This window comes from Pseudaquabacterium pictum, from assembly GCF_005403045.1.
GTDB lineage: Bacteria > Pseudomonadota > Gammaproteobacteria > Burkholderiales > Burkholderiaceae_C > Pseudaquabacterium > Pseudaquabacterium pictum.
Window position 1 is genome coordinate 1 of sequence record NZ_BJCL01000025.1, and the last position, 48,928, is coordinate 48,928.

38 protein-coding genes and 2 pseudogenes are annotated in these 48,928 nt (G+C 66.9%); 21 read left to right on the forward strand and 19 right to left on the reverse strand.

Features of this window, described 5'->3' with window-relative positions; genetic code table 11:
• Positions 1 to 54 precede the first annotated feature (54 nt).
• From FFT10_RS25960 to FFT10_RS25970, 3 genes are all read left to right on the forward strand, one after another.
• Positions 55 to 459, forward strand: a complete 405-nt coding sequence (locus FFT10_RS25960; RefSeq protein WP_137735796.1) for a hypothetical protein — start codon at positions 55 to 57, stop codon at positions 457 to 459.
• 477 nt (positions 460 to 936) lie between these two features.
• Complete coding sequence (locus FFT10_RS25965; protein ID WP_162520930.1) at positions 937 to 2,874, forward strand: DNA/RNA non-specific endonuclease; 1,938 nt, start codon at positions 937 to 939, stop codon at positions 2,872 to 2,874.
• A 223-nt stretch (positions 2,875 to 3,097) separates the two neighbouring features.
• A complete protein-coding gene (locus FFT10_RS25970) occupies positions 3,098 to 3,613 on the forward strand; it encodes a DUF6933 domain-containing protein (RefSeq protein WP_137735798.1) in 516 nt (171 codons plus the stop codon).
• Between the two features lie 208 nt (positions 3,614 to 3,821).
• Here FFT10_RS25970 and FFT10_RS25975 read toward each other — a convergent pair whose 3' ends face one another.
• The 3 genes from FFT10_RS25975 to FFT10_RS25985 are packed head-to-tail and all read right to left on the reverse strand — an operon-like array spanning position 3,822 to position 9,626.
• Positions 3,822 to 5,258, reverse strand: coding sequence for an efflux transporter outer membrane subunit (locus FFT10_RS25975; RefSeq protein ID WP_137735799.1), 1,437 nt, complete (start codon positions 5,256 to 5,258; stop codon positions 3,822 to 3,824).
• Positions 5,255 to 8,413, reverse strand: coding sequence for an efflux RND transporter permease subunit (locus FFT10_RS25980; RefSeq protein WP_137735800.1), 3,159 nt, complete (start codon positions 8,411 to 8,413; stop codon positions 5,255 to 5,257). The genes FFT10_RS25975 and FFT10_RS25980 overlap by 4 nt, the downstream gene beginning before the upstream one ends.
• Positions 8,414 to 8,435: 22 nt before the next feature.
• Positions 8,436 to 9,626, reverse strand: a complete 1,191-nt coding sequence (locus FFT10_RS25985; RefSeq protein ID WP_228027322.1) for an efflux RND transporter periplasmic adaptor subunit — start codon at positions 9,624 to 9,626, stop codon at positions 8,436 to 8,438.
• A gap of 174 nt (positions 9,627 to 9,800) precedes the next feature.
• Between FFT10_RS25985 and FFT10_RS25990 the strand changes: the two genes are divergently transcribed.
• Both FFT10_RS25990 and FFT10_RS25995 read left to right on the forward strand, forming a co-directional pair.
• Positions 9,801 to 11,198, forward strand: coding sequence for an ATP-binding protein (locus tag FFT10_RS25990; RefSeq protein WP_137735801.1), 1,398 nt, complete (start codon positions 9,801 to 9,803; stop codon positions 11,196 to 11,198).
• Positions 11,191 to 11,964 carry a response regulator gene (locus FFT10_RS25995; protein WP_228027323.1) on the forward strand — a complete coding sequence of 258 codons (774 nt, stop codon included), beginning with the start codon at positions 11,191 to 11,193 and terminating at the stop codon, positions 11,962 to 11,964. The genes FFT10_RS25990 and FFT10_RS25995 overlap by 8 nt, the downstream gene beginning before the upstream one ends.
• Positions 11,965 to 12,375: 411 nt before the next feature.
• Here the strand turns inward: FFT10_RS25995 and FFT10_RS26000 are convergent, their stop codons facing one another.
• Both FFT10_RS26000 and FFT10_RS26005 read right to left on the reverse strand, forming a co-directional pair.
• Positions 12,376 to 13,020: an NADPH-dependent F420 reductase gene (locus FFT10_RS26000; protein WP_137735802.1), complete on the reverse strand. Its 645-nt coding sequence runs from the start codon at positions 13,018 to 13,020 to the stop codon at positions 12,376 to 12,378.
• A gap of 92 nt (positions 13,021 to 13,112) precedes the next feature.
• On the reverse strand, positions 13,113 to 13,976 hold the full coding sequence (locus FFT10_RS26005; protein WP_137735803.1) for a pirin family protein: 864 nt from the start codon (positions 13,974 to 13,976) through the stop codon (positions 13,113 to 13,115).
• A 106-nt stretch (positions 13,977 to 14,082) separates the two neighbouring features.
• Here FFT10_RS26005 and FFT10_RS26010 point away from each other — a divergent pair, with 106 nt between their 5' ends.
• Positions 14,083 to 15,012, forward strand: a complete 930-nt coding sequence (locus FFT10_RS26010; protein WP_137735826.1) for a LysR family transcriptional regulator — start codon at positions 14,083 to 14,085, stop codon at positions 15,010 to 15,012.
• Positions 15,013 to 15,047: 35 nt separating this feature from the next.
• Here the strand turns inward: FFT10_RS26010 and FFT10_RS26015 are convergent, their stop codons facing one another.
• Positions 15,048 to 16,076, reverse strand: a complete 1,029-nt coding sequence (locus FFT10_RS26015; RefSeq protein WP_137735804.1) for an AraC family transcriptional regulator — start codon at positions 16,074 to 16,076, stop codon at positions 15,048 to 15,050.
• Positions 16,077 to 16,198: 122 nt separating this feature from the next.
• On the opposite strand from FFT10_RS26015, the gene FFT10_RS26020 reads away from it, so the two are divergent.
• From FFT10_RS26020 to FFT10_RS28690, 5 genes are all read left to right on the forward strand, one after another.
• The gene (locus FFT10_RS26020; RefSeq protein ID WP_162520931.1) at positions 16,199 to 16,510 is read left to right on the forward strand and encodes an EthD family reductase; all 312 of its coding nucleotides are present in this window, start codon (positions 16,199 to 16,201) and stop codon (positions 16,508 to 16,510) included.
• The gene (locus tag FFT10_RS26025) at positions 16,507 to 18,216 is read left to right on the forward strand and encodes an FAD-binding oxidoreductase (RefSeq protein WP_228027324.1); all 1,710 of its coding nucleotides are present in this window, start codon (positions 16,507 to 16,509) and stop codon (positions 18,214 to 18,216) included. Before FFT10_RS26020 ends, FFT10_RS26025 begins: the two co-directional genes overlap by 4 nt.
• Positions 18,213 to 19,967, forward strand: a complete 1,755-nt coding sequence (locus tag FFT10_RS26030; RefSeq protein ID WP_137735806.1) for an acyl-CoA synthetase — start codon at positions 18,213 to 18,215, stop codon at positions 19,965 to 19,967. Before FFT10_RS26025 ends, FFT10_RS26030 begins: the two co-directional genes overlap by 4 nt.
• Positions 19,968 to 19,977: 10 nt before the next feature.
• Positions 19,978 to 21,600: a phytoene desaturase family protein gene (locus FFT10_RS26035; protein ID WP_137735807.1), complete on the forward strand. Its 1,623-nt coding sequence runs from the start codon at positions 19,978 to 19,980 to the stop codon at positions 21,598 to 21,600.
• 122 nt (positions 21,601 to 21,722) lie between these two features.
• A complete protein-coding gene (locus FFT10_RS28690) occupies positions 21,723 to 21,875 on the forward strand; it encodes a hypothetical protein (protein ID WP_265575369.1) in 153 nt (50 codons plus the stop codon).
• On the opposite strand, the pseudogene FFT10_RS26040 reads toward FFT10_RS28690, so the two are convergent.
• Positions 21,807 to 22,133 (reverse strand): annotated as a pseudogene (locus FFT10_RS26040) (LysR substrate-binding domain-containing protein); the annotation flags it as partial. The gene FFT10_RS28690 and the pseudogene FFT10_RS26040 sit on opposite strands and share 69 nt — an antisense overlap.
• Positions 22,134 to 22,393: 260 nt before the next feature.
• Between FFT10_RS26040 and FFT10_RS26045 the strand changes: the two are divergent.
• Complete coding sequence (locus FFT10_RS26045; protein ID WP_137735808.1) at positions 22,394 to 23,545, forward strand: flavin monoamine oxidase family protein; 1,152 nt, start codon at positions 22,394 to 22,396, stop codon at positions 23,543 to 23,545.
• Between the two features lie 321 nt (positions 23,546 to 23,866).
• Here FFT10_RS26045 and FFT10_RS26050 read toward each other — a convergent pair whose 3' ends face one another.
• Together FFT10_RS26050 and FFT10_RS28945 are read right to left on the reverse strand one after the other, a co-directional pair.
• Positions 23,867 to 25,870, reverse strand: a complete 2,004-nt coding sequence (locus FFT10_RS26050; RefSeq protein ID WP_228027325.1) for an AAA domain-containing protein — start codon at positions 25,868 to 25,870, stop codon at positions 23,867 to 23,869.
• Positions 25,871 to 26,046: 176 nt separating this feature from the next.
• On the reverse strand, positions 26,047 to 26,235 hold the full coding sequence (locus FFT10_RS28945) for a DUF8622 domain-containing protein (RefSeq protein ID WP_137735809.1): 189 nt from the start codon (positions 26,233 to 26,235) through the stop codon (positions 26,047 to 26,049).
• A gap of 628 nt (positions 26,236 to 26,863) precedes the next feature.
• Between FFT10_RS28945 and FFT10_RS26060 the strand changes: the two genes are divergently transcribed.
• The 3 genes from FFT10_RS26060 to FFT10_RS26070 are packed head-to-tail and all read left to right on the forward strand — an operon-like array spanning position 26,864 to position 30,392.
• Complete coding sequence (locus FFT10_RS26060) at positions 26,864 to 28,402, forward strand: flavin-containing monooxygenase (RefSeq protein ID WP_228027326.1); 1,539 nt, start codon at positions 26,864 to 26,866, stop codon at positions 28,400 to 28,402.
• 47 nt (positions 28,403 to 28,449) lie between these two features.
• Positions 28,450 to 29,361 carry an SDR family NAD(P)-dependent oxidoreductase gene (locus tag FFT10_RS26065; protein ID WP_137735810.1) on the forward strand — a complete coding sequence of 304 codons (912 nt, stop codon included), beginning with the start codon at positions 28,450 to 28,452 and terminating at the stop codon, positions 29,359 to 29,361.
• 47 nt (positions 29,362 to 29,408) lie between these two features.
• The gene (locus tag FFT10_RS26070; RefSeq protein WP_137735811.1) at positions 29,409 to 30,392 is read left to right on the forward strand and encodes a Bug family tripartite tricarboxylate transporter substrate binding protein; all 984 of its coding nucleotides are present in this window, start codon (positions 29,409 to 29,411) and stop codon (positions 30,390 to 30,392) included.
• Between the two features lie 20 nt (positions 30,393 to 30,412).
• Here FFT10_RS26070 and FFT10_RS26075 read toward each other — a convergent pair whose 3' ends face one another.
• The gene (locus FFT10_RS26075) at positions 30,413 to 31,135 is read right to left on the reverse strand and encodes a Crp/Fnr family transcriptional regulator (protein WP_137735812.1); all 723 of its coding nucleotides are present in this window, start codon (positions 31,133 to 31,135) and stop codon (positions 30,413 to 30,415) included.
• 44 nt (positions 31,136 to 31,179) lie between these two features.
• Here FFT10_RS26075 and FFT10_RS26080 point away from each other — a divergent pair, with 44 nt between their 5' ends.
• Positions 31,180 to 31,470: a hypothetical protein gene (locus tag FFT10_RS26080; protein WP_137735813.1), complete on the forward strand. Its 291-nt coding sequence runs from the start codon at positions 31,180 to 31,182 to the stop codon at positions 31,468 to 31,470.
• Between the two features lie 374 nt (positions 31,471 to 31,844).
• Entirely contained in the window at positions 31,845 to 33,470 is a 1,626-nt protein-coding gene (locus FFT10_RS26085) for a hybrid sensor histidine kinase/response regulator (protein ID WP_137735814.1), read from the forward strand.
• A gap of 695 nt (positions 33,471 to 34,165) precedes the next feature.
• Here the strand turns inward: FFT10_RS26085 and rbp are convergent.
• Together rbp and FFT10_RS28485 are read right to left on the reverse strand one after the other, a co-directional pair.
• Entirely contained in the window at positions 34,166 to 34,513 is a 348-nt protein-coding gene (rbp, locus tag FFT10_RS26090) for an RNA-binding regulator (RefSeq protein ID WP_137735815.1), read from the reverse strand.
• Positions 34,514 to 34,617: 104 nt separating this feature from the next.
• Positions 34,618 to 34,827: a hypothetical protein gene (locus FFT10_RS28485; protein ID WP_137735816.1), complete on the reverse strand. Its 210-nt coding sequence runs from the start codon at positions 34,825 to 34,827 to the stop codon at positions 34,618 to 34,620.
• A 490-nt stretch (positions 34,828 to 35,317) separates the two neighbouring features.
• Between FFT10_RS28485 and FFT10_RS26100 the strand changes: the two genes are divergently transcribed.
• Positions 35,318 to 38,797 (forward strand): caspase family protein, encoded by a 3,480-nt coding sequence (locus FFT10_RS26100; protein ID WP_162520932.1) that lies wholly within the window; start codon positions 35,318 to 35,320, stop codon positions 38,795 to 38,797.
• Between the two features lie 6 nt (positions 38,798 to 38,803).
• Here the strand turns inward: FFT10_RS26100 and FFT10_RS26105 are convergent, their stop codons facing one another.
• Positions 38,804 to 40,471 carry a hypothetical protein gene (locus FFT10_RS26105; RefSeq protein ID WP_137735818.1) on the reverse strand — a complete coding sequence of 556 codons (1,668 nt, stop codon included), beginning with the start codon at positions 40,469 to 40,471 and terminating at the stop codon, positions 38,804 to 38,806.
• A 173-nt stretch (positions 40,472 to 40,644) separates the two neighbouring features.
• Here FFT10_RS26105 and FFT10_RS26110 point away from each other — a divergent pair, with 173 nt between their 5' ends.
• The 3 genes from FFT10_RS26110 to FFT10_RS26120 all read left to right on the forward strand — a co-directional run bounded on the left by FFT10_RS26110 (position 40,645) and on the right by FFT10_RS26120 (position 44,238).
• Complete coding sequence (locus FFT10_RS26110) at positions 40,645 to 41,322, forward strand: DUF1353 domain-containing protein (RefSeq protein WP_228027327.1); 678 nt, start codon at positions 40,645 to 40,647, stop codon at positions 41,320 to 41,322.
• 293 nt (positions 41,323 to 41,615) lie between these two features.
• A complete protein-coding gene (locus FFT10_RS26115) occupies positions 41,616 to 42,185 on the forward strand; it encodes a methanogen output domain 1-containing protein (protein WP_228027328.1) in 570 nt (189 codons plus the stop codon).
• 58 nt (positions 42,186 to 42,243) lie between these two features.
• Positions 42,244 to 44,238: a hybrid sensor histidine kinase/response regulator gene (locus FFT10_RS26120; RefSeq protein WP_137735819.1), complete on the forward strand. Its 1,995-nt coding sequence runs from the start codon at positions 42,244 to 42,246 to the stop codon at positions 44,236 to 44,238.
• A gap of 761 nt (positions 44,239 to 44,999) precedes the next feature.
• Here the strand turns inward: FFT10_RS26120 and FFT10_RS26125 are convergent.
• The 6 genes and pseudogenes from FFT10_RS26125 to FFT10_RS28495 all read right to left on the reverse strand — a co-directional run.
• Positions 45,000 to 45,395, reverse strand: coding sequence for a hypothetical protein (locus FFT10_RS26125; protein ID WP_162520933.1), 396 nt, complete (start codon positions 45,393 to 45,395; stop codon positions 45,000 to 45,002).
• Complete coding sequence (locus FFT10_RS26130) at positions 45,392 to 45,778, reverse strand: hypothetical protein (protein WP_137735821.1); 387 nt, start codon at positions 45,776 to 45,778, stop codon at positions 45,392 to 45,394. The genes FFT10_RS26125 and FFT10_RS26130 overlap by 4 nt, the downstream gene beginning before the upstream one ends.
• A gap of 11 nt (positions 45,779 to 45,789) precedes the next feature.
• A complete protein-coding gene (locus FFT10_RS26135; protein ID WP_137735822.1) occupies positions 45,790 to 47,250 on the reverse strand; it encodes an AAA family ATPase in 1,461 nt (486 codons plus the stop codon).
• A 1-nt stretch (position 47,251) separates the two neighbouring features.
• Positions 47,252 to 48,055, reverse strand: a complete 804-nt coding sequence (locus tag FFT10_RS26140) for a metallophosphoesterase (protein ID WP_228027329.1) — start codon at positions 48,053 to 48,055, stop codon at positions 47,252 to 47,254.
• On the reverse strand, positions 48,052 to 48,528 hold the full coding sequence (locus FFT10_RS26145; protein ID WP_137735823.1) for a hypothetical protein: 477 nt from the start codon (positions 48,526 to 48,528) through the stop codon (positions 48,052 to 48,054). The genes FFT10_RS26140 and FFT10_RS26145 overlap by 4 nt, the downstream gene beginning before the upstream one ends.
• A gap of 36 nt (positions 48,529 to 48,564) precedes the next feature.
• Positions 48,565 to 48,928: pseudogene (locus FFT10_RS28495) on the reverse strand (hypothetical protein); the annotation flags it as partial.

Below are 48,928 nucleotides of genomic sequence, written 5' to 3' on the forward strand. Positions count from 1 at the left end.
TCCCGCCGTCGCGTCCGCTTCGTCGACTGACCCAGACCCAGGCTCTGCTGCTTCATGGCCGGCATCGTCTCATCGGCTCACAGCGGGACCAAGCACATGGGCGACGGACTTTTGCAGACCGTCCCTAGCCTGCTGTGCGCTGCTGAGTACCGCGCACTTCAGACCTCCCGGGCTCGCGGACGCATTCCACGCGCTGGGACACGATCGCCGGTGGTTGCGCAAGCCAGTGCGAGCCCGAACGACTGCAAGATGTTCGAGACGGTGAGTCCGAGGGCTGGCGGCAACCGGCAGCAACCGCTGCGGTGTTGCCCGCTGCCGCCCGCCTCGAACTTCGGTTTCCTGCACCTTGTGGTCATTGAGGAAGACCGGGCGTACGACAGCAATGGGTCGACAGTGACCCGTCGAGCCAAGCAGGAGCAGTCGTTCGACCTGACCATGACGAGGTTTGAAGTGGGTTGAATGGGGGCTCCGACCGCCACCGCGGTCGCCGGCAATGTCAGCAGCACCCCTGTAACCGGCCGGTGCTGGCACCAGCCGGTGCGAGCCCGAACGACTACAAGATGTCCGAGACCGTGAGTTCGAGGGTTGGTGGCGACCGGCAGCAACCGCTGCAAATCGGCCAAACAATGCGCCACTCCCAGGAGCCACCGATGGGGACGCATGCAGCAATTCAAGGTCCGGGATGTAAGCGTCCGCCGCCCGAGAGCTTGCTGTCTGAACGGTGGGGAAGCCCTGCTCCTTGGAACTTGTGGGACTCCCACCTTCATGACTAGCGCTTGACGATCGTGGGGTTGCGCATCCTAACGACAGAGGATGCGGACCAGCCGCGCGCGCGGGAAGCTCGGCGCCGCTATGCCCAAACAGCGCAGGCCCAGCCTACTGCTTGAGGAGGCCAGCTTCACGTCTTCCATACCCCTCTGCGAGAAGGAGTCCGACATGGCCAGCAAGAAGACGCCGAAGCATTTGCCTGCGGTTCCAGGTGCAGGCGCATCCTCTGACAGTGCTTCCGCACCAGACATCGAGCGCATCCGCCGGCTCATTCGAGCCAAGGGCGAGTCGCTTCTGGCCCTGCCCAAGGTCACAAGCGTCGGCATCGGCTACAAGATCCAGGGCGACAAGAAGACCAAGACCCCGAGCCTGCAGTTCAGCGTCGAGCGCAAGGTCTCGCTGGAGGGCTTGGCCGCCGAAGGCGTGAGCGCGCTGCCCACCGCCATCGAATTCGAAGGCGTCAGCATTCCCACCGATATCGTAGAGCGAAAGTTCCGGCCTAGCTACGCGGTCGTGCAGCTGAAGCCGAAGACCAGCCGCAAGGTCCGCCTGAATCCGGTAATGCCCGGTGTCAGCATTTCACACGCTTCGCTCACGGCCGGCACCCTGGGGGCCATCGTGCGGGACGCCACAAGTGGAGACACCGTCTTGCTGAGCAACTGGCACGTGCTGCACGGCGCCGGCGGTCAGATTGGTGACGCCATAGTCCAGCCCGGGCCCTACGATGACAACCGTGTCTTCAGCAACGGCATTGGGCGCTTGCTGCGAAGCCACCTCGGCCTGGCCGGGGACTGCGCCATAGCCTCAGTCGAAGGCCGGCGCGTTGATCTCGCCCAGCTCGAACTAGGTGTCGTCATCAAAAGCGTCGGCAAGCCTGACCTGGGCGACGTGGTCGCCAAGAGCGGACGCACGACTGGCGTCACTTACGGCCAGGTCTCGCGTGTCGACGCACTGTTCAAGATGCCTTACGAGGACATGCCCGAGCAAATCATCGGGGGCTTCGAGATCGAGCCCTGGGCCAAGCGCCTACCAAAGGACGGCGAGATCTCCAAGGGCGGGGATTCCGGCTCGGCGTGGCTGGCCGTGGACACGAAGGGACAAACGACCACCACCATGCTGGGTCTGCACTTTGGCGGTGATGCAGAAGGCAGCGACGGCGAGTTTGCTTTGGCCTGTTATGCCCACAGTGTCTTCGAGAAGCTCGAGATCGAGCCGCTTGCAGAGGCGGCTCCTGGCACCCACCCGATCACCGGCCCCTCGGTCGAAGCGGCCGAGCGCTTTCGGACCGGCTTTCGATCCGACTTCCTGGACTTCCCAGTGCCACGGCCCCGGTTTCAGAAGAGCGCTGCCGACGACCTCATCGGGCTGGCCGGCGGCGACTTCATTGACTATTGCCACTTCACTGTCTGGCAGAGCAGGTCCAGAAAGCTGCCTCGATGCGTAGCCTGGAACATCGACGGAGCGCGAAAGCGTTCCCTGTCGCGTAAAGGCATACCGTTCATCAAGGACAGCCGGGAAGGCCTCGAAGACTTCCAGTGGGGTGACGAGCTGTACCAGGCCAACCCGCTGGACCGCGGGCACGTCGCCCGCCGGGACGATCTGGTCTGGGGCTCTCCTGAGGAAGCCAGTCAGGGCAATATCGACAGCTTCTTCTTCACGAACATGACGCCCCAGCATGAGGCGTTCAACCAATCTCAGCTCAAGGGCCAATGGGGCCTGCTCGAGAACGCCATCCTTGACGAGGTCGTTCTCAAGGACCTGAGGGTCAGCGTTATGGGTGGGCCTGTGCTCGCCAAGGAAGACCGTCCCTACCGCGGCGCACAGTTACCGGCCGAATTCTGGAAGATCGTCTTCTATGTCGACGACGAAGACGGCCAGAACAAGGCGCGGGCCTATGTCCTGACCCAGCAGGACCTGCTAAAGAAGCTCAAGCCTGAATCGCTGGAGCTGAGCCAGTTCCGCTGGTACCAGGTGCCCCTGACCAGCATCGAGAAGAAGACCGGCATGCGGCTGGACCAGAATTTGCACCGTATCGACAGCAAGTTTCCGCAGGCCGTGGGTGTGGAGCCCGCGAGGCTAGTGGTGGAAGGGCGTTTCTTCGATTGACGCTGTAGCCCATGCACATGCCTCTTGCGTGGCAGCGTGAGACCGTGCCGTCAGTCATGGTCTGGTTCAGACTGAACTCAGTCACTCAGCGCATGCGTGCCCAGTGACGGCGGGTTGATCACCGGTCATTCGATGCCTTAGTACATGTAGGACTGCTCTACCGTCGCAAGGGGACGTTCGCCAGCCACGATACTCGGTGCTCGCCCCAACATGCCACGCCGCCGTGTTCGTCCTGCGTTGTACCCAGAAACTGCTCGACAGGCTCAACGCCACGCCTGATCCAGAGCCGACACCGACGGACACAGTCCTGGGCGACTGGTATGCCAACCTGATTCGAGTTGGCCGGATCCAGGTCGTGCTCGCTGTCAGTGAGCGAAGCTTGCTGCCAGTCGTGGTGCCGGCACGAGACGGTCGATCTCTCGCCCAGCGGCTCAGCGAAACCTCGCGGCTTGTTCTCTCCGCCGTCGGAGTGCCACTAGACGACGCGATCGCCGAGCACGGTGCCATGCAAAGTTGGGTTATCGGAAAGACGGTGAACCGGCGGGTCCTGGGATCGCTCAACGATCTGGCGTTCCAACTTGAAGTCGGATTGCGCGACTCTCCTGATCGAACGCTGCTGGCGCAATCGCTCTGGTTGGCCAGGACGCCGCTGAAGGTCATCGACTACGGCGCGCCCGACCAAGCGACGCTCGCGGCGTTTGCTGGTCGCAGGGCGCTGCGGTCGGCCAGCCTCCGATGACGGCTCTACCCTGAGGCGTGGGGCAGCCTGCGACCCGAAACCGTCGGACGCCCCAGCAAACTTCTAGCCGTGAAGCCGACATGGACTGCAGCGTCCTAGATACGCACGTGCATTGCCAAGTCTTGCTTTGGAGGGTGCACCGGCGGTGCGGGCCATTCCACACTCCACGATGATCAAGCTGGCCTTCACGCCAGTCGTCAGCAGAAACTCAGCCGCCCTCGGTCCAACGTCCGCCTAGTGCGCGCAGCAGTACGACGCGGTTTGCCTGCTCTGTTTGGCGCAACGCCACCAAGCCTTGGCGTGCGATGGCAATCTGGCGTTGAGCGTCCAGCAGTTCGAGTTGGCTGGACGCACCCAAGCGGTAACTCTGCTCGGCCAGGTTCAAGCTGCGCTCGGCGGCTTCCACCTGCGCCTGCTGCGCGTCCAGGCGCTCGGCCACGCCGTCGCGCACGGCCAGCGCGTCGGCCACTTCGCGGAACGCCGACTGCAGCGCCGCTTCGTAGTTCGCCATGACCTCGCGGCGTGTGGCCTCGGTGACGTCCACCTGCGCCTGGCGCGCGCCGGCGTCGAAGAGCGGGACGTCCAGGCTGGGCAGCAGGCTCCAGAAGCCGCTGCCACTGCGCACCAGACCGTCGAGTTCGGGGCTGCGCAGGCCGGCGCTGGCCGTCAGCGTCAGCCGCGGGAAACGTGCGGCGCGTGCCGCGCCCACGTCGTAGGCTGCGGCCTGTAACTGCTGTTCAGCCGCGCGCAGGTCGGGGCGCTTCAGCAGCACGCTGGCGGGTAGGCCTGCGGGGATGTCGGGCATGGCCGTGGTCTTGTCGACCTGCGCACCGGGCAGCAGCGCATCGGGTAAAGGCTGGCCGGCCAGCAGTTCCAGCACCAGACGCGCCTGCGTCACCGCGGCGGCGCTGCGCGCGACCTCACCGCGGGCGGCTTCATAGGCCGTCTGTGCCCGCGCACGCTGCAGGCCCGAAGCGGCGCCCAGGCGGTACTGGCGTTCGTTCAGCTCCAGGGTCTGTTGCTGGCTCAGGCGCAGCTCTTCGGCCAGGCGCAGGCGTTGGCCTTCGGCAGCCAGGGTCAGCCAGGCGTCGGCCACCTGCGCCACCAGGCTCAGGCGCGCGCTGCGCTGCGTCTCCTGTTGGGCCAGGAAGCGCGCCAGCGCCGCACCCTGCAGGCTGCCCAGGCGGTCGAAGAGGTCGATTTCCCAGGCTGTCACGCCCAGGCTCGCGGTGTAACTGCGGCTGGTGCCGCTGCCGTCGCTGCCTTGCTGGCTGGTCGACGCCGTGCCCCGCAGTTCGGGCCAGCGGTTGGCCTCGCTGATGCCGTACTGCGCACGTGCACGCTCCACCGCCGCCACGCTGGCACGCAGGCTGCGGTTGCCGGCCAGCGCCAGGCCCACCACGCGGCGCAGCCGGTCGTCGGTGAAGAAGCCGTCCCATTCGCTGGCGGCTGCGGCCGGGTCGGCATCCAGCCGCGTCGCTTCCGCCGTCACCGCGCCGGCACGGAAGTCACCGCGCAGCGGCGCCTGGGGCGAACCCACGGGCGGCACCAGGCTGCCGCAGCCGGCCAGAACCAGGGCCATGGCCAAGGCTGCCGCCGGTGTCAGCGCCGTGCGCAGCGCTGGGCTGATCGCAGGGCGGTTCATGCCGTCGCCTCTTGGCTGCCGGCCACCGCAGCGGGCTGCGGCGGGCGCCGCGAGAACAGCGACTTCACCCACAGATAGAACAGTGGCACGAAGAAGATGCCCAGCACGGTGGCGCTGATCATGCCGCCCAGCACGCCGAAGCCGATGGCCTGCTGCGAACCAGACCCAGCGCCGCTGGCCAGGGCCAGCGGCAGCACGCCCATGCCGAAGGCCAGCGACGTCATGATGATGGGCCGCACGCGTTGCCGGCAGGCCTTCAAGGTGGCCTCGAACACGCCCAGGCCCTGCTGGCGCAGCGCTTCGGCGAACTCGACGATGAGGATGGCGTTCTTGGCACTCAGCCCCACGGTCGTCAACAAGCCGACCTGGAAGAACACGTCGTTGTTCTGCCCGCCCAGGTGGCTGGCAACCAGCGCACCCAGGATGCCCAGTGGTACCACCAGCATCACGCTGAAGGGCACCGACCAGCTTTCGTACAGCGCCGCCAGGCACAGGAAGATGAACAGCACCGACACGGCATACAGCAGCGGTGCCTGCGAGCCCGACAAGCGCTCTTGGTAGCTGCGGCCGGCCCATTCGTAGCCAATGCCCGCGGGCATCTCGCGCAGCAGCTCTTCCATCGCCTTCATCGCGGCGCCCGAGCTCACGCCAGGCGGCACGTCGGCCTGGATTTCAAAGGCCGGGCTGCCGTTGTAGCGCACCAACTGGCGCGGTGCGGTGGACCAGCTGCTCGTGGCAAACGCCGCCATCGAGACCATCTGCCCGCTGGTGCTGCGCACGTACCAGTGCTTCAGGTTGTCGGGTGACGCGCGGTAGGCGGCTTCGCCCTGCACCAGCACACGCTTGACGCGGCCGCGGTCGATGAAGTCGTTGATGTAGCTGCTGCCCAGGGCGATGGACAAGGTGTCGTTGATGACGTTGGGTTGCACGCCCAGCACGCCGGCCTTCTGGTCGTCGATGGTGATCTTCAGCTGCGGCGTTTCGGCCAGGCTCTGCGTGCGTGTGCGTGACAGTTCGGGTCGCTGGTTGCCCAGGTTGATGAGCTGGTCGCGCGCGGCAATCAGCTGCTCCTGCCCCAGCCCGCCCAGGTCTTGAAGGAAGAGCTGGATGCCGGCGCTGCCGCCCAGGCCGCGCACGGTGGGCGGCTGCACGATGAAGACCTGCGCATCGCGCACGCGCCGACCCAGTTCTCGGCTGAAGCGTTCGGCCAGCGCGCCGGCGCCCTGGTTCTTCGCCGGGCGCAAGGACCAGTCGGTCAAGCGGATGAATCCCCGGCCCGAACCCTGGTCGCCGTCGGCGCCGCGCACGACGTTGTAGTACAGCACCTCGGGCTGTTCGCCCAGGTAGGCCTCGACCTGCGCAGCCACCGCTTCCAGGCGTTCGCCGGTCGCGCCGGGCGCCATGCGCACCTGCATCTGCAGGCCGCCCTGGTCCTCGTCGGGCAGGAAGGACGTCGGCAAGCTGGTGTAGAGCCAGGCCGTCGCGCCGATCAGCAGGCCGAAGACGGCCAGGCTGCGCAAAGTGCGCTTGCCCAGCCAGCCAACGCCGCGGACATAGCGTTCGGTGAACCGGTCGAAGCCGCGGTTGAAGCCGCCAAAGAACCAGTCCAGCGGCTTGCCGAAGGGCCCGCCGTGGTGGGCATGTTCTCCCTTGTGCACGGGCTTGAGCAGCGTCGCGCACAGCGCCGGCGACAGGCTCATCGCCACCAGCACCGACAGCACCATCGCAGTCACTACGGTGATGCTGAACTGGCGGTAGATGACGCCCGTGGAGCCGCCGAAGAACGCCATGGGGATGAACACCGCGCTCAGCACCACGGCAATGCCGACCAGCGCACCGCTGATCTCCTTCATGCTGCGCTGCGTGGCCTCGTAGGGGCTCAGGCCCTCTTCGCGCATCAGGCGCTCAACGTTCTCCACCACCACGATGGCGTCGTCGACCAGCAGTCCGATCGCCAGCACCAGGCCGAACATCGTCAGCGTGTTGATCGAGAAGCCGGCCACCGCCAGCACGCCCATGGTGCCGAGCATCACCACCGGCACGGCAATGGCCGGCACCAGCGTGGCGCGCAGGTTCTGCATGAACAGGTACATGATGACGACCACCAGCACGATGGCCTCTAGCAGCGTCTTCACCACGCCCTCGATGGACACGCGCACGAACGGCGTGGTGTCGTAGGTGATGGTGGCCTGGTAGCCGGGCGGGAAGAAGGGCTCCAGCTCCTTGAGCTTGGCCCGGATGGCGTCGCCCGTGGTCAGCGCGTTGGCGCCGCTGGCCGGAAAGATGGCCAGGCCGGCGGCATTGCGGCCGCTGCTGCGCACGTTGGTGGTGTAGCTGTCGCGGCCCAGTTCGATACGCGCCACATCACCCAGGCGCAAGGCCGAACCATCGGGCTGCACACGCAGCACGACATCGCGGAACTGTTCGGTGGTGTTGAGTTTGGAGCGTGCGGTGATGATGGCCGACAAGCGCTGCCCTTCGGGCGCCGGCTGCGCACCGATCTGGCCTGCGGAGACCTCGGCGTTTTGCTGCTGCAAGGCGGTGCGGATGTCGCCGGGCACGAGGTTGTAGCGCTGCAGCTTGGCCGGGTCGAGCCAGATGCGCATCGCATAGCCCGAGCCAAAGACGTTGACGTCGCCCACGCCCTCGACGCGGCTGATGATGTCCACCAGCGTGCTGTTCAGGTAGTCGCCCAGGTCGCTGGAGCTGATGTTGGGGTCGTCGCTGGTCAGCATGGCCACCATCAGGAATTCGGTGCTGGCCTTGGTGACGCGCACGCCCTGGGCCTGCACGGCCTGCGGCAGCCGGCTGATGATGGATTGCACCTTGTTCTGCACCTGCACCTGGGCGGTGTCGGGATTGATGCTGGCTTCGAAGGTGAGGTTGGTGTTGGCGCTGCCGGAGGCGCTGCTGCTGCTTTCGATCGACAACAGGCCGTCGATGCCCTTCAGACTTTGCTCGACGATCTGCGTCACCGAGTCTTCGATGGTCTGCGCCGAGGCGCCGGGGTAGCTGGTGTTGATGCTGACGCGCGTGGGCGCGATGTCCGGGTAGCGCTCCAGCGGCAGCGTCAGCGTGGCGGCACCGCCGGCCAGCATGATGACGATGGCCAGCACCCAGGCGAAGATGGGGCGGTCGATGAAGAATGAGGCCATGACTGTGGGCTCCTGCTGACGCTCAGCGAGCCGCCGTGGCGGCGGCGCTGGAGCCTTTGGTGGCGCTTGAAGCGGCTGAAGCGCCTGGGCCCCCCGCAGCCCCCGCTGCAGGCTTGCCGCCGCTCTTGACGGCCGGTTTTGAGCCGGCGACCACCGGCATCACCACCTGGTCGACACGCGCGCGCTGCAGGCCTTCGACGATGAGGCGGTCGCCGGCCTTCAGGCCGCTGGTGACCAGCCACTGGTTGCCCACCGCGCGTGACAGTGTCAGCCGACGGCGCTCCACCTTGTTGCCTTCGCCCACCACCAGCGCGGTGGCGTCACCCGTTGCCGTGCGGCTGACGCCCTGCTGCGGCACCAGCAGCACCTCGCGGTCCACACCCGCGAACAGGCGCGCCTGCACCACCATGCCCGGCAGCAGCGTGCCCTGGGGGTTGGGCACCACGGCGCGCAAGGTCACGCTGCCAGTGCCGGGGTCGACCGTGACACCGCTGAACTGCAGCGTCGCTGGCTGCGGGTGCACGCTGCCGTCTTCCAGCACCAGCTGCACCTGGCGGCTGGTGGTCTGCCCGTTGAGCTGCCTGCGCAATGAGAGCAGCTCGGCGCTGCTCTGCACGATGTCCACGTGCATGGGGTCGAGCTGCTGGATGGTGGTGAGCGCCTGCACCTGGTTGGCGGTGACCAGCGCCCCCGGCGTGACGGTGGAGACCTCGATGCGGCCGCTGATGGGCGCCTCGATGCGGGCCCGCTTTAGCTGCACCATGGCGGCGTCGAGCGCGGCCTTGGCCACCGTCACGTCGGCCTCGGCGCTGCGCAGCGCGGCGCTGCTGTCGTCGGCGGCCTGGCGGCTGATGGCGTCGACCTTCAACAGTTCGGCATCGCGCGCCGCCTTCACGCGCGCCGCGGCCTGCTGGGCCTCGGTCTTCTGCAGCGCCGCGGCGCTGCGTGCACGCTCGGCCTCGAAGCTGGCGGCGTCCAGCTGGTAGAGCGGCTGGCCGGCGGTGACGCGGCCGCCTTCGGTGAACAGCCGCCGCTGCACCAGGCCGCCCACCTGCGGGCGGATCTCGGCGCGCTGGCTGGCACTCAGGCGGCCGGGCAGCTCCAGCTGCAGCGGCGCGTCCTGCGCCGTGACGGTGACCACTCCCACCTCGGGAGCGGCACGGGCCGCTGGCGCAGCCGGCTTGTCCTGGCAGGCGGTGAGCAATCCGGCCACCAGCAGCAGGGCTGCCGCAGCGCGGGGCGAAAGGGGGAGGCCGGCGAAGGTGTGCACTGGTTGATGTTGCCCGCACAATGTGGAGAGACTTTGAAGAGCCCGTGAGTCCGAAGGCCTCGCAGCCGCTGTTCTGCAAATCAGCGGCGTCATCGTGTACACCCGCTGCGGTCGACCATGAAATTCAACCTCGCCACCCGCCTTTTTGCCGCCGTGCTGAGCACTGCCGTGGTGGTGGCCGTGGCCATGGGCGTGGGTGCGCACGTCAACCTGAACCGCGACTTTCTCGGCTACCTCAATGAACAGGCGGTGATCCGGCTCGACCTGGCCGTGCCCAGCGTGACAACCGGCTACCGTCAGCAGGGCAGCTGGGATTTCCTGCGTGAACGCCCCGATCTCTGGTACCGCCTGCTGCGCCCGGCGCCCGAAGACCTCAAGGTGCCGATCACCGAGCGCCCGCAGGCCTCGCCAACGCCGGCTGAGCTGACTGGCGCGTCACGCCGCTTCACGCTGCTGGATGCTGATCGCCAGCGCATCGTGGGCTTCGACCGCCCGGCAGACAACGCAGTGGAACGCGCTGTCACCATCGACGGCCTCACGGTCGGCTGGCTGGTGCTGACGCCGTTTGAATCGGTCAGCTCGGGCGCGGAGAAGCGCTTTGCTGACGCCCAGGCGCGCACCGGCTGGCTGGTGGGCGGTGGCGCTGTGTTGCTGGCCGCGGCCGTGGCGTTCTGGGCTTCACGCCGGCTCTTGAGGCCGGTGCGGCGGGTGGCCGAGGCCACGCACAGCCTGGCCGCCGGCGACTACACCATGCGCGTGCCTGAACGCGCCGCCGACGACGAGATCGGGCGACTGGCGCACGACTTCAACCAGCTGGCGCTGGCGCTGCAGCGCAACGAGTCCACCAGGCGCGAGTTCATGGCCGATGTCTCGCACGAACTGCGCACACCGCTGGGCGTGCTGCACGGCGAGCTGGAGGCGCTCGAAGATGGTGTGCGCCCGCTGGACGCGGACGCGCTTCGTTCGCTGAAGGCCGAGGTCACCACGCTGCACCGGCTGGTGGACGACCTCTACGAACTCTCGCTGGCCGATGTCGGCGCGCTGTCCTACCGCAAGGCCGCGCTCGACCTGCGCGAGATCATCGACGACACCGCCGGCGCCTTTGGCGAGCGCTTGCGGAGCAGCGGCCTGGCGCTGCAGCTCGAGCTGCCGCCCGGCCCGTTGCCGGCCTTCGGTGACGCGCGCCGCCTGCGCCAGCTGTTTGCCAACCTGCTGGAGAACAGTTGCCGCTACACCGATGCCGGCGGCGCACTGCGCCTGCAGGCGCGGCGCGAGGGCCGGCAGATGCTGATCGACCTGCACGACAGCGCGCCCGGCGTGCGCAGCGACCAGTTGCCACGCCTCTTCGAACGCTTCTTCCGTGTCGAGCCCTCGCGCAGCCGCAAGAGTGGCGGCGCCGGACTGGGCCTGTCGATTTGCCAGCGCATCGTGCAGGCGCACGAAGGCCGCATCGAAGCCCGACCTTCGCCGATGGGCGGTTTGTGGTTGCGCGTGGAGCTGCCGGCCCTTGGATGACGACGCCCAGCTGCCGCACTTGCTGCTGGAGCCCGGTCCGGCGCGGGTGCTCGTGGTGGAAGACGAGCCCAAGCTCGCGGCGCTGCTGGCCGATTACCTGCGCGTGGCCGGCCACGAGGCTGAATGTGTGGCCGATGGCCATGCGGCGCTGCGGGCCTGGGCCGAGCGCCGCCACGACCTGGTGCTGCTGGACCTGATGCTGCCCGGCCTGGACGGCCTGAGCCTGTGCCGAGCGCTGCGTGCGATCACGGCCGTGCCCATCGTCATGCTGACTGCGCGTGCCGACGAAGCCGACCGCCTGGCCGGCCTGGAACTCGGCGCCGATGACTACATCGCCAAGAACCCCTTCAGCCCACGGGAGGTGATGGCGCGCGTGAAGGCCGTGCTCCGCCGCACCCGCTCAGCACAGCGGCCGCAGCGGGTCGATGCACCGGCAGTGCCGCCGCCTGCGCCGCTCCCGGCGCTGCCGTCCCCGCTGCAGGTGGACGACAAAGGCTGGCGCGCGGCGTGGCTGGGCCGCGACCTCGACCTCACGCCCATCGAGTTCCGCTTGCTCAGCACGCTGGCGGCGCAGCCTGGGCGCGTTTACCCCCGCGCACAGCTGCTTGACCTGCTGCATGGCGACGCCCGCCCGGCCACCGAACGCGCCGTGGACAGCCACGTCAAGAACCTGCGCCGCAAGTTGGATCAAGCCGGCGCCGGCAGCGAGCGCATCCGCTCTGTCTACGGCGTCGGCTATTGTTACCAGGCCTGCGACAGGGCTTGAAGCAGCGTGCGGGGCGCCAGGCGCCTGGAGTCGGCGCGCCAAGGCCACCGCGGCAGCCGAGCCGGTGCCGATCGGCGCGCACCAGCCACTCAGCAGCCAGCCCAGCGGGCCGCTGCGTAGCGCCGCCGCCTCGTTGCGGTGTTGGCATTCGTAGGCCTGAGCCTTGGCTGACCGCTGTCGGGCGCTCACGCGGGCACCCGGTCTCGGCCATCAACCGACGGTGGCGACAGGCGGCTTTCTGGCATCCCGTCTCATCGAGGTTATGGCGGAAGCGCCATGGTCTTGCCCGTGGAATGGGCTTGTGCCAGTGCAGCGAAAGCAGTGAGTGCGAGCGTGGCTGCGGCCATCAGGCGCCGCCTGCCCGAGAGCTTGGTGGTGCTTGTTTGCTGATCGGTGTTCAAGGGCCCGTTTTCAGATCTTGATGAGGTTGGTGGCAGCCAGGCTGCCGAAGGGCAATTGCGAGAGTTGACCGCCCGTGACCAGCGCGCCGAGGTCCACCGGGAAGTAGCCGATGGCTTCCAGCACCTGGCGCACGGCCCGCTTGGCATCGGCGTCGTCGCCGGCATAGAACTGCACACGCTGGCCGCCAGACACCTCGGGCTGCGCCAGCACGTTCACGTCCAGGTGGTTCAACGCCTTGACGACGCGTGCGCCGGGCAGCATGTCGCGCACCACCTCGCTCGATGAGCGGCCACCCAGGTCGATGGCCTTGATGCCGTAGGCCGCCAGCGGGTTGCTCGGGTCCTTGGCGTCGGGCGAGTTGGGGTCGAGGAACTCGACGGGGTTGGTGCCGTCGATGACGATGCGGTTGTTCCAGGCCGGCAGGCCCTTGAGCGCGGTGCCCAGGTCGGTCCAGCGCACGGCGATGAGCACGATGTCGGCCGAGGCCGCCTCTTCCACGGTGCCGGCCTTGATGGAGCCCCCGAGTTCGGCCACCAGCGGCGCCAGTGCCTCGGGCCCGCGGCGGGTGGAGATGGTGGCTTCAATGCCCTTCATGGCGAGCGCGCGGGCCACGTTGCTGCCGAGTGCGCCGGAACCGATGATGCCGATGGTCATGATGATGTCTTTCGTTGGGTTGGGTTGGGGTCTGGGAAAGCGGGCGACGTCGGATCTGTGCATGCGCCTGCCGCCTGCCTGCGATTCGTCATTCAGGCGAGCTGGCCCGCAGCACGCAGGCTCTGCCGGATGCGGCGAATTTCGGTTTCGCCACGGTCCAGCGCGTCGGCGCTGGTGTGGACGGAGTAGGTGCCCATCACCAGCGGATGCGGGTGCGGCACGGCAGAGCCCAGCACGAAGCGCGTGTCGGTGCCCGCGATGAAGTCGATGGCGGTTTCTGAAGGGGCGAAGCTGACGAGTTCGCCGGTCGCAATGGGCTCGCCGGCGAGCAGCCGCCCGCTGGCCACCGCCACCCAGGCCACGGTGTGGCCGGCAGGTGGCGTGTAGCGCCAACGTTCACCCTGCGCCAGCGTCACTGCGAGAAAGGTCATCGCGGACGGTGCCTCGACCGCGCTGTGCACCGCGCCGTACCGGCCCAGCAGCACGCGCACCGGGCCCACCCGCGGCACCTCGGACGGCGCCAGATAGCGGCTGAACGCCGGTGCGCTCTCCAGCGCGGCGGGCAGCGCCACCCACAGCTGGAAGCCCTGGCCAGGTTGCTCGCCCACCGGCTCGCCGGTGTGCCACACGCCGCCGCCGGCCTGCATCCACTCCACACCACCCTCGGGCAGCACACCGGCCTGGCCGGTGCTGTCGGCGTAGCGCACATCGCCCTGGGCCATGAATGTCAGCGTGGCGATGCCGGAGTGCGGGTGCATGCCGAAGCGCGTTTGGCCATGCCGTGCATCGAAGTTCACCAGGTCCAGGAAGATGAACGGCTTGAGGACCAGGCCGAGGTCGCCAGGGCTCATCAGGCGGGTCACAGGCCCGTGCGAGCTGCCACGGGTGCGGTGCGCGGCAGCGCGATTCGATTGCCCGACGGAGGCGTTGGCTTCAATGGCAGGTGGGGTAGACATCGGTTGGGGGCGCATTGATTCGATGTCGGAAGCTTAAGAATCCGCTCGCTGATTGACTAGACGGCACAATCGGATTGAACTCATCCAGAAAAGCAAGCAATCGTCCATGCTCGATCTCAATGACGTCGCCGTCTTCGTGCAAGTGGTGCGCTGCGGCAGCTTCGCCGAGGCCGCGCGCCGGCTGGGCATTCCGCCCAACACCTTGAGCCGCCGGGTGCAGCAGTTGGAAGCGCACCTGGGCACGCGCTTGATGCAGCGGTCCACGCGCAAGCTGTCGCTCACCAGCGCGGGCCAGGACTTCCACGACCGCTGTGCCGAGGCTGTGGAAGGGCTGGTCGACGCGGGCCAGTCCTTGCTGTCCCGCAACGAGGCGCCCAGCGGGCTGGTACGCGTGGCGGCGCCAGCCGACTTCTTCGACTTCTTCCCAATGGACTGGCTGGCGGAGTTTCTGGCCGAGTACCCGCAGGTGCGGGTGGACTTCGTGCTCAGCGATGCGCGTGCGGACTTGATCGCCGACCGCATCGATGTCGCCATCCGCGGGGGTGTGCTGGAAGACTCCGCGTTCTTGGCGCGCCGGGTGTTGGGCGCCGGGCTGGATGGCCTCGTGGCCAGTCCGGCCTACATCGCAGCGCGTGGCCTGCCAGCCACATTGCAGGACCTGGCCGACCACGACTGCCTGGTGTTCGCCCACCCCAGCGGGCGTGCGACCTGGAACTTGTCAGCCCACGATGGCACCGACGCCGAGGTGCAGGTGGCTGGCCGGCTCAGCGGCAACACCGTGCAGGTGCTGCGCAAGGCCGCGCTGGCCGGTCTGGGCGTTGCGCTGCTGCCGTCTACGATGACACGTCGGGAACTGTGCGCCGGCCTGCTGATACCGGTGCTGCCGCAGTACCACCGCAAGGGGCACGGCGTCCACCTTGTCTACGCCAGCCGGCGCCATCTGCCCTCAGCCGTGTCGGCATTCATCGACCTGGTGGCCGGGAAGCTGGGCGACGCGGAAGACTTGCCGCTGGCGACGGTCGGCGCCCCGGCCTGATCTGGTGCGTGCCATGGAAGCGACCTGACCGGCCTTCAGTCGCGCGTTGAATTGCCCTTCGCCATGTCTGCACGAAGGGCTCGGGGCGATACCCCGAAATGGCTGCGCACCGCGTGTGAAAAGGCACTGGGCTCGGCATAGCCCAGACGTTCTGCCAGCGTCGCGAGGGGCACTCGGCTGTCAGCGAGCAGTTCCACCGCCTCGCCCATGCGAGCCGCCTCGACGACCTGACGGAAACTGGTCTCTGCCTCGGCCAGCCGCCGCTGCAGGGTACGCACGCTCAAGTCGAGCCGGTGCGCGACCGATTCGCAGCGCGCACCGGCATAGCCCTCGGCAGCCACGGCCGCAATGACCTGCTCAACCAGCACATCGTTGCGCCCCTGGGCTTGGCGCATGTCGTCTGCGCGGCCCAGCAACAGACGCAATAGGCTCGGATCGGAAGCAGGCCAGCGGGCGTCGAGCACGTCATCGTCGAACTGCATGAAGATGTCGGTGCGACCCAGCCAGACCGGGCAGTCGAGCTGTTCTTCGTAGGCCGCGACAAGCGCCGGGTCGGTGCCCGGCAACCCTACCTGCGATGGCCTCTGCCCGTCAGGCACGCAGCGGTAGAGCATCGACAGGAAGCCGGCGAACAGGGAATCGACCTGGGCCGGATGCATGGGCACCGCGCAGGGCGTGATGGTGTAGACCATGCGTGTGCCGCCCGCCACCGCGACCAGCCGGAAGCGGCCCGAGTTGCTGACCAACTGCTGGTAGCGCACGCAGCGGCCCAGCGCATCGCGCAGCGTGGCGCTGTGCATCACCACGAGCGTCAGCACGTTCATTGCCTGCAAGGGCAGCCCCGCGCCCACGTGCAGCCCCAGCAGCGGATCGCCGCTGACTGCGGCGGCGCGTTGCCACAAGCGGCGCACCTGGATCAGTTGCAGTTGCCGTGTTGGCGCGGCCAGCCCACGCTCGGGCGTGCCCAGCCCCGCCTCCAGGTCGCCGAAGTCGACGCCCAGGCGCTTGAACTGCGCAGCCACGCCCATCAGCCAGGTGGCGATCACTGTCTGCGGCGTGGTCATCGTGAGCGGCGCCAGAGCTGGCGCGTCGGATCAAGTTTTTGGCACATGGGCGCATGGTCAGGCGGGGCACGCATTTTCACAATCCGCGGAAAACGCCCCCCACCCACCGAAGGAGACATGCCGTGATCCGCATCACCGTCAGCTACCCCAACGCCGAAGGCAAGCGCTTCGACCAAGCCTATTACCAGTCCACGCATCGCCAACTGCTGATGGGCCGCCTGGCGGCCCATGGCCTGCAGCGCGTGGAAATGGACAAGGCACTGGCCGATGGCGCCGGCGGCCAACCCGCCGTGGTGGCTTGCGCCCACATGATCTTCACCGACCTCGCAGGGTTCCAGGCGGGCATGGCTGCCCATGGCCGGGAGATCATGGGCGACGTCGCCCAGTACACCGACATTGCCCCCGACGTGCTGATCAGCGAGATGGCGCCATGAGCACCATGAACAACGTCAGCACCTTGTCTGGCAAGCCCGAGCGGCGGTTCTGGGGCTGGGGCTACCTGCGCGACGGGTTGGTCGAGCGCGAACTGCGTGGCGTGCACCAACTGCTCGCACCGCTGGGGCCGATGGGCCCAGCCTTGCCCGAGCCGCAGGTGGCCGATTTCACGCTGGCCCCGTCGCGCGGCCGGTTGCCCGATTCGCTGTCGTCAATGGTCTCCTGCACGCCGTACGACCGCCTCACGCACTGCTACGGCAAGGGCTTCGCCGACGTGGCCCGCATGTGGATGCGCCACGTACCGCAGGCGCCCGACTGGGTGGCCTTTCCGCGCACTGAAACCGACATCACCGACGTGCTCGACTGGGCCAGCCGCAACAACGTGGCCGTCGTGCCCTTTGGCGGCGGCACCAGCGTGGTGGGCGGTGTCGAGGCAGCGGTCGGGCCCGATTACGCCGCCACGCTGTCGCTCGACCTGGAGCACTTCAACCAGGTGCTGGAGGTCGACACCGCCAGCCGTGCCGCGCTGATTCAGGCCGGCATGCTCGGCCCCGATCTGGAAGCCGCGCTGCGGCCGCACGGGCTGACGCTGCGTCACTTTCCGCAGAGCTTCGAGTTCAGCACCCTGGGCGGCTGGATCGCCACCCGCGCCGGCGGCCACTACGCCACCCAGTACACCCACATCGACGACTTCGTGCAGAGCACGCGCATGGTCACGCCCGCGGGTGTGGTCGAGACGCGGCGTCTGCCGGGCTCGGGCGCCGGGCCGGCACCCGACCGGCTGGTGATCGGCTCCGAAGGCACGATGGGCGTCATCACCCAGGCGTGGATGCGGCTGCAGAGCAGGCCGACGTTCCGGGCCTCGGCGTCGGTGGCTTTCGACGATGTGTTCGCGGCCGCCCGCTGCGTGCGCGCGCTGTCGCAATCGGGCCTGCAGCCCAGCAACTGCCGCATGCTCGATGCCCGCGAGGTGGCGTTTGCCGGCGTGGGCGACCGCAAGAGCCCGACGCTGGTGCTGGGCTTCGAGTCCGCCGACCACCCGCTGGACGCCTGGTTGGCGCGTGCGCTGGAACTGGTGGCAGACCACGGTGGCCGCTGGGACCCGCAGGCCGTGGCCGATTCCATGCGCCCGGCCGATGGCGAGCCCGCCGCCCACCGCAGCGGCGCGGCTGGCGACTGGCGCAATGCCTTCATCCGCATGCCCTACTGGCGCGACGAGACCACCCGACTGGGCGCGATCTTCGACACCTTCGAGAGCGCCATCACCTGGGACCGCTTCGAGGCCTTCTACGACGGCGTGCGCCAGGATGTGGAGTCCGCCATCGAATGTGTCACGGGCCATGCCAGCCGGCTGTCGTGCCGCTTCACCCATGTCTACCCCGACGGGCCGGCGCCGTACTTCACCTTCACCGCGCGCGGCAGCAGCAGCGGTGACATCGCCAGCGCCCTGGCGCGCTGGCGCGACATCAAGCTGGCCTGCAACGACGCGGTGGTGCGCCACGGCGGCACCAGCACCCACCACCACGCGGTGGGCCGGGATCACCGCAGCGCCTACGAGACCGAGGTGCCGCCGCTGATGCGCCAGGCCCTGGCGGGCGCCAAGGCGGCATTCGACCCGCGCGGCGTGATGAACCCGGGCGTGCTGTTCGACCCCGTGGGGCGCCCGGTGGGCATCCGCGGCGTGCTGGAGCCTGTGCATTCATGAGCCCAGTGCAGCCGCCACCAGCAGCCACCGGCCACGGCGTGGCCACGCTGGCCGACATCGAAGCGTTCGAGCAGGCCGCACCGCTGGACAGCAGGCTGCCCGCGCGCAGCGTCTGGGCGATGCTGGAGGCTGCGGGCGACCGGCATGCCGACCGCCCGGCGCTCAGCTTCCTTCCCGAGGGTGATCCGGGCGAGCCCGCTCAGACCTGGAACCATGGCCAGTTGCTGCAGCACTGCCGCAGGCTGGCAAACTGGCTGCGCGCCCACGGCGTGCAACCGACGGCAGGCGTGGCCGTGCTGTTGCCCAACCTGCCGCAGACCTACGTGGCGCTCTTCGGCAGCCAGGCCGCGGCGGTGGTCTGCCCGATCAGCCCGACTCTGGGTGCCGCTGCGGTGGCCGGCATCCTGCTGACGGCTGGCTGCACAGTGCTGGTGACAGAAGGGCCGGCGCAGAACCCGGCGCAGAACTCCGCGATCTGGCAGCGTGCCTGTGCCGCAGCAGCGCTGGCGCCGGGCCTGCTGCACCATGTGCTGTGTGTCGGCGGTGTGGGTGGTGACGGCGGGCTCGGCATGCCGGCGGGCGTGCAGGTGCATGACTTTGAGCTGGCCTGCGGGTCGCAGCGTGGCGACCGACTTGACTTCACCCCAGCGCAAGACCTGCAATCGCCCACCGCCCGCTTCCACACCGGGGGCACCACCGGCGCGCCGAAGCTGGCCACCCACACCCAGCGCAACCAGGTCTACCTGGCGTGGTGCATGGGCGAGATGGTGGGCTTCGACCCGCAGGACGTGGTGCTGATCGGCCTGCCGCTGTTCCATGTGCATGCCGTCATTCCGCTCAGCATGGGGCCGCTCAGCCGCGGCGCCCACCTGGTGCTGCTGGGGCCGCAGGGCTTTCGCCATGCCAGCGTGATCCAGGGCTTCTGGCGCATCGTCGAGCGCTTCGGCGCCACCTGCTTCAGCGCCGTGCCCACCGTCTACGCCGGCCTGCTGCAGGTGCCGATCGCCGATGCCCGGGTCGGCAGCCTGCGCGTGGCCTTCAGCGGGTCGGCACCACTGGCGCGCCAGGTGGCGCAGGATGTGCAGGCCCGCACCGGGCTGGTGATCCTGGAGGGGTATGGCCTGACCGAGGGCACCTGCATCTCCAGCTTGAGCCCGCTGCGCGGCGAGCGCCGCATCGGCTCGATCGGCCTGCGCCTGCCTTACCAGTCGATGAAGGTGGCGCAGCTGGATGCGCAGGGCCGCTGGCTGGCCGACTGCGCACCGGGCGAGGACGGCCACCTGTTGATCAACGGCCCCAACGTGTTTGCGGGCTATGCAGATGCGGCCCAGACCGCCGCGGCTTTTGCCGCGCCCGGCTGGCTGGACACCGGTGACCTCGGCCACTGCGATGCCGACGGCTACCACTGGATTTCCGGCCGCGCCAAGGACCTGATCAAGCGCAGCGGCCACAGCATCGACCCGCAAGGCGTGGAGGAAGCTCTGCATGCCGACCCTGCCGTCGCCCTGGCGGCGGTGGTGGCGCGGCCCGACACCCGCGCCGGCGAAGTGCCGGTGGCCTTTGTCAGCCTGAAACCCGGCGCCCAGGCCGACCCCGCGCAGCTGCTGGCCGCTTGCCGCCAACGGCTGGACGACCCGGTGGCGGCCCCGGTGCAACTGACCATCCTGGACCAGTTGCCGCTCACGCCCGTGGGCAAGCTCGACAAGGTGGCATTGCGCGCCCGGGCCGCCGCCGACCACAACCCCGACTGAGAAGAAATTGATGACAAGCACAACCACACGCGCCAGCGCCAGGATCGGCGCGCCCTACCGCAAGCACGAAGGCATCCATGGCACTTTCGACACCGTCGTGATCGGCTCGGGCATGGGCGGCCTGGCACTGGCCTCGCACCTGGCGCAGGCCGGGCAGAAGGTGCTGCTGCTGGAGCAGAACACCATCGTTGGCGGCATGACCCAGGCCTACAGCCGCCACGGCTACCGCTGGACGGTGGGCATGCACTACATCGGCGAGGTGGGCAACCCCAACGGCGCCGGGTGGAAGCTGTTTAACCGGGTGACGGGCGGGCAACTGCGCTGGGCGCCGATGCCGTCGATCTTCAACCGCATGGTGATCGCCGGCCGGGGCTACGACGTGCCCGCCGGCCCGCAGGCCTATGCCGAGTTCCTGACCAGCCATTTCCCGGCGGAAGCGCCAGCGATCCAGGCCTACATGGCCCTGGTCGGCAGCGTGGCCAAATCGTCGGCGCCGTACTTCGGTGCCAAGGCCCTGCCGCCCGAGGCGGGCGCGGCGCTGATGCAGCGCCATGGCCAGGACTTCCGCCGCCATGCCAGCCAGACCACCCAGCAGGTGCTGCGCAGCCTGACCAGCAACGACGAGCTGATCGCCGTGATCTGTGCCAACTGGGGCGACTACAGCCTCGAGCCCAGCAAGAGTTCGTTTGCCATGCACTGCATGCTGGCCAAGCACTACCTGCACGGCGCCCACTACCCGGAGGGCGGCGGTGCGGCGTTTGCGCAGGCCATGGTGCCCATCATCGAAGCCGCAGGCGGGCGGGTGCTGCACAGCGCCGAAGTGGCCGAGGTGCTGGTCGACGGCGACGCGGTGCAGGGCGTGCGCCTGGCCTCGGGCGAGGAGGTGCGCTGCCCGCGGGTGGTCAGCAATGCCGGCGTGCAGAACACCTTCGGCCGGCTGCTGCACGGTAGCAGCCCGGGCGTGATGGCGGCCAAGGCGCTGCTGCCCACGGTGCAGGACACCTACGCCATCGTCGGCCTGAACATCGGCTTCAAGGCCAGCCATGCGGAACTGGGCTTCACGCCGGCCAACATCTGGTCGCACCCCGGGCCGGACTTCGAAGCCAACCTGGTGGCGCACCGGCAGGATTTCGACGCGCCATTCCCCTGGCACTTCATCACCTTTCCGTCGACCAAGGACCCGCTGTGGGAACGTGACTTCCCAGGCCGCGCCACGGTGGAGATGTATGCCTACACCGACTACAGCCACTTTGCGCGCTGGGCCGGCACACCGTGGATGAAGCGCGGCGACGACTACCTGGCGCGCAAGGCCGTGATCCAGCAGCGCCTGCTGGACGAGCTGTTCCGGCACACGCCGGCCGCGGTGCAGCATGTGGATGTGGTGGAGGTCTCCACACCGCTGACCTACGAGACCTTCGCCAAGCGCGAGCGTGGCGGCTTCATGGGCGTGGCCTCGTCGCCGCAGCGCTTCGTACAGGACTGGCTGCGCCCCGCCACCCCCGTGCAGGGGCTCTACCTGACCGGGCAGGACGTGGCCACCGACGGCGTGATCGGCGCCCTGGTCGGTGCCACGCTGTGCGCATCGTTCATCCTGCAGCGCGACCTGATGACCGAGATCCGCGCCGGGGCTTGAGCGAAGGCACGGGCATCGGCTGGTCCCAGGGCGCGGTGTCGCCGCCAAAGCGGTCGGCCAGGAAGTCGATCAACAGCTTCAAGGGCAGGGGCTGGTGCTGGCGCGACAGGTAGATGGCGTGGATGCCCAGGGCCCAGGGCCTCGGGCTCGATGGTTGGCAGCACGCGCACCAGGGTGCCGCGCAGCAGGTCGTCGCCGACGAAGTAGGTGGGCAGCATGGCGATGCCGGCACCGGCCAGCGCAGCCTGGCGCACCGCGGCCGTTTGATTGCCTGACAGCGGCCCGGCCACGGCCTGCACCACCACCCGGCCGGCATGGGTGAGCCTGTATTCGGCGCGGATTCCGAACGCGTGGGTGATGCCGGCGTGATGGGCCATGTCGGCCGCCTGCGTTGGCTGGCCATGCTGCGACAGGTAGGCAGGTGCTGCACACAGCACCGAGCGACAACCGGCTAGCCTGCGCGCCACCACGCCATCGTCCAGGTGGTTGGTGATGCGCACCGCCAGGTCGATGCGTTTGGCCACCAGGTCCACTTCGCAAAGCTGTCACTCGGACCATCGCAGGCCGCTGAACCGAACGTCGGCTGATTGGCACCTACTGTGAATACGTTGGCCGCAGGCGACCGGCCGTAACCGCTGAAGAGCTGTAGGTCGTGGCTACAGTCGCAGCTGATCATGCGCTTACATCCCAATTCATGGCTCCACGCCGCTATCGCTTCGGCTGCGCCTAGCTCGGTGGCCTCGCCGCAGCGGGGCGTGGAGCGATTGATGCTGCACTTGAACAGGCTCGCGACATGACGACAAGCCATGCTCGCATTGCCATCGTCGGCGGGGGCCTTGCCGGCTTGGTGGCCGCATGGCGGCTCGTACAGCAAGGCGTGAGCGACATCGTGCTGTTCGAGGCGCGCACCACCATGGGCGGCCGCATTCTCTCAGTCGACGCCGCGGGCTCGGGTGTGGATATGGCAGCGTTGGCGGTCGATCGCTTCGACCTCGGGCCGAGCTGGTTCTGGCCAGCGGCGCAGCCGCAACTCGACCGGCTGATCATCGAACTGGGGCTCCAGCGCTTCGGTCAGTTCGAGGATGGCGACCTGCTGGTCGAGCGCTCGACGCAGCTGCCGCCGCTTCGCACGCAGGCTCATGCCAGCGAGCCAACCTCGATGCGGCTGGCAGGTGGCACGGGCGCGCTCGTCGCTGCGTTGCAGGCTCGGCTCGATCCAGCCATCGTCCGCACCGGACAGACCGTGAGGCGGTTGCGCCGACAGGCAAATCGTGTCGAGCTCACGATTGACGATGGAGCCGGCAAGACCACCGTCTGGCAAGTCGACCATGTGATGCTGGCTCTGCCTCCGCGGCTTGCAGTCACCAGCTTGCAGTTCGAGCCTTTGCTTCCAGCCGAACTCATGCGCCGCTGGCGGGCCACACCGACCTGGATGGCGCCGCACGCGAAGTATGTGGCGGTGTACGACACGCCGTTCTGGCGTGAGCAGGGCCTGTCTGGCGGTGCGCGCAGCAGCGCCGGCCCGATGGGCGAGATTCATGACGTCTCCATGCCGGGAGGCCATGCCGCGCTGTTCGGCTTCCTTGGTGTGCCCGCGCGGATTCGTCGTCAGATCACCGATGAGTTGTTGCGCGCCTACTGCCGCGCGCAACTCGTCCGCCTGTTTGGCATGCGCGCCCACACTCCAGTCGGCGAAGCCTTGAAGGATTGGGCCAGAGACCCGCTGACTGCGACTGCCGACGATCAAGACGCTGCGGGCCACCATGCCGCGGCCCCTTCCCACAGCGCCGATGAGGGCGCATGGCGAGGCTGGCTCGTTGGGATTGGCAGCGAATGGTCACAGCAGTTCCCGGGCTATCTCGCCGGGGCGGTCGATGCTGCCGAACGTGGCCTGCGGGAAGCTCTGTCCGACATCGCGCTCCCGCCGCCGAAGTCTGCCGATTGAACCGGGATACTGTGTCGGGTTGAGGGGCCGCGTTGCCATTTGGCCTATGAGCGGTAGGCATCGACACACACAGGCTCAGTAGATCTTGGCTCTGGCGCAGGACGGAGCCACCGCGATGGACGCGCACCGTTACTGTGAATTCGCGGCCAAGCCGAGAAGCTGATCTCTGGTGCGATGGCCCGGCACAGCGGAGTCAGCTTGTGGCAACCCCAGGCGAAGCCCGTTCCCGGCCATCAACGGTCATCGACGAGGGACGGCTTCACATGTGAAGCAACATCCAGAACTGCCCCTTGGAAACTGGTCTAAGCAGATGCCGTGCGATCAACACTGATCGACGATTTCCCAGGCCGTGCGGTCGCCCCCGATGCGCTCAACGAAGGCCAGTAGTTCCTTGAAGAACGGATTGACGCTGAGCGTTGACGAGTCCCCGACGAGAAGCAGTTTGCGCCGGGCGCGGGTCATGCCCACGTTCATGCGCCGCACGTCAGACAGGAATCCGATGTCGCCCGAGTGGTTGCTGCGCGTTAGCGATATCGCAATGATGTCCCGCTCCTGGCCCTGGAATGAATCGACGGTCCCCACGCTGAGCAAGCGCTGCTGCAACAGGCCGCCCAGCTGTTCATGGACCTCGATGGCGTCCTTCAAGCAGTTGATCTGGGCGCGGTAGGGCGCAATCACGCCGATGGTCAGAGGATCTTCCCGATGCACTTCCGGGTCGCAGGGCTTGAGCAGCTGGACCAGGCGCTGCAGCAGCAGATCTGCTTCTTCGGGGTTTGCCGTGGAGCGGCTTTCGGGGATGGTGAGCTCGAGAAAGCCCAGACCCGCAGTGTCGAGGAACTCCACAGGCAGGTCGGGCGCAAAGCACTTGTCGTAGGCCTCCAGGCCGGCCTCGCGCACGCTGGCATCCGCTTGCAGTTGTCCGCCGTAGAAGCGCTCGGAACTGAAGGCCATGATCTGCTCGTGCATGCGGTACTGCAGATTCAGCATGCAGGCAGTCACGGGTTGCCGCTGGATGCATTTCTCGAACAGGGTTTCGCGCAGGCCTTCGCGGGCGGCCTTTTCGCTCTTCACGGTAGGCGGTAGCTGGTGGTGATCGCCGGCCAGAATGACCCGTTGGCCCTTGGCAATCGGGATCCAGCAGCCCGGCTCCAGCGCTTGTGCAGCTTCGTCGATGAAGACGGTGTCGAAGCTCAGGTGCCGGATGTTCCGGTTACTGGCGCCCACCAGGGTGCAGGTGATGATCTGCACCGACTCCAGCACCTGTTCGGTGATGTACCGCTCCAGGTCGTCGGCCTGCAAGAACAGCTGCCGGGCTTCGTCCCTGAACTGCTGGCGCTGCTGTCGCGCCTCAAAGCCAAGGTGGCGCACGTTCTGGGGGGCGAGCCCGTTGGCCTTGTCGCGGCATTGATCGGCGGTTTGGCGCATCGCGCGCATCTTGCTGTAGCTGGGATGGGCCATCAGCCGGGCATCCAGTGTGTGCGCCAGCAGGAGATCCGACACGCGGCTTGGGTTGCCCATGCGAATCACGTTGACGCCGCGCTCGGCCAACTTCTCTGTCAGCAGGTCCACAGCGGTGTTCGACGGCGCGCACACCAGAACGCGTCGCTCGCGTCGGATGGTTTCCAGGATGGCCTGCACCAGCGTCGTGGTTTTACCCGTCCCAGGCGGGCCATGGATGATGCCGACATCCTGTGCGGTGATCACATGGCGCACGGCAGCGAGCTGTGATTCGTTGAGTGGGCTGGGATAGAACAGGTCGTCGACATGGGGCGAGCGAAAGCGGGCTTGCCTGGCGCCCAGCAACACATCGCGTAGCTCAGCCAAGCGGTTGCCGCGGGCGCCGATGACGTCGCTCAGCGCCTGATCCATCTCGCGGTAGCTCACCGCGTCGAAGGTGAGATCGATCCCCAATCTGCCGCCATCCAGCACCCAGTCCGGCAGCGCCTCCTTGGTCGTGGTCAGCTGCAGCTTGTTGCGCCGCACGCTGGTCACAACACCATGGAGCGTGGGTGGGTCCCCCGATTGAACAGGCGCCGCACCAAACAGCGAGGCGTTCCTGCCAACCTGAAAAAGATGCAGGCCCTGCTGGCTTGCTGGGCGTTCCATTTCCAGCACCAGCTTCCCGCCAAAACCGATGTCTTCCTGGGTGATGGTGACCGGGAACCAGGTCAAGCCGCGGCGCTGTCGCTCCTGGATGCTGGCCTTCGCATTCTTGAGCTTGAACTGCGCCTGGTCTTCCCTCTGCTCCAGTTGCATCAGGGCGTGCACGCGACGCAACTCTTCCGTGACGCTGGCCGTGCTGGGTTTGAAGTCGAAGTCGGCCAAGGCAGTCCAGGGAGAGCCGCCGCGCAACCAGCGGCGTCAGATTGCTCGGAGCGATCCAGCCGCCAATCGCCGAATCGCACATTGTCGAAGGGTTGCGGCTCCGTATGGACCGAAGTGAACTCAGCGAGAAGCGATGTGCCGCCGATCTGCGACAAACATGAGGTGGTTCGGATTGCTCAGTGCCGTTTGTCGGCTTTCCACGTGCCGCCGTACCGGTACAACGGCTGCGTCTCCACCTTCGTCCTGCAAGCCGAGCAGATCAGCACCCAGTGGTCGGGCTCGTCATGCACCACACGGAACAGCGCCGTGCTGACCGCCTGACACTGTGCGCAAGCCTTGGTGCGGGTTCGCGCGGGCTTGGGCATCCGCCGAGTGTCTCAGACTGTGGCGACAGCCATCGGTCGCTGATGCTTTTCGAGAGTCCGGCCTTGAACTGCCACGGCCGCTTTCGGCCCAAACCTGCCCGTCAGGCTTCTCCGAAGCTGCCCGTCGCCCGGACCCACTTCTTTCGGGTTCAACGTCTCCGAAGCAGCCGTTCGTGGCTACCAGGACTCGGCCAGTTGCTGACATCCAATCGGCAAGAAGGTGACCTGGACAACGACCGATATGGGAGCAGGGCCGACATTGACGAGCGGCCATTCGAGGGCCTGCTGTTTGGAAGCGGTCGCTCAAGGGCCAGCGGCACTTGTCGACGCCAGATGCGCGCTGTAGGACTGCCGCTCGATCTGTCGAATAGGCAATGCTGGCCCTCAGCTGTAATGGACCGAAACAACCGCGGCGTCGGCGATGCAGCCGTTGCTGTCGCCGTGTGCTCTGGGCGGACTCGCGCTGGCACTGCCAAGCGATCGTTGCACACCTCGAACAGCGCGTGCACGATCGTCGGCTGGGGGGACCACTCCTGGACTGTTGACGGCACATCAGGGGGCACGAGACCGGAATAGATTGCCAAGACACGACAGTCTTTCCTTCGGGCGCTCCGAACAATCGGGGCCCATGAACACCACCTCCGCCCAAATGGAAGGAAACGGTCCGGCTTCTGCGCCGCACAGGACACCTTCACCGGACCGTACAGAGCGCTTCGACGTGGTCATCGTCGGCGCAGGCATCTCCGGCATCGGAGGCGCCTGCATGCTGCGTCGCCGCTTCCCACAGATGCGCTTCCTGATCCTCGAAGCGATGGAGTCCTTCGGTGGCACTTGGTTGATTCACAAGTACCCGGGGGCACGATCGGACAGCGATCTGTACACCTTCGGCTATGAATTCAAGCCCTGGCAGGGCCATCCCATCGCGTCGCGTAAGCAGATCCTGGACTATCTTGGATCGGTCATCGACGATGCACAGCTGACGCCGCACATCCGGTATCGGCATCGGATCGAATCCGCCAGCTGGTCCGGCGCGTCGCAGGCATGGACGCTCGATGTGGCCACGGGACAGGGAGACGAGGTCATCGCTGTCGAAGCAGGCTTCCTGTGGATGTGCCAGGGGTACTACCGCCACAGCGCGGGCTTCACGCCGGCTTGGCCGGGGCTGGACAAGTTCAAGGGCCGGGTCATCCATCCGCAGAATTGGCCCGACACGCTGGACCTCACTGGCAAGCGCGTGACCGTCATCGGGTCGGGCGCGACGGCCGCGACGCTCATCCCGGCCTTGGTGGACGAATGCGCGCATGTGACCATGCTGCAGCGGACACCGACGTACTTCGCCACGGGGCGAAACGGCGATGCACTGGCAGATGAACTGCGACGGCTCGGCATCGAAGAGGCCTGGATCCACGAGATCATGCGCCGAAAGATGGTGCGCGACAGGGCCGAGCTGATCGAGCGGGCCCGCACCTACCCCGAGGAGCTGAAACGGCAGCTCATCGCCGGCGTGCGAGCCTGCCTGCCTGAAGGCTTCGACGTCGACAAGCACTTCACACCACCGTACAAGCCGCTGCAGCAGCGCGTCGCCTTCGTCCCCGACGGCGACTTGTTCAAGGCGTTCAGTTCCGGCCGGGCCAGCGTTGTGACCGACCACATCGAGGCGATCGATGAAGCCGGCATCCTGCTGCAGTCGGGCGAGCGCATCGACTGCGACGTGATCGTCTCGGCGACAGGTTTCGACCTGTCGGTGATGGGCGAGATCCCGTTCTTCGTCGATGGCGTCGCAGTGGACTTCTCGCGCGCTGTCAGCTACCGCGGGATCATGTTCACCGGCGTGCCCAACATGGCCTGGGTCTATGGCTACGGCCGCTACAGCTGGACCCTGCGCGCCGAGCTGGTGGGCCAATTCGTCTGCAACCTGCTCGACCACCTCCGGGCCCGCCAAGCCAGCAGTGTGACGGTGACAACAGGGCCGGAGGACACAGACATGCCGCTGCACCCATGGGTGGACACCGACGACATGAACGCCGGCTACCTGTTGCGCGGCCTCGACCGCCTGCCCAGGCGGGGCGGAAAGCCCGAGTGGCAGCACAGCCAGGACTATCTGTACGAACGTGAAGTGCTGCCCTCGGTGGACTTCTCGGATCCGCGCTTTTCATACCGCGCCTGATGGCCATCGGGCATCTGGCGACAACTCAGCGAATTGGAGAACCTGACATGAATCACTTCAAAGACCGCGTGGCCGTGGTCACCGGTGCGGGCTCGGGCCTGGGCAAGGCGCTTGCCGAGGCCGCTGCGCGGCGCCGCATGCGCCTTGTCTTGGCCGACGTCCAGGCAGATGCGTTGGACCGGATCGTGCAATCGCTGCGCGCACAAGGTGCCGAGGTGACGGGCATGGCGGTCGATGTCGCGGATGCCTCTGCCGTGCAGATGCTGGCCGATCAGGCACAGCGTGATTTCGGCGTCGTGAACCTGGTCTTCAACAATGCCGGCGTGACCTCGGGTGGACCGATCTGGCAGAACAGCGCGAAGGATTGGGACTGGCTTCTGGGTGTCAATCTCCGCGGCGTCGCGAACGGCATTCGCAGCTTCACGCCGGGGATGCTGGCCGCTGCAGCGGCTGATCCGAGCTACGAGGGATTCATCGTCAACACCGCCTCCATGGCCGGGCTGATCACGGCGCCAGGGATGGGCATCTACAGCGTGACCAAGCATGCCGTGGTCGCGCTGTCCGAATGCCTGCACCATGATTTGCAGCTGGCCTCGACCCAGGTGCACGCCGCCGTCTTGTGCCCGTCCTACGTGCCGACAGAGATCGGTCAATGCGAGCGCAGCCGGCCTGCGCACCTGGTGAATACCGAACCCTTGACCAAGGCACAGTTGGCATCGCGTGCCGCGGCGCAGCAGGCAGTCCAGCAGGGCGGCATCTCCGCCGACTCGGTCGCGGATTTGACGTTCCGCGCCATCGAGGAGCGGCGCTTCTACATCTTTCCCAGCCCTGAGACGCTGCCGTTGGTCAAGTCGCGTTTCGACCACGTGATCCAGCAGACCGTGCCGGAGCTGCCCTACGACCTCTTTCCGGCCCTGAAGGACCGACGCGACAGGTTGCTGGCAGCTGCTGCCCAGTGAACTTGCCTTTCGGTCGCTCGCAACCATTCAGTGGATTGAAATCAAGAATGAAACTGTTTCGACACGTTCTCCGGAGCACCGCCGCGGCATTGCTGCTCATCTCGTACGCAGTGGGCTCCACCGCATTTGCCGACGCTGCCTATCCGACCCGCCCGATCAAGCTGGTGGTGCCCTACCCGGCAGGCGGCGCGTCGGACGCCGTTGCGCGCATGATCGGCGAGAAGCTCCAGCAGGCCTGGGGCCAGCCGGTGATCATCGACAACCGCCCTGGCGCTTCAGGGATGATCGGCACCCAGGCGGTCACAAGGGCCCCGGCGGATGGCTACACGGTGCTGGTCCACAACACGGTGCTGATCCAGCAGCCCGCCGTGATGGAGAAGCTGCCGTACGACCCGTTCAGCGACCTGCTGCCTGTCGTTTTGACGCTCCGCACGAACAACCTGTTCGTCGTACCGGGTGACTCACCTGCGAAGACGCTCAAGGAGTTCATTGGCCTTGCCAAGGCGAACCCGAAACAGCACAACTACGGCAGCTACGGAATTGCCAGCGCGGCTCATCTTCATGGTGAACTGTTCAGACAACAGGCGGGCGTCGATCTGGCACATATTCCATTCCAGGGGTCTGCACCCATAGTGACCAGCCTCGCCGGCGGCCAGCTGTCGAGCGCCTTCATCGATATCCCCACCGCTCTGCCACACATCAAGTCGATGCGTGCGCTTGCCGTGGCGGGCTCCCAGCGCATTCCGGAGCTGCCAGACGTTCCGACCTTCACGGAACTTGGCTACCGATCATTCGAGCCCTCCGGCTGGCATGGCATGTTCATGCCCGCCGGCACGCCGCCCGCCGTCGCACAGAAGTTCGCCCAGGGAGTGAGCAGCGCATTGCGCATGCCCGACGTGGCTGCCAAGCTGAGGGCACTGGGGGTCAGCCCCGGTGGCGGTACGCCCGACGAGTTCGTCCGCCAGATCAAGGACGACGCACCGGTCTATGCCGAGATCGCCAGGACGGCCAACATTCGCATCACGCCGTGAACCGGCGCCTGCGCCTGAAATCACCGTGATCCATCGGGTGGCAGCAGCGCGAGCCTTTGCAGCGCATTCAGGTCCAACAGTGTGATGCATCCATAGGACACACGGAGCAGACCATCCAGCTCCCATTGCTTCAACTGCCGGTTCACGCTCTGCCGCGAAGCTCCGAGCATGTGGCCCAGCGACTCCTGGGACACCTTCAGTTCGGGCAGGGGCACGGCGTGGCCGCCAGCGGCACGTTCGTGCGTGACTGCCAACAAATGAGCCAGCCGAACCGACAAGGGCTGCAGGATGGTGGCGTCCATGCGTTCGATGGCCCACTTGTACCGAAAGCAGACGAGCCGCAAGAATTCGAGCACGTGCTCGGGCCGCTTGTTGACAATGTCCTGAAGGCGCCGCGCACTGACCACCAACAGTTCAGCATCGGTCAGGGCCTTGGCATCGTGAACGCGCGGTGCCTGGATGAAGACGGTGAGCTCCCCGAACCAACGACCACCTTCAACCACTGCCAGCACAGCTTCCCTGCCGCTGGCGGAAGTCGTGCTCAGTTGAACGGCGCCTCGTTCCACGCAGAAGATCGAGTCGGGGCGTGATCCCCGGGTGTAAAGCGTTTCTCCCTTGTTCAGCTGCCGTCGTCTTGCGGCATCGCGGAGCACTTGATCCAGCGGCTGCGAAAGCCGGTCAGGAGCGCGATCCGCCGGCGCCTTGCTCACAGCCTGCTTGGTAACCCGGTGTTGGATGGGCATGTCGTGAAGTCGTCAAGCTGATCAGGCCTTCCGGATACGAGGCCGTGACGATCAAGATCGAACCGTGCGCCCTGCTGGCCGAAACCGGAGCGGCTGCAAACGTCGGGATGCATGATGGTGCTAGCCCACAATCACTGATTGTCCGCTCTTTGGTCGGGTCGATTTTCAGTTCGGCCTGGCGACTGACCGCGGTCAGTCTGGACCAGCCGCTCGTCATGAAGAGTGCTTGCGGCGCCTCTGGGTCGGCCAGCGCCTGTCAGGCGCGCGATCTCACCGCCGAAAAGTTGACCTTCAGGTTGTTCGACCGGGAATCCGACGTTCGCGGTGGGCAGTGAACGACCCACACCTGCCCGTCGACGCGCTCCGAAGCTGTCCTCCGACCAGCCCGGGTCCTTCACGATCCGCGTCTACGAAGCCGCCGTTCGAGGGCTGCAGCAGTCGGCCACAAGCAGTTTTTTGCCTGAGGCACAGGGACGCCGGCTCGAACTGCCCTGGCCAGGCCCCTGAGGACGCGGATGGATGCGTCTGCGTAGGTACTGCTGTGCTTGTTGGGGATGCACCCGAGTTGAGGGAGTCTGCCCAAGAGGTTCAGTCCCCTTGCCTGCCAACCGGTGCGAGCGCCGTGACGTTTCAGCGGAACCCGGCGGGGCCGCTCGCTCGTCTACCACTCCCCCTTGACGCACCTGGCGCCCTCTGTCGATGATGAGCGATGCCACCCGGTTCAGGCCCCACCGAACGAGAGCAGGCACTCGCCGAGGCGCTGGCCCGGTCGCAACACGAGCTCGAACGCCTGCAGCGGCGCTTTCGAAGCGCCTTCGGCCACCAATTCCAATTCATGGCCATCCTGGCGCCCGACGGCCGGGTGCTCGACTTCAACGCCCAACTGGTCCCCGGCACGGAACTGCCGCGCACAGCCATCGTCGGCCAGCTGTTCTGGCACACACCCTGGTGGCGGGACCAGCCCGAGATGCAGGCCGAATGGCCTCACCGACTTGCCGCTGCCGCCGCTAGTCCGGCACCGGTGGTCAGCGAGGACCGCTACACATCCTCGACCGGCCAGACCCGCTGGGCCTCGGCGGCCGTGCATGCGGTGCGTGACGAGCACGGGGTACTGGACTGCTACATCGTCCAGGCCACCGACACCACCGAGCAGCGCGAAGCCGAAGCGTTGAAGACCGCGATGGAGGACCAGCTGCGCGAAACACAGAAGCTGCAGGCCATAGGCACCCTGGCCGGCGGCATCGCCCACGATTTCAACAACATCCTGGGCGCCATCATCGGCAACGTGGCGCTGGCCCGCGGCATGCTTGACGCCGGGCATGCCGCACAGCAGCCGCTAAGACGAGTGAAACGGGCCAGCCTGCGCGCGCGCAGTCTGGTGCAGCAGATCCTGGCCTTCAGTCGCCAGCAACCGCTGGCCCTGCGCCCACAGCCGCTGCAACCCGTGGTTCTGGAGACGGTGGCGCTGTTGAAAAGCACCCTGCCTGCCGATGTGCAGCTGAACACGCGCCTGCCTGCCGCCGCGCTGTGGGTGCGGTGTGACGCCACGCAGATACAGCAGGTGCTGATGAACTTGTGCACCAATGCCTGGCACGCGTTGCACGGCGGGCGCGGCCGCATCGAGGTCGGGCTGGAAGCGGTGGGCGACAGTGAACGTGTGCACCTGTGGGTGCGCGACGACGGCATGGGCATGGACACCGCCACCCGAGCACGCATCTTCGAGCCCTTCTTCACCACCAAGTCCACCGGCCAGGGCACCGGTCTGGGTCTATCCGTGGTGCACGGCATTGTCGTCAGCCATGGAGGCACGGTAGCGCTGGACAGCAGTCCGGGCCTGGGCTCAGTGTTCCATGTGCACCTGCCAAGCGCAGACCCGCAGGCCGACGCCGAAAGCGAAGTGGTCTCGGGCTACAGCACGGTCTTCGGCGCCTTCGACGCTGGCGACGACGACGCCGGCGAGGGCCGCGGTCGGCATGTGCTGGTGCTGGACGACGACGAGTCCATGGGCCTGGTGTCAGCGGAGCTGCTGGAGCGCGCGGGCTACCAGGTCAGCGTCTTCAACGACCCGGAACTGGCGCTGCAAGCACTGCGCGCCGCGCCCGAGGCCTGCGACGTGCTGGTCACCGACTTCAACATGTCCGGCCGCAATGGGCTGGATGTGGTGCGCGAGCTGGCTGCCATGCGGCCCGACCTACCGGTGGTGCTTAGCTCGGGCTACTTCGACGATGCGCTGGTGGCCGCGGCGCGGGCCCTGGGGGTGCGCCATCTGCTGGGCAAGGAGAACACGCTCGACCACCTGTGCCAACGGGTCGCCGAAGCACTGGCCGAGCGCTGACCTGCGGGGGCAGATGGGCAGATGCCCGGGCAGCCAGGTGGCGGCGCTGTCCCTCAGCAGTAGCGCGCCATCTGTACCGCCGGCCAACTTGTGCCCTCTGCGGCAAGGCCGCCACCGGGCGCCGGTGTGCGGGGCCGACCGGCAGCTGTGTGGCGCAGAGATTAGGACAGCGCATGTCCCTTCAGGGGTCGGCCAGCGACAGCAGGGTGAGAGATCTCAAAGCCTGAAAGCTGACATTTACATTGAGCGACTGGAAAGCCGACAGCCGCAGTCGGCAGTGATCGACCCACACCTGCCGGCCGGGTTGCTCCAAAGCGGCCGGACGGCGAGCCGCCGATTTTCTTGTTTCTCTTCTACGAAGCGGCCGCTCGTGACCTCACAGACCCGGCCATTTCCGGTCGGTCGCCCCACGCGCCCAGTCGCAGCCTCGGCGGGCACCTGAACGCCAGTTTTCCGGCGTCGAGTTTGGAGCCGCCTATGGCTTGACCCGGCGAGGCGCGGACAATGGCAAAGGGCTGTCATCGGGTAAGCCAATGCCGCCTTGGCCACCGCCTGCGCCGCCACCGAGATGGGTATGAACCGCATGGTTGCGCTGCGCCTGCTGAAGCGGGCCTTTTCTCGCATCCGGTACGCGTGCGAGGATTAAAAAAGGCCGTCTCGCAGAGACGGCCTTTTGGTTGTGGGGCAGGCTGCGATCAGCCTCGGCCGCCGAAGCCGTCCGTCCCGTACCCTACGTCCGAGCGATTGGAGGCGCGGTAGCCGTGGGAACCGTTGCCGCCCGGGGTGGCGCGGTCTTCACGGGGGCGCGCCAGACTCACGCTGATGGCGCGGCCATCGACGGACATGCCGTTCAAACCGGCAATCGCGGCCTGGGCAAATTCGGCCGACTCCATCTCGACGAAACCGAAGCCTTTTGACTTGTTCGTGTCGCGGTCCATCATGACCTTGGCGGAGGACACTTTGCCGAACTCGCCAAAGTTGCTTCTGAGGCTGGCATCGGTGACGGAGAAGGGCAGGTTGCCCACGAAGATCTTGGTGCTCATGATGAGCCTTTCATTGAATCAGGACGCATCCATCGCGATGCGTGCGAGCGAACCAGAAGTCCGCGAGGTCGAAGCTGGGCTTTAACTGCCATGGGGAGCAGTTGTCAGCACGACGGGGGATTCGGCATGCAGGTCTGCAGCCATCCTTGTGTGACGGCGAACAGTTGCGCAGCATCGCGTGAAGAGAATGTCGTGTTCGACCTGAACACCCGGCAGTAGCTGCCTTCTCCCTTCGAGCGTTGGACCGAGAAGGAGGCACGAAAGCGGCCGCAGTCGGTCGGGTGTGTCGTGGGCGAAACGACGTACTTGCCCATGGGAAATTGACTTGAAATCGTATGCAATCAGAAATGCAGGCGAGGGGCCTGCGTGAGCATGGTGGCTCGGTCGGCTGCTGCTCAGCTAGCCAAAAGGCGACGTCGTCGCAAAGTCGACCGGCTGGAGGCTGCCACTTTGGTTGGCAACGCGCCGGCGAGACGGCATTGTATCGCTCTCGCGCTCACCTTTGCCGGCATGTCCTGCTGACATGTGTGTGCGCTCAATCGGCCGGAGGTGCTCCCCCATGCCGTCGGCGTCCCGTTGTTGCTGTGCGTGGCGCACTGCAAGACAGGCCGTCATCAAGGGTGCGCTGATGTGCGAGGTTGTTGGCGCCGACCGGAAACTGAGCCCGTCTGCACGTTTGGCACAGAGCAGTTCCGATTGGCGCCACCAACACCCGACTCAAGTCGTGCGCGTCAGCAGGCGGCGCCGGACGAGGGCACACAATTCAAGGCCGAGGTCCAGATGAAGTCGTTCCAGGACTGCCCCATGCCACCATCTCCCACGATCCAGGAGCACCTGATCAACACGCTGTGTCAGAGCGGAATCGCACTGGTTCTCTGGCTGGTGACCTTCACGGGTGCGGCACAGTCTGCGCAGCCGCTGGCCCGGCTCGATGACCCGTTCTCGTCTGCCCTGTGGGCCATCGGGACCGATGCGAACGAGCAGGTCCTCGTGGCCGCGCTGGCCAGTCAGTCCTATGCCGCATGGGCGCTGGACTCGCGGCCTGACCCCGTGGTTCGCCACCTCTTCGACGCAGGCTTTGAAGCGCGTCGCGCCCGGGCCATGGCGGTGGCTCCGGACGGCGAAACAATCGCCTATGCCACGCCGGTGGCCACCGCCAGTGGCAAGGCAGCCATCCAGCTCCTTGACCGGCGCAGTGGCCGCGTGCTGCGGACGTTCGGCGGTTTGCCGAGCCGCGCGCAGGCGCTGCGGTTCTCCCCCGACGGTGCGTTTCTGGCCGCTGCCTTGAGCCACGGCTGTGGCGTGCGAGCCTGGGTCGTGGCGGACGGATCGCCGTCTGGCGAGAGCATGGACGATCCCGCAGCCTGCACCGGGGCATCGGCCACGGTCCCGCCACCGGGTCACGCGAACAGCGCGGGCAACGCGCTGGCCGTCCTGGTCACTCCGAACCCAGACGCCTGGATCATCGCAGCGGGCGATGCTGGTGTCATGGTCTACCGCCGGGCTGGCGCAGGCATCGAACGCGTCGCGCGACGCAGCCCGGCGGAGGTGAGCCTCGAGCTGCCTTCTTCGCTGGCGCTGGCGCCAGACATGCAGGCAGTTGCCGTCGGATCCAGGCGCAAGGCCGGCGTGTCGACCAATGCGCTGCCTGCAGTGGCTGTGCTGTCGCTGCCGACGCTCGAGCCGCTCGCTGGCATCGCTGTGCTCGACAACGCGGTCGATTTCCCGGACGCGCTGGATCCCGCCGTCACACCGTCGGCTGCGCAGTTCGATCTCGCGCGCGTCGCCTGGGCCCGGATCGGCACGGCATCCTGGCTTGTTGCGGGCGGTGCCCTGCCTTGTCTGGCCTTGCGCGCAGAGATCATCACGGGGCAGGGCGCCATGGTCGGGAGGCGCGAGAACTGCGCCTTGGCCTGGCGCACTGACACACCCGCACAAGCGCCCCGCGCACTGCGTGTCGGCACAGACCGGATCGCTGACATCGCGGCCCTGCCACGCCGCGGCGGCTTTGCCTTCGGCTCAAACCGCAGCGTCGTGGGCTTGGATCCTGCCGGGGAGCGTCTGCTGGTCGGTGGTTCCATGCCCGTGGCGATGGCGTTCGACAGTGCCGGTGTCGACTTGCGTCAGCGCGTCGGCGACGACGGCCTGCCGCTGCCGTTCGACGTGTCCGACGATGCCTCGACCGTCCACCTGGTCGACTACCGGCATGTTGAAGACCGACCGCTGCGGTTGTTGTTCGATGCGCGGCGGTTGCAGGTATCGGCGGGGACTTCGCCCGCGCTTCGCCGTGTTGCCGACGAGCGGGGCCTGATCGAGCCGCGTGCCAGCTGGGTCAACGGCGCACGCCCGCCGGACATCCGCGGTCGCTTGGCGACGGGCTGGCGTGTCGACGCAGACGAACTGCACCGTGAAGCCGTGGTCCTGCGTGGCAACCGCGTCGCAGTCGCGTCGTCGGATCACATCCGCGTTGTCGATGCATCCAGGGATGATCCGTTCGTTGCCTGCGCGCTTCGGGTCACCAATGAGGCGTTGCGGATCAATGGCTCTACCGACGGCAAGACGCTGGTTGTGGCCCACGGGGATGCGGTGCTGCGCTGGTACCGCGTGGTGGACCTGGCGCGGGACGCGTCAGGGCGTTCGCGCTGCAGCCTGGAAGAGCGCCTGGCTGTGCATCTGCGCCGCGCGAGCAGTGAGGCCGGCAGCCCAGATCAGCTGCGGGAGGGCGACTGGAGCTGGGTGGCCTGGTTGCCCGAGACGGGCGAGTTCGCATCGGATGCGCGCTCGCGAAACCGCTTGCGCTGGCAGTTGACTGACCAGAAGTGCCAGCGTCAACTGGTGACATTCGGCGCGCTGACGGCAGAACTCTACGATCCCGAGGCGGTGCGGACTGCACTGGACGACGGTCGCCGTGCCGCGCCTGCGGGCACGGCCGCCACCGGTCCGATCACGGAGCGGCTGGCCGGGCGCTGTGTCGGGGCGGACGTCACCGTCCTGGCGCCTCGGGCGAAGACGCGGCTCGAGCGCCCCTTGATCGCCGTGCGGTTGGATGTGCGCGGAACCGAAGCCGGACCTGTCTCCATCCAGGCGACGGATGGCACGGGCGTGCGTCTGCCCAAGGTGCATGCCGGCCAGCGATTGGGCCCCGATGTGCCGCTGGTGGTGCGCGGGGACGGCGAAGTCGCCCTTCAAGTCGACCTGACAGGGCGAACGCCTGGTCCTGGGACAGACTTCCATGTGTGCTTCCTGGTGGGCGACGCGCCGACCTGCCACGCGCTGACGTGGGCCGGAGAGCCACCGCGCCCACCCCCGCGTCGACTATGGGCGGTGCTGGTCGGTGTGGCCGATTACGGTGGTGGTCCTGGGGCCATGCCGGCGAGTCTGCGTTTCGCGCACAACGACGCGATCGACCTTGCGCGGCTGCTGGTTGCCGACCATCAGCGCGGTGGTGCTGCTCGCGACTATGAACAGCTGTCGATCGACCTCTTCGTTGCACCGGCGGCGGCGGATGCCAGCCCGGCGGCCCAAGAGCTGCGCCAGCTCGCGTCCATCGGTCTGGTTCGATCCCATCCGGTCGAGGCCGCGGGCATCCTCAACGCCATCGATCGGATCGAGGCAGAGATCAAGCGCTTGCCCCCGGCAGACGATCTGTTCGTCTTCTGGTTCTCAGGGCACGGCTTGGCCAACCCCACCAGCGCAGGCAAGGGGTACTCACTGCTGCTGCTCCCTCGGCCTGCTGCCGCAGGCGGATCGACGTCGGGCCTTCCACCCAGTCTGTCCAGCCAGCAGTTACTCGACGCGGTGTCCAGGCTCGAAGGTGACCGGCTGCTTGTCTTCGATGCCTGCCGAAATCTGTCGCCAGATCCGCGCGCAGCACCGTTCGACGCAGCCAAGATGCGCGGCGAGTTCGAGACAGCGCTTCCCTCCGCACACCTGATGTTCAGCGCGGATGCCGGCCAGCGTGCTCGGGAGAGTCCCGAGCACGCATTCAATGCGGAGCGGGACCCGGCGCGGCGCGGCAACGGACTGTTCAGCTATGCCTTTCTGCGTGGTGCGCTGAACCAGGACGCAGACCGCATCGGCCAGCTCCACCGACCCGGTCGGATCACGGTGGACGAGGTGTCCCGCCACATCGAGTTCTTCTTCCGTCAATTGCAGGCCGACCATCCCACCTTCGATCCGCAAGACCCGGTCTACGTGCCCGCACACCGCGGTCGCCGAACAGTGCTCCGTTCTCTGGACACGGTGGCGGGGCCGCTGCCAACGGTCAGCCGCCGCGATCGATGATGCCGTTCAGGGGCCGAGACAGGCATGGGCCATGGCCTCGTCGCTCCTGGATCGAAGCGACGCGAGCGCCAGCCTGACGCTGGACCGCTGCGACTGCGCGCCTGCGAGCAGGTCCGCGTAGCGGTCGTAGTGGCCTGTGACGGACAGGCGCGACGCGGCGACCTGCCGCGCGGCGACACCTGGCGGAAGGTCGAATCGCAACTCCATCGATTCCCCCATGGCCAGCCGCACGGGCGATGGCTGTGCATCTTGCCGGGCCGATGCCGGTAGCGCCACACGTGTCAAGGCGTCGATCTCGGTGCCGTCCTTCAACACCAGGCGCAGGCCGACCCGGCGGATCGTGGCGATCTCCGCCTCGTGCTCGATCAGGCGGAACCGCCCGACAAAGCCGGCGAATTGGCGTGTCTCGGTCGCCTCCCGGTCTGCGCCGTTCGCCTTGTCGATGACCTTGCCGGTGTCGATCCAGCGCCGCGCGACAGTGTCCCAGCGTTCAAGGACCGGGCAGGAACCGGCGCCAGATGACATCGTCATCGACAGGAAGCTCGCCGCCGAGCCTTCGAGTGTCAGAGGCTTGCCATTGATGCTCAGGCCAGCCACGGCAATCTCGGGCCCCCAGTGGTAGGCGCGGGTCGACGGCACGCCGGTCTTCGCGTCTGCAAAAGCTTCACGTTGGCCGTCACCGACCAGCCAGCTCAGGCGCACCGGGACGATGGCCCGCCGGCCCGGGTCCAGCGTGCCGAGCGCGCCCGTCACCGCCTGCTGCGGCGTCGCCGCCGCATCGAGAGGTGTGGGCCGCAGCCGTTGCGCCCCGCCCATGACGCCGAGCAGGGCATCGACGGCCAACGGCCGCTGGCCGCGGTTCTCCACGACCACCACGTCCATCACCGGCTCGCGCGGCCAATAGCTGAAGTCCCACCACTTGGTGAAGCCGCAGGACGGCGCAACGTCGCGCCGGCCCTTGATGACGATGAAGTCGGACGGCCAGCCACCCCGCGCCAGTTCGCGGTAGAGCCGGATCTCGCGCGGCGGTGTGCCGGTACGAAAGCCAGTGAACTGGTTTCCGAATCGCGGGCCCACGATCAGCTTGTTGTACTCGGCCACCTTGTCCGCATACCGCTCGAGGTCGTCCAGCGTCATGTAGCGCCAGATGAACTCCTCGCTGATGGTGCGATAGCCGGTCGGCACTGCAGCTGGTGAAGTCAGGCCGGCCAGCGCCTGTGGATCGGGGAAGTCGACCGGGGGATTTTCTGGCGCCAGCAACCCCGTGACGGTCGGAATCTCAGCCCCTGCCATTTGGGCGCTGGTGATCTCCTGGGTGGTCGAGCTGAGCGACGCGTACCCGCCCATGCCGTCGGCCGACAAACTGATCCCATGGGCCTGCGTCAGCCGAAGGAATTCTTCGGCGACCGGATTGCGCACGACGCGTGCGTTGCCCAGCACAGGATGCAGGGCCGCGGGCATCCTGCCTGCCAGCAGCCCGGCGGCGACCTGGTCGCTCAGCCGCAAGAACTGCACGGAGACCCGCACGCCTGCGTCCCGCTCGCACAGATACTGCCGCAGCCTGACAGGTGGGTCGTTGCTGCCGCCGAGCTTGACTTCGCGGGTGTCTCGCAGGCAATCAGCAGCCGCCTGCACAGCCGGCACAGCCAGGACCAGCGCGGCCGCCAGGACCATGGCTGCCCTGCCAGTGTTCGAAGACGAACCACTCTCGCCCACTTGCAAGCACTGCATCGTGTCCTCCGTATCCCCGGCCCGGCGGCAATCGGTGGTCACGCCGCCATGGTTCCCTAAACCCGAGGATACGCCCGCTGCTACGATGATGTCGACGTGTTGCGAGGAGCCGAGCTGTGTCAGACAAACCGACAAACGGTGACCGCAGGTCTTTGGTGATCGGCAGCGTGGCGTTCTGCTCAGCCTGGGTTGTGCCGACGGCGTTGCGAGGGCAGTCCGCGGCAGCGTCTGCAGAACCGCCAGGTCTGCCCGCGCAGGCGAGAGGTCTGCCGGAGGTCAGTCCCGATGCGTGGTATTCGCAGCTCGTCGCCGGGCGCGACCTCGGACGACCGCTTGCCATCTCGCGGTTCCTGGATCGGGTGTGGTGGCTCAACGACGACGCTTGGTGGGAGCCTGCCGGCCAACCGGCAGCCCGGGTGACCGCACCGCGCGGTTTCGTGACCGATCTGGCGAGCATCCCGCGCCTGTTCTGGTCGGTCCTGGCGCCGGATGATCAGTACGCTTACGCAGCAGTGATCCATGACTGGCTGTACTGGTCGGGACAGCACCGTGGACAAGCGCTACTCCGCCGGGACGCGGACGCGATCATGGTGGCAGCGATGCGCGAGCTCCAGGTGTCCGAATGGAAGATCGAGGCGATCGACTTGGCGCTGAACCACTTCGGACAGGCTGCATGGGACGACAACGCCCGGCGGCGCAGTGATGGCGAGAAGCGGGTGCTGCGGGTGTTCCCGCAGTCGCCGCAGGTCCGATGGAGCGACTGGCGTCTGCAACCCGACGTGTTCGTCGATTGACCGAGGCCTTTCAGATGGCTGCCCAGCGATGACCTGCACGGTCCATCGACGGTGCTGCTCGGTTCTCCGAGCGCAGTGGACGATGGCTCCAGCACGGCCTGCGACAGTCTCAGCGCTGGGGTGTTGACCAACGCGCGCACGGCTCTGCCTGGCTCACGGCGCTGCACCAGGCGCAGCGACTGGATCAAGCGTGCACCTTCAACCCCCCGGCCTGGGTGGCGGCCCCTTTGTGGTCAGGTGTCCGATTGGGTTACCCTGAAATCCTCGGACTTGCCCGTGATGGAGGAGCACCCATGACCCGGGGATTGTTTCCAGCTTCAGCGGCACCAGACCAGTCGGCGGCATCTGGCGACGACGCAGCAGCAGCACCATTTGAGCTCGACCGCGACCTCTTTCTGCGGACCTTGCTGCGCGAGCTGACGGGGACGCTGGAGGATGTGGTGGGGCTGGACGAGGCCGCCGGCTTCATCAGCGTGGTCGGCCAGCGCATCGGCGAGCAGATCAATGCCGGCTACCGGCGCGACCTGGCGCTCCCGGTGCTGAGCCGCGCGCAGGTGGCCGATGTGCTGGTCGACCTCAAGCGACGGATTGACGGTGACTTCCGCGTTGTCGAGCAAGACGACACGCGCATCGTGCTGGAGAACCGTCGCTGCCCGTTTGGCGACAAGGTCATCGGCCGGCCATCGCTGTGCATGATGACCTCCAACGTCTTCGGTGTCATCGCAGCCGAGAACCTGGGTCAAGCCAAGGTTGAACTGGCGCAGACGATCGCCGGTGGTGCCCCTGGCTGCCGTGTGGTGGTGCATTTGCAGCGCACGGCGCAGGCCGATGCGGCCACGGGCCGTGAGTATTTCAAGGTCTAGAACGAGACCATGTCCCTCCTGCTTCGAGTGAGACCCTGTCCATCCGCAGGTGCGCGCGATGCGACCGTTGCTTGACGTCCTGCCGGAACAGCTGTTGCTGTTGGACCTGCAGGGCTGCGTCCTGCACGTCAACCGCGCCGCTGCGCAATGGCTGGGCGTGACGGCCCAGGACATGGTTGGCCAAGCCTTCGAGACACTGTGCGCTGACCCGTCTGACACCGTCATCGCCGCGCTGCGGCAAGGCGCACGCAGCACCCATTTCAGCCCGGTCCGGCTGATGCTGAAGCGCGGCGTGGCCGCACTGGACCGCTGTGAGCTCTGCCGCTGTGAGCTGGCGCGTGTCGAGGCCACCAACGAGCACCCGGCAGGCTTGCTCGTCAGGCTGCAGCCGCAGGCGGTTGCGGCCAACCGCTTCCTCGCCCTGAACGAGCGCATCGACGCCCTGTCGCGTGAGGTCGCCCGGCGCCGTGCTGCCGAAGCCGCACTGCGCAGGCAGGGTGAGTGGCTGCGCGTCGTGCTGCGCAGCATCGGTGACGCCGTCATTGCCACGGACGCGCAGGCGCGCGTGGTGCTGATGAACCCGGTGGCCGAGCAGTTGTGCGGTTGGTCCGAGGCCGAAGCGCAGGGCCAGCCGATCACGGCGGTGTTTGCGATCGTGCATGCGCAGACGCGCCAGCCCGCCGCCGATCCAGTGCAGCGCGTGCTGCTGGAGCGTCGCATCGTGGGCCTCGATCCGGAGACCGTGCTGCTGGCACGCGACGGCCGCGAACTGCCGATCGACGACGCCGCGGGCCCCATCCTCGACACCGAGGGCGCCTTGCTGGGTGCGGTGCTGGTGTTCCGCGAAATCAGCGAGCGCGTCCAGGCCGAGCAGGTTCGGCGCACGCTCGAGCAGCAGCTCCGCAATGCGCAGAAGATGGAGGCCGTCGGCACGCTGGCCGGTGGCATCGCGCACGACTTCAACAACGTGCTGGGCGCCATCCTGGCGAACACCGTGCTGGCCGAGGAGGAACTGGCGTCCGACCATCCGGTGCGGCCGCGGCTCGCGCACATCGGGCGTGCCGGCAACCGGGCGCGCGAACTGGTGCGTCAGATCATGGCATTCAGCCGGCGCCAGCCGCAGCTGCTGCGCCGGCAGGTGCTCCAGCCGCTGGTCGAGGAATGCACTGGCCTTCTGCGCAGCACGCTGCCGGCGTCTGCCCAGTTGCGGGTGGTGCTGTGCGACGAGCCCCTGCATGTGCTCGCCGATGCGACGCAGGTCGAGCAGGTGGTGTTGAACCTCTGCACCAACGCATGGCAGGCGCTGCGCGGCAGCAGTGGCCGCATCGGCGTCACGCTGGACGTCTACGAAGGCGATGCGCCAGACGGCCTCGTCGCGGGCTTCGGCCCCTGGCAGCCGGGCCGGTATGCGCGCGTCATCGTCAGCGACGACGGCTGCGGCATGGACGCACAGACCCTGGAGCGGGTGTTCGAGCCGTTCTTCACCACCAAACCCAGGGGTGAGGGCACAGGTCTGGGCTTGGCGGTGGCGCACGGCATCGTCGCTGAGCACCGCGGCGTGCTCACGGTGCACAGCGCACCGGGCAAGGGGACGCGGTTCGGGTTGCTGCTGCCCTTGGTCAGCGCTGGCGCCGCCGAGTCACTGCCGCTGGCGCTGCCGTCACGGACGCCTGCGCCAGACCGCGGGCAGCATGTTGTCTACATCGACGACGACGAAGTGCTGGTGGCGACCGTCGAGGTGCTGCTGACCCGCGCCGGCTTCCGTGTCAGCGTCTTCGCCAGCCCCCGCGTGGCGCTGCAGGCCCTTGGCGATGCGCTGGTGGATGTGGACATCGTCGTTTCGGACTACAACATGCCCGAGCTCACCGGCTTGGAGGTGGCCACGGAGGTGGCCAGGATCCGGCCGGGTCTGCCCGTCATCGTGAGCTCGGGCTATCTGTCCGAAGACCTGCTGCTGGGGGCCCGAGTCGCCGGCGTGGCGCGGCTGCTGAACAAGGAAGAAACCTATGAGAAGCTGGCCGGGCTCATCGATGAAGTCCTTGCTTCGCGTTAAGCAGGCCGAGATGCACACGCCGGAGTTGTTTTGGCATGGCATTCCGCCTCTAAGAGACGCTCCGCACAAGGCTCCGACCGACAAGGCAGCGCCTTGCGATCCGATCGGTGCCGGACAATTGCGTTCCGAGTTGACGCTTGCAACGAGATCGCATGGTGCCCGTGACCTGTTATGCCTCTTTGCAGGTCGCTTTCGGGCGCACTCATGCCACGGCTTGGGTCAAGCGCCTACGCGCGGTCCAGAGGTGGGCCAGTACGAGCAGGGTGTGCAAATACGGCGTGTTATTCGCCAGCCCCCGGTAGCGGACCTTCGCATGGCTGAACTGCCGGTTGATCACCCGGATCGGATGCTCGACCGCTCGCGCGGATGCTTGCCCTGATCCGCGCCACGTGGTCGGTCAGCTGTTCGACCGGCTAGCTGTGGTCGAGTTACCAACGCTTGCCCTGTTGCATGGCCACGTTCCGGAGGACCTCCGCGTGGGCGTCAGACCGCTTGTCCGCGCCCAGATAGCCTGAATCGCCACACGTTTCGTCTTGCTGCCACTGCAGCATGGCTGTTGGCTTAGACCACGTCGTTGAAGATTCGTGCCGTGTCACGCGCCGTGCCGGAGGGGGGAGTCATCAGTCGAAGGGTGGGAGTCAAACACTGTTCCGTGGCGTTTCCTGGGCTTTGAAACGCATCTGTGAGACCCAGAGAGCGGCTTGGTCGCCCAGATTGCTTATACGCCGCACGCAGCCAGTTCCCTTGGGCTTGTTCATCGCCTATTCGACCTCTCCACGCATCCTCAGGATCCGCTGAACCGCAGGCGTCGCATCCTTGGCACGGATGTCTCCGTGCAGCCCGCGGTTGAGCAGCCAGATGCCATCCGAGTCCGGCTCTGACGGACCCACTAGCTGGTACACGCGGCCACTGTGCGTCGTCATCTCCATGCGGTCCCAGTCGTAGGCAACCAGGGGCGAGGTCAGGCGGCCCTCAACGCCGTCGTGGCCAGTCAGGACGTGGTAGGGGCTGCGGCACTTCGCAAAGCCCGGATGCCAGATCTTCGCGATGGTCCAGCGCACCAGGCGGACCCGAGGCTGCTCAGTGACCGGAGGCATCTCATGGGCGCCGCCGGACACGACGAACAGCAGCAGCTTCCTCTGGATCTCGTCCATCATGACCTCCTTCGCATCAGCCGCTGCAGCGCAGGCGTGAGATCTCGTGACTTGTGACCGCCCAGCCCGACGATGCCGATCCAGTTCAGCTCAGCATCGTCTAAGCCCGGCTGACCGACGAGCTCATACACGCTGCCGCTGTGCGTGGTCGCCAGCCGACGGGCCAGGTCGATGTGCTCGACAGGCGAAGACATCAGCAGACCGACCACTGGGTAGCCCTCGCTGTAGCGTCTGCCGACAAGGCGACGAAACGGCCTGGCGCCAGGCCGATCGTGAATTTGCACGAGCCGCCAGTTGCACAACCGAATGTCCGGCTTGATCTCCGGCGCCGGCAGCTCAGCAACTGCGGTCATCAACCGCTGCAAGTCTCTGTCGATCGTTGTCATGTGAACTCTCGTCAGTGCAGTCCGGCCGCCTGACCGAACTCAAACCCGAGGTCGGCGAGTCGCAGGGCGTTGTCATCCGTCCCGCGCGCTTCCACCGCGCCTGCAAACGCACGCCGCAGCGCCTTGTTGATGACCCGCGGATTGGCCAGCAGCGCGAGCTCCTGCACCAGGTTCTGCTCAGGCCTCGCGAAGCGCTCGAGGCCCAGCTCCTTGCGGATGCTGTCGTGCATTGCCCGCACCACGCCGACTGCTTCCTTGGGCTCCAGATCGCGCACGTGGTGGATCTCGAATCGAGACAACAACGGCCGCTCGATCGGACTCAGGGCGTTTGCGGTGGCGACATAGATGACCCAGCTTCCATCGAAGACGACCTCTGCGGACTTGTCGCGCAGGCTCCTGGCCGTCGATCGCTCCAGCAACGGGATCAGTGAGTCGCGCGGGCGGTACTGACCACTGCGGCTCGGCCCCTTGTCGATCTCATCGAGCACGATCACCGGATTGGCCAGATCTCGATCGGCAAACATCTTGAACAACACGCCGGGCTCTGAGTTGGACCAGTGACGCTCGGTGCCGAGCATGATGCTATTGCTCTCTGCGCTCTCCAGGTGATACGTGTACGAGGGGAGTTCGAGCGCGAGCGCCAGACGCTTGGCGAAGTAGCTCTTGCCCACCCCAGGTCCGCCGGCCAGCAGCAGAGGGTGAATGTTCAGCGCAGAGCTGGTGCATCGTGACAGCGAGCACTGCCTGGCCACGGCTTCGATGACGTGGCCGAAGTTGGGCATCTCGCGCTCAAGCGTCTGCAGCTTTTCTTGCCAGTCTGGCAGCAACATCACCAACCGGGCGGGGCCGCGATCCTGCAGATCCTTCATCGTTCTGGCTCGCTTGCCGTCGTCGCTGTGCTTCGAGATCGCACCGCTCAGCAGTTGATCGATTTTCGATCTCCAGGCATCAAAGGCGTCATCGCCGAACACGTGCATGTGCACACCGCGCGGGCACAGCTCGCCGTGAGCGCGCTTCGTTGGCTCGGTCTTCTCGAGCGCTGGCGCAGGCTTGTGAGAAGGCGAAGCCGCCGGGTATGCATCGCACTTCAACGAAGCGGTCAGGCCTGCGAACGGATTCGGATTTCTATCCTGGCCGCCCTGCTCGTTGTCCTCTTCGTCCCGCTCGGCGCTCTCCTCTTCTCTGGCGTCCCAATCCCGGGCCTCACCTTCAGCCGACTCGGTGCCGATGGCTGCGAGGACTTTGCGGCGTGTCACCGGGTCGAGCAGGCGCCGCGGCAGGGCTGCAGCCGCCTTTGCATAGGCCTCTGCTGGGCTATTCCTCGTGAGCGTCGCGCGGTAGCTGTTCAGCTCCGCAGCAAGCTTCCCCGGCACAAGCAAGTCGTCCAGGCCATTGGCTCCGCCCATCGCGCCCTCCAGCAGCACGATGGGCCTGTAGCCCTGCGGTGGTGGCTCGTTCTTCTTCGCTGCCATCTCACACCTCCAACAGCCTAGTGGGGCTGAAGTCAGGGTTCTCGAAGCCCACTTCGGGGCCAAGCACGCGCGAGCGCGGGTAGCCCCTGGGGTTGCACACGACCCGTGTGCCGCCTAACTCGTAGTCGCTGCTGTTGTGCATGTGCCCATGCACCCAGAGCGCAGCTTTGCCGAAGAACTCGTCGGGCATCTCCGAGGCAAAGCACGGCGACAGCTCGTCACCGCGGTACTTGGGGTGACCGCTCAGTTCACTGGGCGCGTGGTGTGTCACGACGACGGTCGGGCCGTCGTGCGGCTCTGCCAGGCGCTCAGCGAGCCAGCGCCTGCTCGCTTCGTGGTCATGGCGGGTGTCCTCTGGCTCCATCAGCTTCCCCGCATGGAGGACGCACTGGTAGTCATTCAGCCCCCATTTGGCGGCTGCCATGGCTTGCGCCCTCTGGAGTCGGCCATCCTTCTTCCGGGTCAGAAGGTCAAAGTCGGTCCACAGCGTCGATCCCAGAAACCGGACGCCGCCGATCACGACCTGGCCGTTGTCCAAGAGGTGGATGTTTGAGCCGGCGCAGTCCTGGCGAAGCAAGTCGCGCATCAAGCCCCAGTCGTGACCGTAGAACTCATGGTTGCCGGCGACATACACGATCGGCTTGGTCGGAGGGAAGGCCTTGGCAGCCCAGCGCGTGCCGCGCAGACCTTCGGCGATGTCGCCGGCCAGCACGATCACGTCGGACGCGGCGACGGTCTCAGCCTTTGGCTCGAACTTCGCGAACTCCAGATGGAGGTCTGACAGCAGAAGAATCTTGATCTTCATCTCGTCTCCCGAAGGTCTCTGGCCTCACCGCCTCGCTTGGCCAGGCAGGCATCGCACATGCGGCAGCGGTAGCCGCCCAGGTTGCGCAGCGGCCCTGGTGAGGCTCCGCATGTCTCGCAACGCGCGGCCGCAGCGTCCTCGGCCTCGCGCACGATCGCGTACGCACGCTCCCGCACCGATCCAGCAGATGCACCAGGCGTCAGCCTGACGTGCCCCGTCGTCTGCTGCACCACTTGCAGATCCTCCAGGCTGTCTTCTTCATCGACCTGGATGTACAGCCGCAGGCCGCCGAACTTCTCCTTGATCTGCCGGATCTTGATGCCCACGCCGGTCTCGACGGACAGCGCCTGCAGCTTCTTCAGCGCCTCCAGAACGACGTCATTCCATCCGTCACCGTGGCCGCCCGGGATGTCCGGAACCATGGCCGGGTTGGCGTCCAGGAACAGGTACAGCGGGCTCTTCTCTTCGCTCATTTGGATCTCCTTGAGTTGGGCTTCGATGAGATGGGGTCAGCGGGGCAGGGCGATGAAGCTGCCCTGGTCGACGCCGTAGGCGTTGATGCCGCAGCCGGTGGGCTTGCGTAGGCGTTGGTACCCGGCCTGGTAGTCGATGTCGGTGTGGTGATGTCCGTGCACCAGCCAGCGCACGCCCATGCGCACCGCCAAGCTGTCGAGTGCGGCGAAGCCGTGGTCGTGCCAGGAGGGCGCTTCGTGGGTGACGAGCACGTCTGCTTTGCGTGCAGCTAGGGACGCTCTGCACAACACGGCGACCGATATGGCAGCGCCTTGCAATTTGATCGGGGTCGGGCAATTGCGGTCCGAGTTGACGCTTGCAACGAGATCGCAAGGTGCCCGCGACGCGTTGTGCCGCTTG

Bases quoted from the DNA above. Each gene is read 5' to 3' on its own strand.
- FFT10_RS26105 (WP_137735818.1), bottom strand. From the start codon at position 40,471: ATGGTCCTGGCGGCCGCGCTGGTCCTGGCTGTGCCGGCTGTGCAGGCG.
- FFT10_RS25975 (WP_137735799.1), bottom strand. From the start codon at position 5,258: ATGAACCGCCCTGCGATCAGCCCAGCGCTGCGCACGGCGCTGACACCG.
- FFT10_RS26120 (WP_137735819.1), top strand. From the start codon at position 42,244: ATGCGACCGTTGCTTGACGTCCTGCCGGAACAGCTGTTGCTGTTGGAC.
- FFT10_RS25960 (WP_137735796.1), top strand. From the start codon at position 55: ATGGCCGGCATCGTCTCATCGGCTCACAGCGGGACCAAGCACATGGGC.
- FFT10_RS26010 (WP_137735826.1), top strand. From the start codon at position 14,083: ATGCTCGATCTCAATGACGTCGCCGTCTTCGTGCAAGTGGTGCGCTGC.
- FFT10_RS28690 (WP_265575369.1), top strand. From the start codon at position 21,723: ATGCCCAGGGCCCAGGGCCTCGGGCTCGATGGTTGGCAGCACGCGCAC.
- FFT10_RS26085 (WP_137735814.1), top strand. From the start codon at position 31,845: ATGCCACCCGGTTCAGGCCCCACCGAACGAGAGCAGGCACTCGCCGAG.
- FFT10_RS26030 (WP_137735806.1), top strand. From the start codon at position 18,213: ATGAGCCCAGTGCAGCCGCCACCAGCAGCCACCGGCCACGGCGTGGCC.
- FFT10_RS26025 (WP_228027324.1), top strand. From the start codon at position 16,507: ATGAGCACCATGAACAACGTCAGCACCTTGTCTGGCAAGCCCGAGCGG.
- FFT10_RS28485 (WP_137735816.1), bottom strand. From the start codon at position 34,827: ATGGGCAAGTACGTCGTTTCGCCCACGACACACCCGACCGACTGCGGC.
- FFT10_RS26075 (WP_137735812.1), bottom strand. From the start codon at position 31,135: ATGCCCATCCAACACCGGGTTACCAAGCAGGCTGTGAGCAAGGCGCCG.
- FFT10_RS26115 (WP_228027328.1), top strand. From the start codon at position 41,616: ATGACCCGGGGATTGTTTCCAGCTTCAGCGGCACCAGACCAGTCGGCG.
- FFT10_RS26000 (WP_137735802.1), bottom strand. From the start codon at position 13,020: ATGACCATCGGCATCATCGGTTCCGGCGCACTCGGCAGCAACGTGGCC.
- rbp (WP_137735815.1), bottom strand. From the start codon at position 34,513: ATGAGCACCAAGATCTTCGTGGGCAACCTGCCCTTCTCCGTCACCGAT.
- FFT10_RS26135 (WP_137735822.1), bottom strand. From the start codon at position 47,250: ATGGCAGCGAAGAAGAACGAGCCACCACCGCAGGGCTACAGGCCCATC.
- FFT10_RS26070 (WP_137735811.1), top strand. From the start codon at position 29,409: ATGAAACTGTTTCGACACGTTCTCCGGAGCACCGCCGCGGCATTGCTG.
- FFT10_RS26125 (WP_162520933.1), bottom strand. From the start codon at position 45,395: ATGATGGACGAGATCCAGAGGAAGCTGCTGCTGTTCGTCGTGTCCGGC.
- FFT10_RS26015 (WP_137735804.1), bottom strand. From the start codon at position 16,076: ATGACCACGCCGCAGACAGTGATCGCCACCTGGCTGATGGGCGTGGCT.
- FFT10_RS26130 (WP_137735821.1), bottom strand. From the start codon at position 45,778: ATGACAACGATCGACAGAGACTTGCAGCGGTTGATGACCGCAGTTGCT.
- FFT10_RS26145 (WP_137735823.1), bottom strand. From the start codon at position 48,528: ATGAGCGAAGAGAAGAGCCCGCTGTACCTGTTCCTGGACGCCAACCCG.
- FFT10_RS25965 (WP_162520930.1), top strand. From the start codon at position 937: ATGGCCAGCAAGAAGACGCCGAAGCATTTGCCTGCGGTTCCAGGTGCA.
- FFT10_RS26035 (WP_137735807.1), top strand. From the start codon at position 19,978: ATGACAAGCACAACCACACGCGCCAGCGCCAGGATCGGCGCGCCCTAC.
- FFT10_RS25990 (WP_137735801.1), top strand. From the start codon at position 9,801: ATGAAATTCAACCTCGCCACCCGCCTTTTTGCCGCCGTGCTGAGCACT.
- FFT10_RS25980 (WP_137735800.1), bottom strand. From the start codon at position 8,413: ATGGCCTCATTCTTCATCGACCGCCCCATCTTCGCCTGGGTGCTGGCC.
- FFT10_RS26005 (WP_137735803.1), bottom strand. From the start codon at position 13,976: ATGTCTACCCCACCTGCCATTGAAGCCAACGCCTCCGTCGGGCAATCG.
- FFT10_RS26060 (WP_228027326.1), top strand. From the start codon at position 26,864: ATGAACACCACCTCCGCCCAAATGGAAGGAAACGGTCCGGCTTCTGCG.
- FFT10_RS26100 (WP_162520932.1), top strand. From the start codon at position 35,318: ATGCCACCATCTCCCACGATCCAGGAGCACCTGATCAACACGCTGTGT.
- FFT10_RS28945 (WP_137735809.1), bottom strand. From the start codon at position 26,235: ATGCCCAAGCCCGCGCGAACCCGCACCAAGGCTTGCGCACAGTGTCAG.
- FFT10_RS26065 (WP_137735810.1), top strand. From the start codon at position 28,450: ATGAATCACTTCAAAGACCGCGTGGCCGTGGTCACCGGTGCGGGCTCG.
- FFT10_RS26140 (WP_228027329.1), bottom strand. From the start codon at position 48,055: ATGAAGATCAAGATTCTTCTGCTGTCAGACCTCCATCTGGAGTTCGCG.
- FFT10_RS26045 (WP_137735808.1), top strand. From the start codon at position 22,394: ATGACGACAAGCCATGCTCGCATTGCCATCGTCGGCGGGGGCCTTGCC.